Genomic DNA, 51,719 nt, shown 5'->3' with positions numbered 1-51,719 from the left:
CACTGCTCTACCAACTCCTTCTGGGCTTCGATGAACTGAAGCAACTCGCTGTCGAATTCTGCGTAACTCTTTGTTTACCAAGGAGTTTTCCGTTTCGACTGCGCCGGAAGTGGGGCGAATTATAGACAGATATAAATCGCCGTCAACAGTTAATTTCAGGTTTATTCGGATTTAAGCGTAATACGCGCAAATGCCTTCTTGCCGGCCTGGCAAACGTGGGTCGCACCCAGCTCGTATATAAAGGTGCGATCGACAACCTCACCATCTATACGCACACCACCGGAACCCAGAAGGTCACGTGCAACCGCCGAGTTCTTCACCAGGCCCGCCTTATTAAGGACGGCCGCAATCGGCATCGCCTCACCAGCAGTCAATTCGATCTCAGGCAGATCATCCGGCAGCTCGCCATCCTTCATACGATTGCCCGCCGCACGGTGAGCACTGGCCGCAGCCTCCTCGCCATGGAAACGCGCAACAATCTCTTCCGCCAGCTTGATCTTGACGTCCCGAGGATTCGCACCCGCCTCCACGTCAGCACGCAACGCGTTGATCTCATCCATCGAGCGGAAGCTCAACAGCTCGAAATAACGCCACATCAGCGCATCAGGGATAGAAACCAACTTGCCGTACATCACCCCCGGCGCTTCCTGGATACCGACGTAGTTGCCCAGTGACTTGGACATCTTCTTGACGCCATCCAAGCCTTCCAGCAACGGCATAGTCAGAATGCACTGAGCCTCCTGGCCATACGCACGCTGCAGCTCACGCCCCATCAACAGGTTGAACTTCTGATCAGTACCGCCCAGCTCAACGTCCGCCCGCAACGCTACCGAGTCATACCCTTGAACCAACGGGTATAGGAACTCATGTATCGCAATAGGCTGATTGGTGGAGTAGCGCTTATCGAAGTCATCGCGCTCAAGCATCCGCGCAACGGTGTACTGGGACGTCAGGCGAATGAAATCCGCCGGCCCCATCAGATCCATCCAGGTGGAGTTGAAAGCCACTTCGGTCTTGGCCGGATCGAGAATCTTGAAAACCTGGGTCTTGTAGGTCTCGGCATTATCGAGAACCTGCTCACGGGTCAGCGGCGGGCGCGTGGCGCTCTTACCACTCGGATCACCGATCATCCCGGTGAAATCACCTATAAGGAAGATCACCTGATGCCCCAACTCCTGGAACTGGCGCAGCTTATTAATAAGCACGGTGTGACCCAGGTGCAGATCCGGTGCCGTCGGATCAAAGCCAGCCTTAATACGCAGGGGTTGGCCACGCTTGAGCTTTTCGATCAGCTCGGCCTCGACCAACAGTTCTTCCGCACCACGTTTGATCAGCGCTAGCTGCTCTTCAACCGACTTCATAACAGACCCGCAAGGCTCAGATTCAAAGGGAACCAACCATACAAGATCAGGGACTAATTACAAGTTTTGCCCTGCAAACGGACACCATTCGGCGAGCCCGGCATTCGCAAGCTTGCGCCACAGATGATTTGGTTATATTTTATACAGTTATTTCATCTTCATCATGTCATTCATCTTTTCCATTTCACCTTTTCAAAGTCAAAATTACCTATGACCACTGAACCGTCTAAAGCGCCACCGCTTTACCCGAAGACCCACCTGCTCGCCGCAAGTGGTATCGCCGCCCTTCTAAGCCTGGCACTCCTGGTATTCCCTTCCAGTGACGTAGAAGCCAAACGAACGACCCTGAGTCTTGACTTGGAGAGTCCGGTTGAACAACTGACACAAGATCAAGACGCTTCTGACGCGCAACAAGCCACAACCGCGAGCGCAGAGTCGCCATTTGCGCAGATTGAAGAAAGCCCAGACGACACCAAACAAACCGCTCAGGTAGCGAAAGGCCCCGTGCATCGCGAAGTGGTCGTGGCCAAAGGCGATACGCTGTCGACGCTATTTGAAAAGGTCGGCCTACCCGCCACCACCGTTAGCGATGTGCTGGCCAGCGATAAGCAAGCCAAGCAATTCACCCAGCTCAAGAGTGGCCAAAAGCTTGAGTTCGAGCTGAGCCCTGAAGGCCAACTGACCACTCTGCACACCAAGCTCAACCACCTCGAAAGCATCACCCTGACCAGAGGCGCCAAGGGCTTTGCCTTCAATCGCGTGACCACCAAGCCAGTGGTGCGCTCCGCCTACATCCACGGCGTGATCAATAGCTCGCTGTCCCAGTCCGCAGCTCGCGCGGGCCTGTCCCATAGCATGACCATGGACATGGCCAGCGTATTTGGCTACGACATCGACTTCGCTCAGGACATTCGCCAGGGTGACGAATTCGATGTGATCTACGAGCAAAAGGTGGCCAACGGCAAGGTTGTCGGTACCGGCAATATCCTCTCGGCGCGCTTCACCAACCGCGGCAAGACCTACACTGCCGTGCGTTACACCAACAAACAAGGCAATAGCAGCTACTACACCGCCGACGGCAATAGCATGCGCAAGGCCTTCATCCGTACTCCAGTTGACTTCGCCCGTATTAGCTCGCGTTTCTCCATGGGTCGCAAGCATCCAATTCTGAACAAAATCCGTGCCCACAAAGGCGTGGACTATGCAGCACCGCGCGGCACGCCGATCAAAGCGGCCGGCGACGGCAAGGTACTGCTGGCCGGGCGCCGTGGTGGCTACGGCAACACCGTTATCATCCAGCACGGCAACAGCTACCGTACGCTTTATGGGCACATGCAAGGCTTTGCCAAAGGCGTGAAGACCGGCGGCAACGTCAAGCAAGGCCAAGTGATTGGCTATATCGGCACCACCGGCCTATCCACCGGCCCGCACCTGCACTATGAGTTCCAGGTCAACGGCGTGCACGTCGACCCCCTGGGCCAGAAGCTGCCGATGGCCGACCCGATCGCCAAGGCCGAGCGCGCACGCTTCCTTCAGCAAAGCCAACCGCTGATGGCACGCATGGACCAGGAACGCGCCACCATGCTGGCTTCGGCGAAGCGCTAAGCGATGGCGCTCTATATAGGTGTCATGTCCGGGACCAGCCTTGATGGCCTGGACATAGCGCTGATCGAGCAAGATACGGCGGTCAAGTTGATCGCCACACATTACATCCCCATGCCTGAATCCCTGCGCGCCGAGCTGCTGGGCCTTTGCGCCAGTGGCCCGGATGAAATTGCACGCTCGGCGATTGCCCAGCAAAGCTGGGTAACGCTCGCAGCCCAGGGCATTCATGCCGTGCTTGAGCAGCAGCAACTCACTCACCACGACATCCGTGCGATTGGCAGCCATGGGCAGACCATTCGCCACGAGCCCGCCCGCGGTTTCACCGTGCAGATTGGCAACCCCGCCCTACTGACCGAACTGACCGGAATAACCGTCGTCAGCGACTTTCGCAGCCGCGATGTAGCCGCCGGCGGCCAGGGCGCACCACTGGTGCCCGCCTTTCACGAAGCGCTGTTCGGCGAGGCTACTGGCAACCGCGCAGTACTGAATGTCGGCGGTTTCAGCAATCTGAGCCTGATCGAGACCGGCAAACCCGTAGCGGGTTTTGACTGCGGCCCGGGCAACGTTCTGCTCGACGCCTGGATTCACCAGCAACGAGGCGAAAACTTTGACCGCGACGGCCAATGGGCCGCGACGGGAAAGGTCGAGCCACAGTTGCTTAACGCTTTGCTCAGCGACCCCTTCTTCCTGACCAAGGGGCCGAAAAGCACTGGGCGCGAAGTCTTCAACCTGCCTTGGCTGGAACACCACCTCGGTCGACTGCCATCGTTCAATGCCCAGGATATCCAGGCCACGCTGCTGGAACTGACCGCACAGACCATCGTCGAGTCGTTGAAAACCGCACAGCCGCAAACCGAAACCCTGCTGGTGTGTGGCGGCGGCGCCCATAACTCGACGCTGATGAACCGCCTCGCCGCCATGCTACCGACCACCCGTGTCAGCAGCACCGCCACCCACGGTGTAGACCCCGACTGGGTGGAAGCCATGGCCTTCGCCTGGCTGGCCCATTGCTGCCTGGAAGGTATCGCCGCCAACCGTCCCAGCGTGACAGGCGCCCGCGGTCTTCGCGTACTTGGCGCGATCTACCCCGCCTGAAACGCAGATAGCAAAACGCCGCTTGGCCCCATAAGAGCCAAGCGGCGTTTTGCTTAATCCGCTACTGATCAGATCGAGAAAGACGAACCGCAACCACACGTCGTGGTGGCATTCGGGTTCTTGATCACAAAGCGTGAGCCTTCCAAACCTTCCTGGTAGTCCACCTCGGCACCTGCCAAGTACTGGAAGCTCATCGGATCCACGACCAGGCTTACGCCTTCGCGCTCGACAATGGTGTCGTCGTCAGCCACATCTTCATCGAAGGTGAAGCCGTACTGAAACCCTGAACAACCGCCGCCCGTAACGAATACGCGCAGCTTCAAGCGATCATTACCCTCTTCATCGACCAGGCTCTTCACCTTGTGCGCAGCACCGTGGGTGAATTGCAAAGCCGTGGGGGTGAAGGATTCAACGCTCATGCTGATAATCTCCCGGCGTAGCGCCGCCATATGCGTGATGACCGCCATTATCCGCTTCTCCTAGAAAAGCGGTCAACTATTGTTACGGTATATCAATCTGCCCGGCGGCCCTTAAAAACACGAAAGGCCCGATCAACGGGCCTTTTGCACAGCAGCCAACGCCTTAAGGCAGCATGCCGGCGTGGGACAAACCGAGCTTCTCATCAAGGCCGAACAAGATGTTCATGTTCTGCACAGCCTGGCCCGAGGCGCCCTTGACCAGATTATCGATAACCGACAGCACCACCACCAAGTCGCCATCCTGCGGACGATGCACGGCAATCCGGCACACGTTGGCACCGCGCACGCTGCGGGTTTCCGGGTGACTACCGGCAGGCATTACATCGACGAACGGCTCATTGGCATAACGCTTTTCAAACAATGCCTGCAGATCCACCGAGCGATCCACGACCGTTGCATACAGTGTCGAGTGAATCCCCCGGATCATCGGGGTCAGGTGCGGCACGAACGTCAGACCGACGTCACTGTCCGCCGCACGCCGCAGCCCCTGGCGAATTTCCGGCAGATGGCGATGCCCCTTTACGGCATACGCCTTCATGCTTTCCGAGGTCTCGGAGTACAAGGAGCCTACTGCTGCACCGCGACCAGCGCCGCTGACGCCCGACTTGCAGTCGGCAATCAGGCGCGAGGCGTCCGCCAGGCCAGCTTCCAGCAGCGGTAGGAAACCCAGCTGCGTAGCCGTCGGATAGCAACCCGGCACGGCGATCAGACGCGCCTGCTTGATCTGCTCACGATTAACCTCTGGCAAGCCGTACACCGCCTCTTCAAGCAGCTCTGGAGCACCATGGGGCTGACCGTACCACTTGGCCCACTCATCGGCATCCTGCAAACGGAAGTCCGCCGAGAGGTCAATGACCTTGGTCCCTGCGGCCAGCAGCTCGCCGGCCAACGCATGGGCAACACCGTGGGGGGTCGCGAAAAACACCACATCGCAGGCGCCCAGGGTCTTGATATCCGGAACGCTGAACGCCAGGCCGTCGTAATGGCCGCGCAGGTTGGGGTACATATCGGCAACGGCCAGGCCGGCCTCGGATCGGGAGGTAATGACCACTACCTCAGCTTGCGGATGCTGAGCCAACAGACGCAGCAATTCGACACCGGTGTAACCCGTGCCGCCGACGATACCGACCTTGACCATAAACCTGCCCTCAACGAACCCACTGGAAAGCCGTCGATAATAGGGGCCGTATCGTTCTGCGACAACCGTCAAGGTGACGTACGCACGCTCTAACCTCTACTATCTCCAGTTACCGTGAACCTGGGAATAACTAAAAATGCTTTATCTATGGCTCAAAGCCTTCCATATCGTCAGCATTGTCTGCTGGTTTGCCGGGCTGTTTTACCTGCCGCGCCTGTTCGTCTACCACGCACAAAGCCAGGATGCCGTCAGCCAGGAACGCTTCTGCATCATGGAGCGCAAGCTGTACAAGGGCATCATGCTGCCGTCGATGATCGCCACGCTGGTATTCGGCATCTGGTTGATCAGCCTTAACCCGAGCATCTTCAGCCAGGGTGGCTGGATGCACGCCAAGCTGACCCTGGTGGTGATCCTGATCGGTTACCACCATATGTGTGGCGCTCAGGTAAAACGTTTTGCTCGTGGCGAAAACACCCGCAGCCATGTCTTTTATCGCTGGTTCAATGAAGTGCCGGTTCTGATATTGCTGGCTATTGTAATTTTGGTCGTCGTCAAGCCGTTCTAACTCTACTTAGCCGCACTTAATCCGGGGTACTTCCAATGTCGCTGCCCGCTTTGCTTGAACAACGTCTGCGCCTGCCCGTGGTGGCTGCGCCGATGTTCCTGATTTCCAATCCGCAACTGGTCCTGGCGTGCTGCCGCAATGGCGTGGTCGGGAGCTTTCCGGCACTCAACCAGCGTGAAAGCAGTGGCTTCAAGGCCTGGCTGGAAGAAATCGAAGCGGGCCTGGCGCTGCTGGACAACCCTGCGCCCTACGCGGTCAACCTGATCGTGCACCACAGCAACCCGCGCCTTGAGGCTGACCTGGCGATTTGCGTCGAGCACAAGGTGCCGATCGTTATCACCAGCCTGGGCGCGGTCAAGGAATTGGTAGACGCCGTACACAGCTACGGCGGCCTGGTGTTCCACGACGTCACCACTCGGCGCCATGCCGAAAAGGCCGCCGAAGCCGGGGTCGATGGGCTGATCGCGGTGGCGGCAGGGGCTGGTGGCCACGCCGGCACTTGGAGTCCGTTTTCGCTGGTCGCCGAAATTCGCCAGTTCTTCGACAAGACCCTGTTGCTGGCCGGCTGCCTGAACCATGGGCACGAAATCCTCGCCGCGCAATTGCTCGGGGCTGATCTCGCGTATTTCGGCACGCGCTTTATCGCCACCACCGAAAGCCACGCCCCCGATGCCTATAAAGAGATGCTGCTCACATCGCGTGCAGCCGATATCGTGCACACTCCGGCGGTGTCCGGCGTGCCTGCAAGCTTTATGCGCCAGAGTCTGGAAAACGCCGGTTTCGACCTCGCCGCCCTGCAAGGCAAGGGCGAAGTCAACTTTGGCTCCAAGCTCAAACCACTCAGCGACGAGGCCAAAGCCTGGAAGACCGTATGGTCCGCCGGCCAAGGCGTCGGTGAGATTGACGATTTACCCAGTGTCGATGAACTGGTTGCCCGCCTTGATGCCGAATACCGCAAGGCGCGCGAGCACGCAGCACAATTGCGCTGGCCGCGCTGACCCACCCGCCAGGCCTGCCGAATGAGGCAGGCCAGCATTACCCCCCTGAAAAGTGACAAGGATGCCTGCATGAGCGACAACCGTTTCAAGATTGTGTTTGATGGAGCCTTGCTCCCGGGTGTCGAAAGCACCACCGCCAAGCTGAACCTGGCCGAATTGTTCAAAAGCGAAGTCGAGGCGATCGAAAAGCTCTTCACCGGGCGTCCAGTCGCCCTCAAGCGCGACCTGTCTCGCCCCGATGCCGAAACCTACCTGGCCGCCCTGAAAAACGCCGGGGTGGATGCGCGCATCGAAGCTGAACAGCCTGTGGCTTTCAACCTGGCTGAAACCCACGAGACCGACTCCGGCGCCTCCGATTTTTCGCGCCCGGCCACCTCGCCGTATGCACCACCGCGCGCAGCCGTGGGGGATGACCTTCCAGAGTTTTCCACCCTCAACGTGTTCACCGTCAACGGCCGTATCGGGCGCCTGCGTTTCCTGGCCTGGACCCTGGTCCTGAGCCTGGCGCTGTTCGCCATCGTGGGCGCCTTGTTCACCGTGGGCGTGGGTATTGCCGCGGCATCTCCCACTGCGGCGATCATCATTGGTTCACTGCTTGGTCTGGTCTTGCTCGTGGCATCGGTGTGGATGAGCGTCCTGATCACCGTGCAGCGCCTGCATGACCTGGGCTGGTCCGGCTGGTTATGGTTCCTGAACCTGGTGCCGATCGTGGGCAGCATTTTCCCGATCCTGTTGATCGTGCTGCCCGGCAATGCAGGCGCCAACCAATATGGTGCACCACCGCCACGCAACTCGACCGCAGTAAAGGTCCTGGCCACCCTGTGGCTGGCGATGCTCCCATTGATATTCGCCGCCGCAGTGATGCTGGCCATGGGCGGTTACCTGGACCAGCTCGAAACCAGCGTGGACAGTGGCTACGAAAGCAGCTCCATGTCCACCGATGAAGAAGCTGACCAGAGCGTCATCGCCGGTGAAGAAGATGTGCAAAGTGCTGACGATGCGGCCGAACCTGTAGACTCTCCGCAAGAATGAAGAAACGCCCCACGCCTGTGACGCATCTGTCGCAGGCGCGGTGGCGTTGCGATGGAGAAATGCATGACCCGTTACGCTCTGATCACCGGTGCCTCCAGTGGCATCGGCCTGGCCTTGGCCGAAGCACTGGCCCGTCGCGGCCGCAGCTTGATTCTGGTGGCCCGCCAGCGTGATCAGTTGGAAAGTATTGCCATAGAGCTGACCCAACGTTTTGGCGTCGAGGTGCTGTTCCGCGCCTGTGACCTGGGCGAGCCACTGCGCCTGTCCGGGTTCCTGCTGGAGCTGGAAGAAGGCGAGCGGCAGATCGACTTGCTGGTCAACTGTGCCGGTATTGGCACCAGCGGCCCATTCCTGGCCCAGGACTGGATGACCGAGCAGGACCTGATCGAAGTCAACATCCTCGCCCTGACCCGCCTGTGCCATGCGCTGGGTAACTCCATGGCCTTGCACGGTGGTGGGCAGATTCTTAACGTCGCCTCCGTCGCGGCCTTCCAGCCGGGGCCATGGATGAGTACCTACTACGCCAGCAAGGCCTATGTACTGCACTTCTCCGAAGGTCTGCGCGAAGAGCTGAAAAGCTGTGGTATCAAGGTCTCAGTGCTCTGCCCCGGCCCGACCCGCACTGCCTTCTTCGGCACCGCACAGATGGACACCGCCAAGCTGGACCGTCAGCAGCTGATGAGCCCGGAAGAAGTGGCGCTGCACACCGTACGAGCCCTGGCAAAGAACAAAGCGATCATTGTTCCCGGTCGCCGTAACCGCTGGCTGGCGTTCAGCCCACGCTTGAGCCCACGCTGGTTGACCCGCAAGATTGCCGGCGCGATCAACAAGGCCTATTGCCCGCGTTGACCTGCTGGGTACACTCACCCTGCACTTTCATAATGGAGAAACAGCTGTGGATACTCTGTTCACCAAGATCATCAACAGAGAAATACCCGCGAGGATTATCTACGAGGATGACCAGGTCCTGGCCTTCCACGATATTGCGCCAATGGCCCCCGTGCATTTCCTGGTGATTCCGAAAAAGCCGATCCGCACCCTCAACGACCTGACGGAAGAAGACAAGGGCCTGGCTGGACACATCCTGTTCACCGCCCAGCGCCTGGCCGTGGAACAAGGCTGTGAAAAAGGCTTTCGCGTGGTGATGAACTGCAATGAAGATGGCGGCCAGACCGTCTATCACATTCATATGCATGTGCTGGGTCAACGCCAGATGAACTGGCCACCCGGCTGAAACTCGCCATTGCAGGAGCCGGCTTGCCGGCTCCTGCAAGAAGCATGACCCAGCGCAAACGCACGCCCCTCTCTTGCGGTAAACTGACCGCCGAGATTTTTCCCGGAGGTCAGCATGACTACCCAACGTCACTACTCGCCGATTGACCGACTGTTGCTGCAGGCCGACACAGCCATGCGCACACTGCTGCCCTTCAGCGGCCAGCCGTATCGCCCGTCACCTGCCATCGTGCAACCCGAAGCACAAATGAGCGAAACGGATACCCGTCATGTCGCCGGCCTGATGCGCATCAACCATACCGGCGAAGTCTGTGCCCAGGCGCTCTACCAGGGCCAGGCCCTGACCGCCAAGCTGCCGCAAGTACGCGCGGCCATGGAGCACGCGGCTGAGGAAGAAATCGACCACTTGGCCTGGTGTGAACAACGTATCCGCCAATTGGGCAGCCACCCCAGTGTGCTCAACCCACTGTTTTATGGTCTGTCGTTTGGCATCGGCGCCGCTGCCGGCTTGATCAGCGACAAGGTCAGCCTGGGTTTTGTCGCCGCGACCGAACATCAGGTGTGCAAACACCTGGATGAGCACCTGGAGCAACTACCGGCCGAGGATGAAAAGTCCCGGGCGATTCTTGAGCAGATGCGTATCGACGAAGAACACCACGCAGAAAGTGCGCTGGATGCCGGCGGTTTCCGCTTCCCGGCGCCGGTGAGGTTTGGCATGAGCCTGATGGCCAAGGTCATGACCAAGAGCACCTACCGAATCTGAGCTGCAAAAAAGGGCGCTTGCAAAGCGCCCTTTCTTTTTGTCAGAAGATCCTGCGATCAGCCCAACTCAATGATCTCGTAATCATGGGTAATGGCCACACCTGCCGCGCCGAGCATGATCGAAGCCGAGCAGTACTTCTCCGCCGACAGCTCGATGGCCCGCTTGACCTGCGCTTCCTTCAGCGCACGCCCCTTGACCACAAAATGCATATGGATCTTGGTGAACACCTTCGGGTCTTCAGTCGCGCGCTCGGCTTCCAAAAAGGCTTCGCAGCTTTCCACCGCCTGGCGCGACTTCTTCAAGATGCTGACCACATCGAAGTTGCTGCAACCACCCACGCCGAGCAGGAGCATTTCCATGGGCCGTACACCCAGATTGCGGCCACCAGCTTCCGGCGGGCCATCCATGACCACCACATGGCCACTGCCCGACTCACCGAGGAACATGGCTTCGCCCGCCCATTGGATGCGTGCCTTCATCGCCCAGACTCCACTGCTAAAAAAGGGGCGCCAGCTTATCACAGGCCCCCGCAAGCGCAGTGTTCTGCCCAAATACGTTCAACAGCAGACTTTGATAGGTAAATTCCCTGATCGAGTCAGAATGTGTCTGTTAAGCTGACGCCAAATCTATGGCGCATTGCCATCCTCCGGATGGATCCGCTCTATAAAAATACCAGCCCAACCACACCGTGCAGTCTTTTCGGGATACAACCATGGTTGCTATTACCCCCATACCCAAGATCAAGAACCTCGATAAGTTACTGACCCATTGTCAGCGGCAACGCTATCCGGCCAAGCAGAACATCATCTGCGCCGGAGAACGCTCGGAAACCCTGTTTTTCATTATCAAAGGTTCAGTCACGATCCTGATCGAGGATGATGACGGTCGCGAAATGATCATCGCCTATCTCAATACCGGTGATTTCTTCGGTGAGCTGGGCCTGTTTGAACAAGCGGGGAAAGAACAGGAGCGCAGCGCCTGGGTGCGGGCGAAGATTGAGTGTGAGGTCGCAGAAATCAGCTATGCGAAATTTCGCGAACTGGCCCAACAAGATCCGGACATCCTTTATGCCCTGAGCGGCCAGATTGCCCAGCGCTTGCGCAACACCACGCGCAAAGTCGGTGACCTGGCGTTCTTCGACGTCACCGGGCGCGTCGCCCGCTGCTTGCTGGAACTGTGCAAGCAGCCGGATGCCATGACCCATCCAGACGGCATGCAAATCAAGGTTACGCGCCAGGAAATCGGCCGGATTGTCGGTTGCTCACGGGAGATGGTCGGTCGAGTGCTCAAGGATCTGGAAGAGCGCAACCTGGTGCACGTCAAAGGCAAGACGATGGTGGTGTTCGGCACTCGCTAGTACGCAAACACCTGTGCCAGCATCTGCCGGTATAAACCGTCGAGGCGGCTGATGGCATCCGGCGCAGCAAAGGCTTCATGCAAGGCGATATGGCTGTCGGCACGCACCCGCTGCTCGAGGCCGCACGCCTGATTGAAGCGATTGACCGCTGCAATCAGTTCCTCACGATGGTTCTCCAGCAACAATGCGCCATGCACCAGGCCTACCGGGCGCCCGCCACTCTGGCGCCAGCGCTGGGCAGTACCGACCATCTTGCGTCCGTTGAGATTGACGTTATAGCGGCCATCGCAAAAGGCCCCGTCGATTTCGCCCACAGAGGCATCGCCGCCCAACTCGGTCAGCAAGTCGCAAATGGGCTGGCACAGGCGCAGGTAGCCGGTCTCGATGCGGCCCTGGTCGCCCTCGCTACGGGGTGGCGCGTAGACCAGTGCGATATTCACCGTCGCCGCAGACTGCGGCACTGGCTCCCCTCCTGTTTCCCGCAGCAACACCGGCCAACCGTGGGCGGCCGATACCTGACTGGCCGCGTCAAAGGCGGGCAGACGACTCAGACGGCGAGGCATCACCAGTGCCTGGTCGCTGGGCTGCCAGAACAGCAGGCCGAAGGATTGTTCACCCGCGCAGACGGCGGCCAGCAAGTCCTGCTCGGCGGCAAGGCCTGCTTCAACGGTCATCGCTACGGGTTGGATCATCGAACACCTACCTTTCTGAATAAACACAAAAAAATGTGGGAGCTGGCTTGCCGGCGATGCTGTCGCCTCGGTGTCTCTGTTGCACCGAGGTGATGCTATCGCAGGCAAGCCAGCTCCCACAGTGTCCGCGTTTCACATCAATCCAGTGTCGAACCACTGATCGGTAGACCACGCTCCGGGAAAAACAGGCGCTGCAACTCCGCCCCTGGATTCTCCGCACGCATAAAGGTCTCGCCGACCAGGAACGAATACACGTCGCTGATTTCCATCAACTCCACATCCGCACGGTTGACGATCCCGCTCTCGGTAATCACCAGGCGGTCACGAGGAATGCGCGGCAGCAGGTCCAGGGTGGTTTCCAGGTTGACATCAAAGGTGTGCAGGTTGCGGTTGTTGACCCCAACCAGTCGTGTGTCGAGGGTTTTCAGCGCGCGCTCCAGTTCGTCACCGTCATGGACCTCGACCAGCACATCCAGGCCCACGCCTTTGGCAACCGCCGCCAACTCGGCCATCTGCACGTCGTCCAGCGCCGAAACGATCAGCAGCACGCAATCCGCGCCCAACGCCCGGGCCTCGACGATCTGGTACGGGTCGATCATGAAGTCCTTGCGGATCACCGGCAACTTGCACGCGGCGCGGGCTTGTTGCAGGTAAGCGTCGGAACCCTGGAAATAGTCGATATCGGTCAACACCGAAAGGCAAGTTGCCCCGCCCTTCTCATAGCTGGCAGCAATCTCTGCCGGCACGAAGTTCTCGCGGATCACGCCTTTGCTCGGCGAGGCCTTTTTGATCTCGGCGATCACCGCTGGCTGCTTGAGCTTGGCCTGGGTGATCAGGGCATTGGCAAAACCGCGCGGTGCATCGGCGCTTTTTGCCAGGTTTTCCAACTCGGCCAGGCTCACCCGTGCGCGGCGTTCGGCCACTTCTTCAACTTTGCGGGCGAGGATGTTTTCCAGAACTGTTGGCACGCTCATCCTTCATTCTCCATCTTGAATACGGCCGTGAATGCTCCCAGCTCTTCGAGCTTTTCGCGAGCCAGCCCCGTATGCAGCGCATCGTGGGCCAAGGCGACACCTTCTGTAAGACTATAGGCGTGATCGGCTGCATAAAGTGCCGCGCCAGCATTCAGAACAATCATCTCTGCCGCTTTCTGACCGTTTTCGGTCTTGCGACGCCCCAGGGCATCGCGAATCAATTCAAGGGACGCCGCCGGGCTTTCTACCGCCAGGCCATGCAGGCTCTGGCTCTTCATGCCGAGGTCTTCTGGCTCGACCCAATATTCGGTGACCTGATCGTTCTTCAACTCGGCCACAAAGGTTGGGGCCGCCAGGCTGAATTCGTCCAGGCCATCCTTGGAGTGCACCACTAGCACGTGTTTGCTGCCCAGGCGCTGCAGGACTTCGGCCAATGGCCGGCACAGCGCCTGGCTGAACACGCCCACCACCTGATGCTTCACACCGGCCGGATTCGTAAGCGGGCCAAGCATGTTGAACAGGGTACGCAGGCCCAGGTCCTTGCGCGGGCCTGCGGCGTGTTTCATCGCCCCATGGTGGGACTGGGCAAACATAAAGCCGATACCGACGTTGTCGATGCAGCGCGCCACCTGCACCGGGGTCAGGTTCAGGTAGATCCCCGCCGCTTCCAGCAGATCGGCACTGCCGCTCTTGCCCGATACCGCGCGGTTGCCGTGCTTGGCCACGGTGCAGCCGGCAGCGGCTACGACAAAGGATGATGCCGTCGAAACGTTGAAAATATTCGCACCGTCACCGCCGGTGCCGACCACATCGACCACGCCGTCGAGGGTCTTGAGTTCGACCTTGTCCGCCAGTTCACGCATCACCGAGACGGCGCCGACAATTTCGTCGATGCTCTCGCTCTTCATGCGCATGGCCATCATAAAGGCGCCAATCTGCGCATCGGTGCATTGGCCGGTCATGATTTCGCGCATGACATCGCTCATTTCAGCGGTGCTCAGGTCCAGATGGCCGACGATACGGCTCAGGGCAGTCTTGATATCCATGGAAAGTCCTTAGCGCGTGCCGCCGCTCTGCTTGAGAAAGTTGGCGAACAGCTCGTAGCCCTGCTCGGTCAGAATTGATTCAGGGTGAAACTGCACCCCTTCGACATTCAGTGTCTTGTGCCGCAGGCCCATGATCTCGTCGACCGAGCCGTCTTCCAGCTGGGTCCAGGCCGTCAGTTCCAGGCATTCGGGCAAGGTCTCGCGCTTGACCACCAGTGAGTGGTAACGGGTCACCGTCACCGGCAGGTTCAAGCCCTGGAACACACCTTGATCATTATGGAACACCGGGCTGGTCTTGCCGTGCATCACCTGGCGGGCACGCACCACGTCGCCGCCAAATGCCTGGCCGATGGACTGGTGGCCCAGGCAAACCCCGAGAATCGGCAGCTTGCCGGCGAAAAAACGGATGGCTTCCAGGGAGATACCCGCCTCGGTCGGCGTGCAGGGGCCTGGGGAAACCACGATACGCTCCGGGTTCAGGGCAGCAATCTGCGCCACCGTCATTTCATCGTTGCGCACCACCTTGACCTCGGCACCGAGCTCGCCCAGGTATTGCACAACGTTGTAGGTAAAGGAGTCGTAGTTATCAATCATCAGCAACATGTGGGTTCAAACCTCTTGAATTCACTGATTTCGAATGACCGCCTTCCAGGAGCGTGACCCGCTGCCAGACGCACGTTCCGGTTGCCAGGGTCAGCCGGCAAGGGGCGTCGAACAAAGGGTGAAGAAGGCAAATCGGTACAGGTCCGGCCGGGCCGGCAGAGAAAATTCAGGCGCGCCAACGCCAACGGGCGTGTGCCTTGACTACTCGCATCAAGAGTTTGCTGATGATCAACACGGGGAGGGTCTCATTCATACGTTCCCGCACAGTAACGTAGCCTCGCCAGCGGTGCAATATAGAGCAGCAAATACGGGGGGCATGACGAAGGTTTTGTAAGAAAAAACGATTTTCCTCACAGAAAACTCCCTCTACATTGCTAGTGTTTCACTTCCGATACAAAAACAATCATATGGAATCCCTATGCTCAGACCATCTTTTGTTGCGCCCCTTGCCGGATGCCTCCTGGCACTGGCCTGCGCGCAGGCGTTTGCAGCACCGTCACCTTATTCAACCATGGTGGTTTTTGGCGATAGCCTGGCGGACGCCGGCCAGTTCCCCGATGGTGTGTCCGGTGCCACCCTGCGTTTTACCAACCGTACCGGCCCCACATTCCAGGGTGACTACGGCCTGGTTTCATCGACCCTGCTGGGCTCCAAACTGGGTGTAGCGCCAAACGATCTGAACGCCTCCACCTCGCCGGTTCGCGCCGCGCAAGGCTTGCCTGACGGCAATAACTGGGCGGTCGGTGGCTACCGTACCGACAACATCCTGGATTCCATCACCTCAGTCTCCGACACGGCGATCCCCCCCGGCAATGCGGGCGCGGGCACTGTTTTACGCAGTCGCCAGGGTTATCTACCGGCAAACGGTGGGCGGGCCGACCCCAACGCGCTGTATTTTCTGTCCGGTGGCGGTAATGACTTCCTGCAACAGCGCGTCCTCAGTCCAGGCCAAGCCGTTGCCGCAGGCGGGCGCCTGGCCGACAGCGCCCAGGCTCTGCAACAAGCCGGTGCGCGCTACATCATGGTGTGGATGCTGCCCGACCTGGGCCTGACACCCGCCATCAACGGCACGCCGCAGCAGGCTGGGACGTCCGCCCTGAGCACTATTTTCAACCAGGCACTGGTACAGCGCCTGTCGCAGATCGACGCCCAGATCATCCCGTTGAATATTCCACTGCTGTTGCAGGAAACCTTCGCCGACCCAGGCCGATTTGGCCTGGCGACCGGGCAGAACCTTACCGGCACCTGCTTCACTGGCAACAGTTGCACCGCCAACCCGACGTATGGCATCGGCGGCACCCAGCCGGACCCGACCAAGCTGATCTACAACGACTCGGTCCACCCCACCGTCGCCGGGCAACGCTTGATCGCCGACTATGCCTACTCGCTACTCGCCGCCCCCTGGGAGCTGAGCCTGCTGCCAGAAATGGCCCAAGGCACCCTGCGCGCCCATCAGGATGAGCTGCGTAACCAGTGGCAGGCGGACAACGGCAACTGGCAAGCCGTCGGCCAATGGCGCGCAATTGTCGCCGGTGGTGGTCAGCGCCTGGACTTCGACGGTCAAGGCAGCTCGGCCAGTGGCGACGGCAGTGGCTACAACCTGAATGTCGGCGGCAGCTATCGTCTCGACGACAGCTGGCGCGTAGGTGTCGCGGCCGGGCTGTATCGCCAGACTCTCGAAGCAGGCGCCAGCGACTCGGACTACAAGCTCAACAGCTACATGGGCAGCGCATTCGCGCAGTATCAGCACAATCACTGGTGGGCCGATGCCGCGCTGACCGGCGGCCGGCTGGACTTCGACAGCCTCAAGCGCAAGTTCGCCCTGGGCGTCAGCGAAGGCTCAGAAAAAGGTGACACCGACGGCTGGCTCTGGGCCTTGAGCGGCCGCGTAGGCTATGACATTGCCGGGGTCGGCAGCGATTGGCACCTGTCGCCGTTCATCAGCGCCGACTATGCGCGAATCGAAGTCGATGGCTACTCGGAAAAAGGCAGCCGCTCCACCGCGCTGACCTTTGCCGACCAGCAACGCGACTCCAAACGCCTGGGCGTTGGCCTGCAGGGCAGCTACCGCGTCACCCCGCAAACCCAGGTTTTTGGCGAAGTGGCTCACGAGCATGAGTTCGAAAATGACACCCAAAAGGTGAATATTTCGCTCAACAGCGTGCAGGGGATCGGCTTCGAACTCGACGGCTACACCCCTCGCAGCAATTCGGATCGCTTGAGTCTCGGGGTCAGCCACAAGCTCACCCAGGAGTTGGCACTGCGCGCGGCGTATAACGTGAGGAAGGATGACAGCCTGACCCAGCAAGGGGTCAGTGTCGGAGTGAGCCTGGATTTCTAATACGGCCTTAAAAACAACATAAAACCCATGTGGGAGCGGGCTTGCCCGCGATAGCGGTGGTTCAGTCACTACATCGGTGACTGACAGACCGCCATCGCGGGCAAGCCCGCTCCCACACAAGCCCAACCCCACATTTAGACCGGAATCGACCGTCAGTCTTGCGGGGTCTGCTCGGCCAATGCCACCGCACGGAACATCGCCCGGCGCTTGTTCAGGGTTTCTTCCCACTCAAGGGCCGGCACCGAGTCGGCGACAATCCCGCCGCCCGCCTGCACATGCAGTTCGCCGTCCTTGATCACCGCCGTGCGGATCGCAATGGCCGTGTCCATGTTGCCATTCCACGCGAAATAACCCACGGCGCCGCCGTAGACCCCACGCTTGACCGGCTCCAGCTCGTCGATGATTTCCATCGCACGAATCTTCGGGGCGCCGGACAAGGTGCCCGCCGGCAGAATTGCGCGCAGCGCGTCCATCGCCGTCAGGCCGGCCTTCAGCTCGCCGGTGACGTTGGACACAATGTGCATCACGTTGGAATAACGCTCGATCACCATCTTCTCGGTGAGCTTCACCGAGCCGATTTCCGAAACGCGTCCGGTGTCGTTACGCCCCAGGTCGATGAGCATCAAGTGCTCGGCGATTTCCTTGTCGTCGGACAGCAGGTCTTCTTCAAGTGCCAGGTCGGCCTCTTCGGTCGCGCCACGGGGGCGCGTGCCGGCAATCGGCCGCACGGTGATCAGGTTGTCTTCGACGCGCACCAGCACTTCCGGCGAGCTGCCCACTACGTGGAAGTCGCCAAAGTTGAAGAAGTACATGTACGGCGTCGGGTTGAAGCAGCGCAGCGCCCGGTACAAGTCGATGGGCGCCGCCTTGAAGTCGATGGACATCCGCTGCGACGGCACCACTTGCATGCAGTCACCGGCGAGGATGTATTGCTTGATGGTATCGACCGCGCGCTCGTAGTCATCCTGGGTAAAGCTGGAGCGAAACACCGGATCGGCCGCCGGCGGACGGCTGAGGTCCAGGCCGCGACGCGGGGTGATCGGCTGGCGCAGCTTGTCCAGCAGCGCTTCGAGGCTGGCCTGGCCTTGCTCGAACGCATCGGCCTGGGCCGGGTCGGCGAGCACAATCGCGTGCATCTTGCCGGCCAGGTTGTCGAACACCACCACCGCGTCGGAAACCATCAGCAGGATGTCCGGCACACCCAACGGGTCGGGGTTCGGGCATTTGCCCAGGCGTTGCTCCACGTAACGCACGCAGTCGTAGCCGAAATACCCCACGAGGCCGCCATTGAAACGCGGCAAACCAGCAATGGTTGGCACGTTGTAGCGCGCCTTGAAGGCTTCGACGAAGGCCAGCGGGTCTTGCACATCGTGGCTTTCGATCTCGACGCCATCATGGGTGATGCTGACGTGATGGTCATGCACCCGCAGGACCGTGCGGCACGGCAGGCCAATGATCGAGTAACGGCCCCACTTTTCGCCGCCCTGCACCGATTCCAGCAGATAGGAATTGGGCTCGTCGGCCAGTTTCAGGTAGATCGACAGCGGCGTATCGAAGTCGGCCAGGGTTTCCCGGGCCATGGGGATGCGGTTGTAGCCGGCAGCGGCCAAACGCAGGAATTCTTCGCGGATCATGGGGTGCCTCGTGGCGTGAGGGTCTAACAGTCAGGTATGCAAACGTGCCGCAGCGCGGCCAGGATCAGTCAGGCGCGCCAACGCCAGCGGGCCAGGGCCTTGATGACTTTCATCCAGAGTTTGCGAGTGACCACCACGATGGGATTTCCAGAAGGGGATGGGACAGCGTCGGGCAACGTTATCTCAGCGCCCGCTCCCAAGCAACCGGGGATTAGCAGTCGCAGGTCATCAATGACCAGCGCCGGCGACTCTTCGGCAATCGGCCGGCCATGGTTGTAGCCATAGCTTAAGGCCACACACTTGACCCCCGCCGCTTTCGCCGCCAGCACATCGCTGCGCGAATCGCCGACAAACAGCGACTGGGACGCCGGGATATTGGCCATTTTCATCACAAAGAACAGCGCCGCCGGATCCGGTTTTTTCTGCGGCAGGGTATCGCCGCCGATGATCCAGCGGAAATACCGGCCGATCTTCATCTGGTCCAGCAGCGGCGCGACGAAGCGTTCCGGCTTGTTGGTGATCAGGGCCATTTCCACGCCCTGCTTGTGCAGCCACTTGAGGGTGTCGCGCACGCCGGGGTAAACCACGGTCAGTTCGTGGCCGTCTTCGTAGGCCGCGTTGAACAGTTCCAGCGCGTGCTCGGCCTCCACCTCATCGACACCTTCGGCATCAATGTGATTGGCCAGCGCACGGCGCACCAGCATCTGCACGCCGTTGCCGACCCACTCGCGTACCGATTCGATACCGGCAGGCTTGCGCCCCAACTTGAGCAACATGTGATCCACCGCAGCCGTCAGGTCCGGCACCGAATCGACCAGGGTGCCGTCCAGATCGAACATCACCAGCCGCGGCAATTTACCGGGGAACAGCTGCTCAAAACCGCTCATGGACGCGCCAGCGCCAGTTCTTCACGCATCTTGGCAATCACGGCCTGGTAGTCAGGGGTGTTGAAGATCGCCGAGCCGGCGACGAAGGTGTCCGCGCCCGCCGCCGCGATATCACGGATGTTGTTGACGTTGACCCCACCGTCGATCTCCAGGCGGATATCGCGGCCAGAGGCGTCAATCAGCGCACGGGCCTCACGCAGCTTGTCGAGGGTACCGGGAATGAACTTCTGCCCGCCAAAACCCGGGTTGACGCTCATCAGCAAGACCATGTCGACCTTGTCCATCACGTACTTGAGGGTGTCCAGCGGGGTCGCCGGGTTGAACACCAGGCCAGCCTTGCAGCCGCCTTCGCGGATCAGTTGCAGGGAGCGGTCGACATGCAGCGTGGCTTCCGGGTGGAAGGTGATGTAGGTCGCGCCGGCTTCGATGAAGTCGCCGATGATGCGGTCCACCGGGCTGACCATCAGGTGCACGTCAATCGGCGCGGTCACGCCGTACTTGCGCAGCGCGGCGCAAACCATCGGGCCGATGGTCAGGTTCGGCACATAGTGGTTGTCCATGACATCGAAGTGCACGAAGTCGGCACCGGCGGCCAACACGTTGTCCACTTCCTCGCCCAGGCGGGCGAAGTCGGCGGAGAGGATCGATGGAGCAATTACGAAGGGCTGCATGACGCACCTTTTCTGAGCTAAATCACGATGGCGCGCATTGTATACCTCATGCTTTGTTGCGCGCACCGTGACCTGACTCAATGACTAGTACGCGGCGCGGTAGATTTTCTCGATATCCGCCGCACTGAGCTTGCGCGGATTGTTGCGCATCAGGCGTTCGATTCCCGCGGCTTCTACGGCCATGGCCGGGATCGCCTCCTCTGGCACGCCGAAGCTGCGCAAGCCGCAAGGGATCTCCACTGCGGCGCACAGTCGCGTCATGGCCTCCACCGCCTGGTCCGCTGCATCGTTGACGCTCAAGCCCGTGATATTCACCCCCATGGCCTGGGCGATATCCTGCATGCGCTCGACACAGGCCAGCTTGTTCCAGTGCATCACATAGGGCAGCAGCAACGCGTTGCTCACCCCGTGGGCAATATTGAAACGCCCGCCCAACGGGTAGGCCAGCGCATGCACCGCCCCCACCCCGGCATTGCCGAAGGCCATGCCGGCCATCAGGCTGGCCGTGGCCATATCGTCACGCGCCTGCAGGTTGGCCGGATTGGCGTAGGCCTTGGGCAAGGCGTTGGCAATCAACTTGATCGCGCCAATGGCCAGGGCATCGGTGATTGGCGAGGCGTTCAGGGACAGATAGGACTCGATGGCATGCACCAGGGCATCCACACCACTGGCAGCCGTAACACTGCGCGGGCAGGTCAGGGTCATTTGCGGGCTGATCAGCGCAACATCCGGCAGCAGGTAGTCGCTGACGATGCCTTTTTTCAATTGCGCGGCCTTGTCCGACAGAATCGCCACATTGGTCACTTCCGACCCCGTGCCGGCCGTGGTGGGAATGGCAATCAGCGGCGGGCCTTTGCGCGGCACCTGGTCCACACCGAACAAATCCTCGAGTGCGCCGTGATAACCGGCATAGGCGGCGACGCTCTTGGCGATATCAATGGCACTGCCACCGCCGACGCCGATCAGGCCGTCATGCCCGCCTTCGCGGTAGGCCTGCATGCAGTCTTCGACGATGGCGATCTCCGGGTCGGGCAGCACCCGGTCGAAGATCTCGTAAGGCCGATCACCCAACTGCGCCAATGCCAGTTGCACCGTACCGGACTTGACCAGCGCAGCATCGGTGACGATCAACGGGTTGTCGATATCCAGCCGGGTCAGCTCGGCGGCCAATTGCTCGATGGCGCCTGGGCCGGTGAGCAATTTGTGGGCGATCTTGAATGAGGAGGTACTCATGTGCGCGGCCTCTTATAAATTGGTGGGCTGGCACAAGAATAGCTGGGGAATGCGGGTTGTCTGCCATTCAGCGGCTGAATGGTTGGGTCATTCAAAGCGGGCGCGGTCAATGTAGGAGCTGGCTCGCCTGCGATGGCCTCGACTCGGTGCATCAGGTGTACCGAGTCGAGACCATCGCAGGCAAGCCAGCTCCCACAGGTGATCGGGTTTCAGCAGTCAGACCTGCGCCGTCCGCAGTTTTTCGCTGCGCCCACGCAGCCACTCCAGGGTCAGCAACAGCACCACCGAGAAGGCAATCAGCAAGGTCGCCGCTGCGGCAATGGTCGGGCTGAGGTTTTCGCGGATGCCGCTGAACATCTGCCGAGGCAAGGTGGCCTGCTCGGGCCCGGCGAGGAACAGCGTCACCACCACCTCATCGAACGATGTGGCAAAGGCAAACAGCGCCCCGGAAATGACGCCCGGCGCAATCAGCGGCAGCGTCACCCGGCGAAACGCGGTCAACGGCGACGCCCCCAGGCTGGCCGCGGCTCGCACCAGGTTGTGGTTGAAGCCCTGCAAGGTCGCCGACACGGTGATGATCACAAAGGGCACGCCCAGCACCGCATGCACCACAATCAGCGAAAAGAAACTGTTGCCCAGCCCCAGCGGGGCAAAGAACAAGTAACTCGCCACGCCGATAATCACCACCGGTACCACCATCGGCGAAATCACCAGGGCCATCACCAGCGCCTTGCCGGGGAAGTGGCCACGGGTCAGGCCAATAGCGGCCAACGTGCCAAACACCATCGCCAGCACCGTGGCCGCCGGGGCGACGATGATGCTGTTCTTCAAGGCGCGCATCCATTCCGCCGAGGCAAAGAAGTCCTGGTACCAGTGCAACGAAAACCCCTGCAGCGGGTACACCAGGAAACTCCCGGAGTTGAACGACAGCGGGATGATCACCAGCACCGGCAGGATCAGGAACAACAGGATCAGGCCGCAGAGGATCCGCAAGCTGTAGAACCACACCCGCTCGATGGGTGACATATAAGGACTGCTGGACATTTCAGGCGCTCCTCAGCTCAGGCGCAGGCGGCTGGCGCCCACCAGCCAGTTGTAGATCAGGTACAGCACCACGGTCGCCAGCAGCAGCAAGCCGCCCAGCGCAGTCGCCATGCCCCAGTTGATGCTGGTGTTGGTGTAGAACGCCACGAAGTAGCTGACCATCTGGTCGTTCGGGCTGCCCAGCAGGGCCGGGGTGATGTAGTAGCCAATCGCCAGGATAAACACCAGCAGGCAACCGGCACCCACACCCGCGTAGGTCTGTGGGAAGTACACCCGCCAGAAACTGGCGAATGGGTGACAACCCAAAGAGATCGCCGCACGCATGTAGGTCGGTGAAATGCCCTTCATCACGCTGTAGATCGGCAGAATCATGAACGGCAGCAGGATATGCACCATGGAGATGTAGACCCCCAGCCGGTTGAACACCAACTCCAGAGGCTTATCAATGATGCCCAGGCCCATCAGCGCGCCGTTGATCAGCCCGCCGGACTGCAGCAGCACAATCCAGGCGGCCACGCGCACCAGCACCGAGGTCCAGAAGGGCAGCAGCACGAGGATCATCAACAGGTTGCTTTGCCGCGCCGGCAGGTTGGCCAGCAGGTACGCCAGCGGATAGGCCAGCAGCAGGCAGCACACGGTAATCACCAGGCCCATCCAGAAGGTGCGGGCGAAGATATCGAGGTAAATCGCCTGGTCCGGCGTGGCCGGCGCGACTTCGCCGAGGTCGTCGATCCGATGATCGACCGCCGCCAGCAGGTAATAAGGCGTGAGGCTGCTGGTGTTGCGCCGGATGGCCTGCCAGTACGCGGGGTCGCCCCAGCGTTCGTCGAGGTTTTCCAGCGCTTCTTTATAAGAGGCCGGCACTTCGCTGAACGGCAGCGCCCGCGCGGTTTTGGTCAACAGGCTGCGATAACCCGCCAGCTCCATGTTCAGGCGCTTGGACAAGTCGCCCAGGGTCTGGTTTTTCCGGGCTTCACCCAGGTCCTCGCTGACAGCCTGGTACACCGACTCGCCGGGCAGGCCACGACCATCCCAGGCGGTCACCGCCACCACGGTACGCGGCAGGCCAGCGACCACTTCCGGGTTACCGACGCTTTTGTACAACAGCGCAACGATGGGCACCAGGAACACCAGCAGCAAAAACACCACCAGCGGCGCGATCAAGGCCTGGGCCTTCCAGCGGTTAAGCCGCTCGGCACGCGCCAGGCGCTGCTTCAAGCTGGGGGTGGTGACCTCGTTCGAGGGAACGGCGATGGCCATGGCAAACTCCGGAAAATCTACAGTTGAAACCCGTGTGAAAGGCCCCCTTGTGGGAGCCGGGCTTGCCCGCGATGGCAGCAACTCGGTGTGTAGGGTCTACCGAGGTGCTGCCATCGCAGGCAAGCCAGCTCCCACAGGGGTTAAGCGGTGGGGCTTGTTATTTGGCAGCCCAGGAATTGAAGCGCTGCTCCAGTTGCTCACCGTTATCCGCCCAGAAGCTCACATCAATCTGCACCTGGTTGGCGATGTTTTCCGGAGTAGTCGGCATATCCTTGAGGATGTCCTTGGCCAGCAGCGGCACGGCTTGGGTATTGGCCGGACCGTAGGCGATGTTTTCCGAGTAGATTTTCTGTTGCTGCGGTGCAACGGAGAAGGCGATGAATTTCTTCGCCGCCTCGGCGCGCTCCTTGCCCAGGCCCTTGGGGATCGCCCAGGCGTCGAAATCGTAGATACCACCGTTCCACACCACTTTCAGGTTGCTCTCTTTCTGCACGGCGGCGATCCGGCCGTTGTAGGCCGAGCTCATCACCACGTCACCCGAGGCCAGGTACTGCGGCGGCTGGGCGCCGGCTTCCCACCACTGGATCGACGGCTTGAGTTCATCGAGTTTCTTGAAGGCGCGGTCCTGGCCGTCCTTGCCGGCCAGCACTTTGTACACGTCCTTGGGCGCTACACCGTCGGCCATCAGGGCGAATTCCAGGGTGTACTTGGCCCCCTTGCGCAAGCCGCGCTTGCCGGGGAAAGTCTTGGTGTCCCAGAAGTCCGCCCAACTGGTAGGGGCCGTCTTCAGTTTGTCGGCGTTGTACGCCATCACCGTGGACCACACGAAGAAACCCACGCCACAGGGCTGGATCGCGCCTTTCACATAGTCGTCGGGGTTGCCGAACAGCTTAGGATCCAACGGCTCGAACATGTCCTCGTCACAGCCACGGGACAGTTCCGGCGACTCGACTTCCACCAGGTCCCAGGACACGCTTTTGGTGTCGACCATGGCTTTGACCTTGGCCATCTCGCCGTTGTACTCGCCGGCGATGATCTTGCCGTTGCCCGCGCTTTCCCACGGAGCATAGAAAGCCTTGACCTGGGCCGCCTTGTTCGCGCCGCCAAACGACACCACCGTCAGGTTCGGACCTGCCATGACCTGTGAAGCACTCGCCAGGCCGATGGCCAGGGCGGTCAATTTCAGGGATCTCAACATTTATTGTTCTCTCCACGTGCAGGGTTGGATGAAGCCAAGGGGGCGATCAATTCGCCTCTAGAAGTGGGTCGAGTGCGCGAACGTGCTCGACTTGCCAGCCAATCGGAACCACATCGCCGACCGTCAGTGCCGGATCCAGCTCGGCGATCGGTTGTTTCACAAAGAAATCGGCCTTGCCGCAGACTTCCAGGCGCACGCGCACGTGGTCGCCCAGGTAGATAAATTCGGCCACCCGGCCCGAGAAACGGTTGCTGCAGCTTTCGCTGGAACCGTTGAGGCTGACCCGCTCCGGGCGCACCGACAGCGTCACCGGGCCACCGATCTGCCCGACATTCACCGCCAGCGCCTCGACCTTCTCGCCGCGCGCCAGCTCAACCACGCACCGCTCGCCGGTGTGGCTGTGCAGGCGGCCGTTAAGACGGTTGTTCTCGCCGATGAAATTGGCGACGAAGGTGTTTTTTGGCTCTTCATACAAAGTGCGCGGCGGTGCGATCTGCTGGATCTCGCCCTGGTGGAACACCGCTACCCGGTCGGACATGGTCAGCGCTTCACCCTGGTCGTGGGTCACGTAAACCACGGTCACGCCCAGGCGCTGGTGCAGGTGCTTGATCTCCATCTGCATGTGTTCACGCAGCTGTTTATCGAGGGCACCGAGGGGTTCGTCCATCAGCACCAACTGCGGCTCGAACACCAGGGCGCGAGCCAGGGCCACCCGTTGCTGCTGGCCGCCGGAGAGCTGCGCCGGGTAGCGCTGGGCGAAGGCGTCGAGCTGGACCATGCTCAGCACGCGCTTGACCCGTTCGCTGACATCGGTCTTGCTCAAGCCCCGCACCGTCAGGGGGAACGCCAGGTTCTCGGCCACCGTCATGTGCGGGAACAGCGCATAGTTCTGGAACACCATGCCAATGTCGCGCTTGTGCGGCGGCACATTGTTGATCGAGCGCCCGGCCAGCAGGATCTCCCCGGCGGTCGGCGTTTCGAAGCCCGCCAACATCATCAGGCTGGTGGTCTTGCCCGAACCGGACGGGCCCAGCAGGGTGAGGAACTCGCCTTTGCGAATGTCCAGGTTGAGGTCTTTGACGATCAGGTTCTCGCCATCGTAGCTCTTCTGCACACCACGAAAGCTGACCAGCACATCATTTGAATCCGCCTCGCTCATACCCGCACCTTTTTGTTTTGGACTGCTGTGAAGCTAGCGTAATCCAGGCGCAAGCCCCCGGAAATCGGGGCGCAGGAGAGATTGGCATCAGCAGGATGGAAGGTTCGGGGTAGGGATTGCCCTACACGGATGGCGGGCAAGGGACAGTTGCGCAGCAAGCTTCAAGCGACAAGCTGCAAGCACGGGCTTCCTGGGGGTTGAGCGATGTCGCAAATAGACACGCGCCTATAGGAGCCTGTGCTCCATCGCGTACTTCACCAGCTCGGCCAGGGAGCTGATGTTGAGTTTTTGCATCAACCGCGCCTTATGGGTGCTGATGGTCTTGCTGCTCAGGGCCAGTTGCTGGGCGATATCGTTGACGTTGGCGCCCTGAGCCAAGCGCTCGAACACCGAGAACTCGCGCTCGGACAACAGCGAATGCAACGGCCGGGTATCGGTGAGGCCGACCTCAAACACCATGCGGTCCGCCAGGTCCGGGTCGATATAGCGCCCGCCCGCGGCGACTTTGCGGATTGCCGTCAACAACAGCGCAGGATCGCTGTCCTTGGTGGCATACCCTGCCGCGCCGACCTTCAGCGCCCGGGCGGCCATTTGTGCCTCGTCATGCATCGACAGCACCAGAATGGCCGGCGGGTTGTTCAGCGCGCGGATCCGCGCAATCGCCTCCAGGCCGTTGACCCCGGGCATGGAGATATCCAGCAGCACCACCTCACAGGGCGTGTGACGCAAGGCTTCCAACAGCTGTTCGCCGTTACCCGCCTCGCCCACCACCAGCAGGTCCTTGGCCAGGCCGATCAACTGCTTGATGCCTTCACGGACGATGGTGTGGTCTTCGGCTACCAATACGCGGATCACGGCAATTTCCTCTCTCTATAGCGATTAAACGCCGACATTCAAAATGTGCGAGCAAGCCCACAAGGGATCTATGGCGAATCCAACGGCACCGTAACGCTCAGGGTGGTGCCCTCCCCCAGTTCGCTGTCGAGGGTCAACTGCCCGCCCATGATCAGCACCCGCTCGCGCATGCCCACCAAACCAAACGACACCGGACGCCCCGGTGCAGGGACGAAGCCTGCGCCATCATCACTGATGGTCAACCGCAGATTGGCGCCCTCCACCACCAGGGTCAACTCCACCGTATGCGCCTGGGCATGGCGCATGACGTTGGTCAGCGCCTCCTGCAGGATACGGAACAGGCCAATGGCCTTGGCGTCACTCAAGGCCGGGAGGTTATCCGGCACCTGCACCAGGCACGGAATCTGTGTGCGCGCCTCAAACCGCCGGGCCTGCCACTCGATGGCCGAGGCGATCCCCGCGTCGAGAATCGGCGGGCGCAACGCCGTGGCCACATCACGGACCAATTGGAACAGTTGAGCGATCAGGCGCTTCATGCTGTTCAGGCGCTCGTGCAGGCCTGGGTCCAACTGGGCGTAGGCCAACTCGCACATGGAGGTTTCCAGCTTCAACACCGTGAGCATCTGCCCCAGCTCATCGTGAACTTCGCGGGCAATCCGCGCCTTCTCTTCCTCACGCACGGTTTCCAGGTGCGCCGAGAGTTCGCGCAGTTGCGCCCGCGAGGCGTCCAATTCCAGCTCAATGCGTTTGCTGTCGCTGATATCCCAGACGATCCCATCCCAGACCACCGCCCCATCGTCCAGACGCCGGGTGACCGCCTTGATCTCGGCCCAGCGCTGCTCGCCCTGGCGGGTCAGGATGCGGCCCTGCCACGACCAGTTGCTCTCGGTGTCGATGGCCTGATCCTGGGTCTGGTGGTAACTGGCGCGATCATCCGGGTGGACCAGGCTGCGAATCCCCACATCGCGGTGGCTGAGCACGGATGGCGAATAGCCCACCAGGCGCTCACTGCCTTCGCTGATATAGGCAAAGTCGATGGCGGCGCTCAACGGCAGACGCTCCAGGCGAAACACCAGCCCTGGCACATTGGCGGCGATGCCTTGCAGGCGCGCTTCACTTTCCTGCAACGCGGCCAAGGCCCGGCGGCGCTCGGTAACGTCGTTGAGGTACACCACCAGGTATTCGCCACCGGCAAAGCGCAGGAAACTCAAGGACACATCCGTGGGCAACAGGCTGCCATCCGCGCGCAGGCACTGGGTGGCGAAGCTCTGCGGCCCGTCTTCACTGGCCCGGGCGCGCTTCCACAGGTTCAGCCAGCGGTCCATGCTCAGATTGGGTTCGAACTCGATCAGCGGGCGCTCGATCAACGCTCCCGGGGCGTAACCGAGCATGGTTTCGGCGGCGACGTTGGCGTAGCGCACATGGCTGTCCCAATTGACCCAGAGGATACCCACGGTACTTTGATCAATCGAAAACTGGGTCAGACGCAATGCTTCGGCGCCCGCCGCACGGGCAGCGCTTTCCTCACGCGTGGCCAGCAACTGGTGTTCCAGGGCATGTTTTTGCCGACGCTGCCACAGGGCAACCGTCAGGCACGCGAGCAACAGCAGGCCCAGCAGCAGGCTGAGGTTTTGCCAGAATCCCGGTGATTCCGACAGGCGTGGGTATTTGGGTTGCAGCCAGCGGGCATGCAATTGCTCCAGCTCACGGGCCGGAATGGCGCGCAGGCCGCTCTCGACAATCTCTGCCAGGGCTGGCCAGTCACGCCGGGTGGCCACCCGCAACAGTTGCGGCAATCCAATATCGCCGACCACGGCCAAACCGGCGAACTCGGGCTCGATCGACAAGCGGCTCAACTGCGCCTCATCGACTACCGCATAGCGCGCCTGCTGGCTGACCAATAACTGCAAGGCCTGGCGCTCCAGGGGCACACCTTGCAGGTTCAGCCTGGGGTAATTGCTGCGCAGGTAATCCGCCACGCCGCTGGGCATGCGCACGGCGACCCGGGACTGTTCATCGAGCTTTTCCAGGTCCACCGTGCCGCTGCCGTCGCGAATGCCAACAATGTGCTGGGGCACGCGCATATACGGGTCGGAAAACTGCCACAGGCGCAGGCCGGCAGGGGTTTGTAGCAGACCTGGGGCGAGGTCGACCGCATCCTCGCGCAAGGCGTCCTCCAACTGTTCCTGCGTGGGGAAGTTGCGCCAGGTCAGCTCGATATTCAGCGCCTTGGCCAGCGCCTGCATCAGCTCGACATTGGCCCCGGACAAGCGCTGCAGGCGCCGGTCGTATTGCGCGTAAGGCGCCTGCAACACCACCCCGACCCGCAGTTGCGGGTGCTGCGCCAACCACTCGCGCTGCTGCGGGTTGAGCACCGCCGGCGGCACCACAGACGCAGGCGCGGCATTCACCATCAAGGGCAAGCACAGATAGCCGATAACCAGCAGACAGCGAAAATTCATCATTCACATCTCACATACAACCCATTAGGCTGCCGGGATCACTTCTGGCCGGGATTCCACTATGCCCCTGCTTCACCGTTCGACACTGCCAGCATTGTGCCTGTCGCTGCTGTTTACCAGCACCTTTTGCGTGCAGGCGGCTGACACCGCGCCGGCGGCCGCCGAAAAACCACCAGAACGCCAGCCTCTGCCAGAGCGTAGCCAGGAGGAAGCCCAGGCCCTGGAGCGACAACTGCCGCCCCACGAGCAGCAACAATTGCAGGCCGGCGACGAGTCGTTCCTGGCACTGTGGAAACCGGCGAACAGCCCCGAACCGCAGGGTGTGGTGATTATCGTCCCCGGCGCCGGAGAAACGGCTGACTGGCCGCAAGCCATCGGGCCTTTGCGCCAGAAGCTGCCGGATGCCGCCTGGGGCAGCCTGAGCCTGTCGCTGCCCGACCTGAGTGTCGATACCCTGCCGCCGCGGGTGATCCAGGCTCCCGATGCGGTCGTCGACAGCAGCAAGGATGCCAGCACCGCCGCGCCCAAGCCCATCGAACAGGCGGCCAGCGCCGAAGCCGAGGGCACCGACCCGGCCGTGATCTCTGGCGTGGATGAGCAGGACAAGACCGACGCGACACGGATCTTCGCCCGCATCGACGCAGCCGTCGCCTATGCCCAGACCCAGAACGCCCGCAGCGTGGTGCTGCTGGGGCACGGGACTGGGGCCTGGTGGGCTGCGCGCTACCTGAGCGAAAAACAACCGGCCCAGGTGCAAAAGTTCATCATGGTCGCGGCGCAGTCGCCGGTGGGCCGTCAACCGGATCTGCAACAGCTGACCCCGACATTGAAGCTGGCGACCGCCGATGTCTTCTATCAGGACAACGCCCTGGCCAGCAAAATGGCGCTGGAGCGCAGCCAGGCAAGCAAGCGGCTGAAGAATGACAACTACAAGCAGGTGTCGTTGAAGACTATTCCCGGGAATAGCGCAGCGGCCCAGGAACAGTTGTACCGGCGGATTCGCGGCTGGTTGAGCCCGCAAAGCAGCGGTAGCTGAGCCCAACTGCCCCGCCCCGTCTGTGGTTGTGGTTGTGGTTGTGGTTGTGGTTGTGGTTGTGGTTGTGGCGAGCGGGCTTGCCCGCGTTGGGTTGCGCAGCAGCCCTAAAACCCGCCGCTCGGTTTATCTGACAAACCTAAGAGGCCCTGTGGGGGCATGAGGATCTACACAACTCGCTCTTTTTTGGTTATTGGGTTTGTGTACATATCCGTTGCTGCGGTCATGGCCCCTTAGGGTTCCGCCCTTACGGCGGCTCACTTTGGAGAAGCGCCAAAGTAAGCAAAACGCTCTTGCCCCACCACTCGGTGCCTCGCCTAGGCTCGGCATGCCCGCAGTCAGGCATTGCTCCGTGGGCCCGCCGCGATCGGCCATCCATGGCCGTGTCGCGGCTACCCCGGCATCCCTGCCGGGGTGCTCACTGCGCAATACCTGCCTGCGGCCAGCGTGGTTTAACGGGGCGCCTGAGATCAAGATCAAAAGCCAGATCAAAAACAGAGCCAGAGCTGCGAAGCTGCATTCCCCTGTGGGAGCTGGCTTGCCTGCGATAGAGATATCTCGGCCAATACATCTATCGACTGATAGACCGCCATCTCGGCGCCCCCCGAATCACTGCTGGATTGCAGGCACACCGAGACTGGGCGAGGTGCCCAGTGGTGGGTCCCCGGCCTCCGATACCAGGAGCCCCTTGGTTACTTTGGGGCTCTTTTTTTACGGACCGGGCACATGGTTGACGGGTGTGCGGGGACAGGGTGGACACTTTTGGCACGCCCGCTCGCCACAGGCGGTCGGGTCAGCGGAAATCCCGCTGCTCGCGAATGATCGTGTAGGCACTATGCAGCTCTCGGGTGCGCTCCGTGGCCTCGCGCACTTGAGCGGGGCTGGCGCCAGTGCCGGCAATCTTGTCCGGATGGTGCCGACTGAGCAGCCGTCGATAGGCACGTTTGATGACCGCAGGCTCTGTCGTGCCGGTCACCCCGAGAATCCGCAGGGCCTCTTGATAGGTACTACCGCGGGTGACCAGAGGCTTGCGTTCCGGCTCATAGTCATGGGCCAGTGCCTGGAGTTGTTGCGGCGTCCACCCCAGCCATTTGCCCCACAGCTCGATCAGCTCGCGCTCGGCGGGGCTGGCCTTGCCGTCGGCCCAGACCATGCGCCAGCAGGCGCGCAGCACGCCTTCCGCCGCATGGGGCTGCACCTTGAGCACGCGCAGGTAACTGCGCACGCGGTCGGTCCCCGACTTGCCTCGGTTGAACGCGGCAATCGCCCGGCGCTGGGCCGGCTCGCTCATGTCCAGCGAGCGCATCTCCACCCGCGCCTGCTGGATATGGCCGTCCACCACCCGCCCATTACTCTTGGCCAGGCGGCCCAGCAGGACAAACAGCAGCTCGTCATTGCGCAGCGCCGGACGGCCGCCCAGGCGTTCGCGCAGTTGGGCCCAACTGTGCAATTGCAGGCGCCGATCCAGCGCCTGCCCCAGCAGCCCACCCAACATGGCCCCCGGAATGCTGGCGATGGCAAAACCCGCCCCGGCGCCGATCAGAGTCCCAGGCCACAACATCTTACTGGCCCACGGTCAGCAGACTTTCAACCTGCGCCAGGCGCTCCAGCGTACCGACGTCAATCCAGCGTCCATCCATGTGTTCCCCCGAGACCAAGCCTTGAGCCATCGCCGTGCGCAGCAAGGGCGCCAGCTTGAAGGCACCGGCACTGCAACCCGCGAACAGCTTGGGGTGCAGCACCGAAATGCCACTGAAGGTCAGGTTATCGGCACCGGGCGCTGCATCATGAAGCAAACCATCCTTGATATAGAAATCGCCACCACTGGGGTGATGAGGCGGGTTATCGACCATGACCAAGTGCGCCAAGCCGCTCGAGGGCTGCTTGAGGCGGACAAAGTCGTAGTCGGTCCAGATATCGCCATTGACCACCAGGAACGGCTCCTCCCCCAGCAAGGGCAAGGCCTGGAAGATTCCGCCACCGGTTTCCAGGGGCTCGCCTTCTGGCGAATACTGGATGCGCACGCCGTACTGCGCGCCGTCTCCCAGGTAACTCTCGATTTGCTGGCCCAGCCAGGCATGGTTGATGACGATATCGGTGAATCCCGCTTTCGCCAACGCCTCCAGGTGGTACTCGATCAGGCGCTTGCCACCGGCCTGGACCAACGGTTTGGGGGTGTGCAGGGTGAGCGGACGCATCCGCTCACCTTTGCCGGCCGCCAGGATCATCGCCTTCATACATGGGCCTCGGCCGGTTGGCGCAGGCTGGCCAGCAACTCGCCCAGGTCGGCCAGCTCCGGCCGATCGGCCAGCACCGCGTCTATATAGGCAAAGAAGCGTGGCACGTCCGCCAGGTAGCGCGGTTTGCCATCACGGTGGCAGATACGCGCAAAGATACCGATGACCTTGAGGTGACGCTGCACCCCCATCAAGTCGCTGGCGCGCAGGAAATCTTCAAAGTCCGCCTGCACCGGGATGCCCAATTGGCCAGCACGTTCCCAATAACCACGCTGCCATTCGCGCACCCGCGCCTGGGGCCAACTGAGGAAAGCGTCCTTGAACAGGCAGGTGATGTCGTAGGTCACGGGGCCGTAGACCGCATCCTGGAAATCCAGCACGCCAGGGTTCGGCACGCTGATCATCAGGTTGCGCGGCATATAGTCGCGATGCACCAGGACCTTGGGCTGGGCCAGGGCGCTGTCGATCAGCAATTGGCTGACCCGCTGCCATTGAGCCAACTGCTGCTCGTCGAACTCAATGCCCAGATGCCGGCGCACGTACCATTCGGGGAACAGTTCCAGCTCACGGCGCAACAATGGCACGTCGTAGCTGGGCAACCCAGCGTCCATCGGCAATTGCTGGAAAACCAGCAGCGCGTCGATGGCTTCGGCAAACAATTGATCGGCATTTTCACCGTCAATCACATCCAGATAGGTGTTTTTGCCCAGGTCGTTGAGCAAAAGAAAGCCTTGGGAGAGATCTTCTGCATAAATTTGCGGAACATTTATTCCCGATTTCGCCAACATTCTCGCGATATCGACGAAAGGTTTGCAGTTTTCCTGGGGGGGTGGGGCATCCATCACGATCAATGTGCGACCTTCGCCCTGCCAACGGAAGTACCGTCTGAAACTCGCGTCGCTGCTGGCCGCAGTCAATGTAGCCGGGGGTACGCCCCCCCATCCCTGGGCATGGAAAAGCTCGGGTAACTGCTGATCGAGCCAGACTTTCAGGTGTTGCAAACGTAGATCTTGGTCGGGCATTACAAGGGTCTCCGACGGCGCTAGCCGTCAAGCGGGTCATGCTTTATTATCACGCATCTTTTTCAGACCATCGAGAGGCGTGCGGCCCACACCGCGGGCAGATGGCACGCAGGAAGCCCGGACTAATAAGATGGCATTGAAATCCCCCGCGTTTCGTAGAAAATTTCCGTTGCTGGTAACCGGCAGTCTGCTGGCCATGCAACCCTTCGCCACCTCATTCGTGGTCGCCGCGGAACAGTATGACTGCTCAGTCTCTGCTTCGGGTGCCTGGGATTGCGCGCCGAAAGCCAGCGCAGCCCCGTTACCACCGCGTCCGGTGCATGACGGCAGTGCCGTCAGCTCGGCCAACGGCACGCCGCAAGGCGAAGCTGCTGGTGCCGAAGCCGTACCGCAGACCAAGCTGGTCACCGAATCCAAGGGCCGTGGCCTGCGTTCGCGCAGTGCCGACTACAGCCACCTGGACTGGGTCCCTCGAGAAAACCTCACCGCAGCGCAACTGGCCGAAACCGGTCCTTATTGCGCCGGTGCGTACATCGAGCCGCCCCGTCCTGGCATGAACGACAAGACCGACAAGAGCGACGCACCGACCTTCATCGGTGCCAAGGCCTCTCGTTACGAGCAGGAAACCCAGGTCGCCACCCTGGCCGGTGACGTGGTCATGCGCCAAGGCAGCATGCAGGTCGAGGCCCAAGAGGCCAGCCTGTACCAGGCCGAGAACCGTGGCGAGCTGAACGGCAATGTGCGCATGCGCGACAATGGCGCGCTGATCGTCGGCGACCATGCCCAGGTCCAACTGGACACCGGCGCCGCGCAGATCGACAACGCCGAATACGTGATGCACAAATCGCGCATCCGTGGTAACGCGCTGTACGCCAAGCGTGCCGAAAACGCGATCATCCGCCTCAAGGACGGTACCTACACCACCTGCGAGCCAGACAGCAATGCCTGGCAGCTGCGCGGTAACAACATCACGTTGAACCCGGCCACCGGCTTCGGTACGGCGACCAACGCGACGTTGCGGGTCAAGAACATCCCGATCCTGTACACCCCGTACATCTACTTCCCGATTGACGATCGTCGTCAATCCGGCTTCCTGCCGCCGAGCTTCAGCTCGGGTGGGGAAAGTGGCTTCACGCTGGTGACACCGTACTACTTCAACCTGGCGCCGAATTACGATGCCACGTTGTACCCGCGCTACATGACCAAGCGTGGCTTGTTGATGGAAGGCGAATTCCGCTACCTCACCAAGTCCAGCGAAGGCCAGGTAGGCGGTGCTTACCTCAACGACGACAACGACGAGCGCAGCAAACAGACGGATTTCGAGAAAACCCGCTGGATGCTCAACTGGCAGCACAAGGGTGGCCTGGATTCGCGCGTTATGACTGAAGTCGACTACACCGACATCAGCGACCCGTACTACTTCCAGGACCTGCAGACTGACCAGATTGGTGTTGAACGGCGCGATGCGCTGAATCAGCAAGGCGCGGTCAGCTATCGTGGCGACAACTACAACGCCCGTCTGAACCTGCAAGCCTACAAGTTGGCGACGATCTCTCAGATCACGCCGTATAACCGCCTGCCGCAGATCACTTTCAACGGTTCGCTACCGTATCATCCTGGCGGTCTGAACTTTGCCTATGACGCTGAGGCGGTAAGGTTTGACCGGGATCTTGAGACTGGGGACTTTACCGACAAGGACGGTATACCTTCCCGGCGTCTTGACACCTACGTCACCGGCCTTACCCGGGCCAATGGTACTCGGTTGAATGTGGCGCCAAGCATGTCTCTGCCGATGACTTCGAGCTACGGTTTCATCACGCCGAAGCTCAAGTACGCGTACACCAAGTACGATCTCGACCTCGACAATACCGGCAAGTCCCAACTGCCAGCGGGCCAGAAGTTCAAGAGTTCTCAAGATCGCGCTATTCCAATCGCCAGTGTCGATAGCGGCCTGTACTTCGACCGCACCACCCAGTGGTTTGGCAAGAACTACAACCAGACTCTGGAGCCGCGCCTGTTCTATCTCTATGTTCCAGAGAAAGATCAGTCCGACATCCCAGTGTTTGACACCAGCGAAACCTCGTTCAGCTACGGCTCTCTGTTCCGCGACAACCGTTTTTCGGGCACCGACCGTATCGGCGACGAGAACAAACTGTCCCTGGGCGTGACCAGCCGCTGGATCGAAGAAAACGGCTTTGAGCGTCAGCGAGTTTCCGTCGGTCAGGCCCTGTACTTCAAGGACCGCGAAGTGCAACTGCCTGGCATCGTGGCCGCTGACCGCGAAGACGCACAGTCGGATGTCTCGCCAATCGCCCTCGACTACGAGTTCCGCTTCAACCGTGACTGGCGTGCCACTGCCGACTATAACTGGGACACTGAGAACCACAGCCCCCGCTCCGGCAGCGCGATGTTCCACTACCAGCCAGAAGACAACCCGAACAAGGTTATCAACGTTGGTTACCGCTATCGTAATGACCAGGTGGTCTACAACCAGCTGACCGGCAAATGGCAGTTTGGTGGCGACTACGGCACTGTAGGCCAAGAGAACTACGTGAAGGATTACTACAAAATCCAGCAACACGACTTCTCGATGATGTGGCCGATCATTCCACAGTGGAACCTGATCACCCGCTGGCAGTATGACTATGCACGCAACCGTACCCTGGAAGCCTTCGGTGGTTTCGAGTACGACAACTGCTGCTGGAAACTGCGTGTGATCAACCGTTATTGGGTTTCCAACGACGAATACACCCAGATCGCCCCGCTGAACGAAAAAGGCGACCACGGGCTCTTCCTCCAAATCGTCCTCAAAGGACTCGGCGGCCTGACTGGCGCCAAGGTAGAGAGCTTCCTCGACAAAGGCATCCAAGGTTATCGTGAACGTGAAGATCAAGCTTTCTGATTGTCTGCGCCCGCTGATGCTGGGCGCGCTGTTCCTGGGCACTGCAGCGGCACACGCTGCAGTGCAACCGCTGGACAAGGTGGTGGCCATCGTCGATAACGACGTGATCATGCAGAGCCAACTGGACCAACGGGTCAAGGAAGTTCAGCAAACCATCGCCAAGCGTGGTGGTGGCGTGCCGCCGACCAGCGTCCTGGACCAGCAGGTGCTGGAACGCCTGATCGTCGAAAACCTGCAATTGCAGATTGGCGACCGCTCCGGCATCCGCATCACCGACGAAGAACTGAACCAGGCCGTCGGCACCATCGCTCAACGCAACAACATGAGCATTGATCAGTTTCGTGCGGCCCTGGCCCGTGACGGTTTGTCCTATGAGGACGCCCGTGACCAGATCCGCCGCGAAATGATCATCAGCCGTGTGCGTCAGCGCCGTGTGGCCGAACGTGTGCAGGTATCGGAGCAGGAAGTGAAGAACTTCCTGGCCTCGGACCTGGGCAAGATGCAGCTCTCCGAAGAACTGCACCTGGCCAATATCCTGATCCCGACACCGGACAGCGCCAACGCCGAGCAACTCAATGCCGCAGCGGCCAAGACCCAGGCGATCTATGACCGTCTGAAGGCCGGTGCCGACTTTGCCCAGATGGCAATCGCCCAGTCCGGTAGCGACAACGCTCTCGAAGGCGGCGACATGGGCTGGCGTAAAGCTGCTCAATTGCCACCGCCGTTTGACCGTGAGCTGAGCGCCATGGAAGTAGGTGGCATCACCCAACCTGCGCGCACCCCTGGCGGCTTCATCATTCTGAAGTTGCTGGAACGCCGCGGCGGCGAGACTTCGTTGAAAGACGAAGTGCATGTTCGCCATATCCTGGTCAAGCCAAGCGAAATCCGCACCGAGGCTCAAACCAAGGAACTGGCGCAAAAGATCTATGAGCGCATCGAAGGCGGTGAAGACTTCGCCACCCTGGCCAAAAGCTTCTCGGAAGACCCGGGTTCTGCCCTCAACGGCGGCGACCTGAACTGGATCGACCCACGAGCCCTGGTGCCCGAGTTCCAGCAAGTCATGAACGATACGCCCCAAGGCGTGCTGTCCAAGCCGTTCAAGACCCAATACGGTTGGCATGTCCTGGAAGTCCTTGGCCGCCGCGCCACCGACAACACCAGCCAGGCCCGTGAGCAGCAAGCACTGACCGTATTGCGGAACCGCAAATACGACGAAGAGCTGCAAACCTGGCTGCGTCAGATCCGTGACGAAGCCTACGTGGAAAACAAGCTTCCTGGCGCCGACATAACAGGCACCGACCAGGCAGTCCAGTGAAACCCCAGCGTTTCGCATTGACACCCGGCGAGCCGGCCGGCATAGGTCCAGACCTGTGCCTGCTGCTCGCCGCGCAAGCCCAGCCTCACCCCCTGATTGCCATTACCAGCCGCGACCTGCTCCTTGAGCGGGCCGCGCAACTGGGCGTGGCTGTCGACTTGCTGCCCGTTTCGCCGGGCAACTGGCCCGACCAGCCGGCACCTGCCCACAGCCTGTACGTGTGGGACACCCCGCTGCAGGCCAAGGTAGTCGCCGGGCAACTGGACAAGGCCAACGCCGCCTTCGTCCTGGAGACTCTGACCCGGGCCGGACAAGGCTGCATCGACGGCGACTTCGCCGGGATGATCACTGCGCCCGTGCATAAAGGCGTGATCAACGAAGCCGGCATCGCCTTTTCCGGGCATACCGAGTTTCTCGCAGAACTGACCCACACCGAACAAGTGGTGATGATGCTGGCAACCCGCGGCCTGCGCGTGGCACTGGTGACCACTCACCTGCCCTTGCGCCAGATTGCCGATGCCATTACCCCCGAGCGCCTGGAGCGTGTAACGCGCATCCTGCACGCTGACCTGCAACAAAAATTCGGCATCGCCCAGCCGCGAATCCTGGTGTGTGGCCTCAACCCCCATGCGGGTGAAGGTGGCCACCTGGGCCATGAAGAAATCGACATTATCGAACCGACACTAGAGCGCCTGCGCCAAGACGGCATGGACCTGCGTGGCCCATTGCCTGCGGACACTCTGTTTACCCCCAAATATCTGGAGCACTGCGATGCAGTGCTGGCGATGTACCATGACCAGGGGCTGCCCGTGCTGAAATACAAAGGTTTCGGCGCCGCAGTCAACGTGACGCTGGGCCTGCCGATCATCCGCACCTCCGTCGACCATGGCACCGCCCTGGACCTGGCGGGCAGCGGCAAGATCGATACCGGCAGCCTGCACGTGGCCCTGGAAACCGCCTATCAGATGGCCGAGACCCGTATATGACCGAGCATTACCAACACCGGGCGCGCAAGCGCTTCGGGCAAAACTTCCTGCACGATGCCGGCGTTATCGACCGCATCCTGCGCTCCATCCATGCCAAGCCCGAAGACCGCCTGCTGGAAATCGGCCCGGGCCAGGGCGCACTGACCCAGGGCCTGCTCAATAGCGGCGGCCAACTGGATGTGGTTGAGCTGGACAAGGACCTGATCCCGATCCTCAACCAGCAATTCGCTGGCATGCCCAACTTCAACCTGCACCAGGGCGACGCGCTGAAGTTTGACTTCACCAGCCTCAATGCCGCCCCCAACAGCCTGCGGGTGGTCGGCAACTTGCCGTACAACATCTCCACGCCACTGATCTTTCACCTGCTGAACAACGCAGGGATCATCCGCGACATGCATTTCATGTTGCAGAAGGAAGTGGTCGAGCGCTTGGCCGCCGGCCCTGGCGGCGGTGATTGGGGTCGCCTGTCGATCATGGTCCAGTACCACTGCCGGGTCGAGCACCTGTTCAATGTCGGGCCGGGCGCGTTCAATCCACCACCGAAAGTCGATTCGGCGATTGTGCGTCTGGTGCCCCACGCGGTCCTTCCTCATCCGGCCAAGGATCATCGCCTGCTGGAGCGGGTAGTGCGTGAAGCGTTCAACCAGCGCCGCAAGACCCTGCGCAATACACTCAAGGCATTGCTGAGCAACGCCGAGATCGAAGCCGCCGGTGTCGACGGCAGCCTGCGCCCGGAGCAGTTGGACCTGGCCGCGTTTGTACGTCTGGCGGACCAGCTAGCTATCCAGCCAGCGCCGACGGCGGAATAAGCCGCAGAGGCTTGATGCAATGCGATCCACATGTGGGAGTAGGCTTGCCCGCTCCCACATTTGCGCCGCGCTACACTGGTAGCGCTTCGTCATCTGCCAGGACGCCATCGTTTACCAAGCCAGACACATGTCTGGCCTAGTGCCCTCCTCATGGCCTAGACTGATCCGCATCTGCTGTCCTCCGCTTTTGCTCTTAAGGCCTCTTGCATGTCCGATCCTCGCTATCAGATCGACGTCAGCGTCGTCACCCGCTTCCTGGCGGAACAATCGCAACCTGAACAGAACCGCTTTGCCTTTGCCTACACCGTCACGGTGAAGAACAACGGCCAGGTGGCCGCCAAGCTGCTGTCGCGCCATTGGGTCATCACCGACGGCGACGGCCATGTCGAGGAAGTGCGCGGTGCGGGTGTCATCGGCCAACAGCCACTGATCGACAGCGGCGCCAGCCACACCTACAGCAGCGGCACCGTGATGACCTCCAAGGTCGGCACGATGCAAGGCAGCTATCAGATGCTTGCCGAAGACGGCAAACACTTCGACGCCATCATCGCCCCCTTCCGCCTGGCGGTACCGGGAGCCCTGCACTGATGGCGACCTATGCTGTCGGCGACCTGCAAGGCTGCCTGGAGCCGCTCAAATGCCTGCTTGACCGTGTAGCCTTCGACCCAGCCCAAGATCGTCTGTGGCTGGTGGGCGATCTGGTCAACCGTGGCCCGCAATCCCTGGAAACCCTGCGCTTTCTTTATGGCATGCGCGACGCCCTGGTGTGCGTACTGGGCAACCATGACCTGCACCTGCTGGCGGTCGGCAATAACATCGAGCGCCTGAAAAAGGGCGATACCCTGCGCGAAATCCTCGAAGCTCCGGATCGCGCCGAGTTGCTGGACTGGCTGCGCCGGCAAAAGCTCGTGCACTACGACGAGGGCCGCAATACCGTCCTGGTGCATGCCGGCATACCACCGCAGTGGAGCCTGAAAAAAGCCCTTAAATGTGCTGCCGAGGTTGAAACCGCCCTGGCCGATGACACGCTGTTCGCCACCTACCTGGACGGCATGTACGGCAATGAGCCAGTGAAGTGGGATAACGATCTGACCGGCGTTGCCCGCCTACGGGTCATTACCAACTACTTCACGCGCATGCGCTTTTGCACCGCCGAAGGCAAACTCGACCTCAAGAGCAAGGAAGGCGCCGAAACCGCCCTGCCCGGCTACAAGCCCTGGTTTACCCACAAGGAGCGCAAGACCCGCGAAACGAAGATCATCTTCGGTCACTGGGCCGCCCTTGAAGGTCACTGCGACGAGCCCGGGGTATTTGCCCTCGACACCGGGTGTGTCTGGGGCGGAGCCATGACCCTGATGAACATCGACACCGGCGAGCGCCTGAGCTGCCAGTGTGAATCCCCCCTTCCCGTTACACTGCCGGCTGCCGCCAAGCGCTAAACGCCGCTTGCCGCCCGCCCAAGGAGCCCGCCATGAGCGAATTCAAACGTATCCCTCCCGAACAAGCCCAGGCCCTGCGTGAGCAAGGCGCCGTGGTGGTGGATATCCGTGATCCACAGACTTACGCCCTGAACCACATCAAGGGCGCACAGCACCTGGACAACCACAACATTGCCGATTTCATCCGCGCCGCCGACCTCGACGCGCCAGTGATCGTGGCCTGCTATCACGGCAATTCCAGCCAGAGCGCGGCGGCCTATCTGGTCAGCCAGGGGTTCTCCGATGTCTACAGCCTGGACGGCGGCTTTGAGCTGTGGCGTACGACGTATCCTGCGGAAACTGCCACAGGCAATTCGCAATAATTTTTTTCAAACCCCGCTACCCCGCGTGACGCTTGGGCTCGCGCCGTTTCTGAGAAACGGCGCACCCAAACTAATTAGGCATCTCGCCTTGACCTCCCGGATTCCCAACTATCATTAAGCGCAGGCCATCCAAAACAGGGGAGAGCCGGTACACCGGCGTGCGGGTCATCGGTAGCGTTTCAGGGTGTTCTGGGGGGAAATGGCCACGGCAAACGCCACTGGCTGCCAGCATCGACTGATTGATCCGGCGTCGGCTCCACGTATCGAGCGAGGTGACGACGTCATGAGTATTTTTAGCCACTTCCAACAACGCTTCGAGTCCACCCAGCAGGAAGAACTCACGCTGCAGGAGTATCTTGAGCTGTGCAAAAAGGACCGCAGCACCTATGCGTCTGCCGCCGAGCGCCTGCTACTGGCGATTGGCGAACCGGAGCTGGTAGACACCTCCAACAACTCGCGGCTGTCGCGAATATTCTCCAACAAGGTGATCCGCCGCTACCCGGCCTTTGAAGACTTCCATGGCATGGAAGAATGCATCGACCAGATCGTCTCCTACTTCCGCCATGCCGCCCAGGGCCTGGAAGAGAAGAAACAGATTCTCTACCTGCTCGGCCCCGTGGGCGGCGGTAAATCTTCCCTGGCCGAAAAACTCAAGCAACTGATCGAAAAGGTGCCCTTCTACGCGATCAAGGGCTCTCCGGTGTTCGAATCGCCCCTGGGCCTGTTCAACGCCACAGAAGATGGCGCGATTCTCGAAGAAGACTTCGGCATCCCACGGCGCTATCTCAACACCATCATGTCGCCCTGGGCCACCAAGCGCCTGGCCGAGTTCGGCGGCGATATCAGCCAGTTCCGGGTGGTGAAGCTCTATCCGTCGATTCTCAACCAGATCGGCGTCGCCAAGACCGAACCGGGGGATGAAAACAACCAGGATATTTCCGCGCTGGTGGGCAAGGTGGATATCCGCAAGCTGGAGGAATTCCCGCAGAACGACGCCGATGCCTACAGCTACTCGGGCGCACTGTGCCGGGCCAACCAGGGCCTGATGGAGTTCGTGGAGATGTTCAAGGCGCCGATCAAGGTGCTGCACCCACTGCTCACCGCCACCCAGGAAGGCAACTACAACAGTACCGAAGGCCTCGGGGCGATTCCGTTCACTGGCATCCTGCTGGCCCACTCCAACGAATCGGAGTGGCACACCTTCCGCAACAACAAGAACAACGAAGCCTTCATCGACCGGATCTATATCGTCAAGGTGCCGTACTGCCTGCGGGTCAGCGATGAAATCAAGATCTACGACAAATTGCTGTTCAACAGTTCCCTGGCCAAGGCCCATTGCGCGCCAGACACCCTGAAGATGCTCGCCCAGTTCACGGTGCTCTCGCGTCTCAAGGAGCCGGAAAACTCGAATATCTACTCGAAAATGCGCGTCTACGACGGGGAGAACCTCAAGGACACCGATCCCAAGGCCAAGTCGATCCAGGAATACCGCGACACGGCGGGCGTCGATGAGGGCATGAATGGCCTGTCGACCCGCTTCGCCTTCAAGATCCTGTCCAAGGTCTTCAACTTCGACCCCCATGAGATCGCCGCCAACCCGGTACACCTGCTCTATGTACTGGAGCAGCAGATCGAACAGGAGCAGTTCCAGGCTGAAACCCGCGAGCGTTACCTGCGCTTCCTCAAAGAGTACCTGGCGCCGCGCTATATCGAGTTCATCGGCAAGGAGATCCAGACCGCCTACCTGGAGTCCTACAGCGAATACGGCCAGAACATCTTCGACCGCTATGTGCTGTACGCCGACTTCTGGATCCAGGATCAGGAATACCGCGACCCCGAAACCGGCGAGATCCTCAACCGCGTAGCCCTCAACGAAGAGCTGGAGAAGATCGAAAAACCGGCCGGCATCAGCAATCCGAAGGATTTCCGCAACGAAATCGTCAACTTCGTACTGCGCGCCCGGGCCAACAACAACGGCAAGAACCCGACCTGGCTCAGCTACGAGAAGCTGCGGGTGGTCATCGAGAAGAAAATGTTCTCCAACACCGAGGATCTGCTGCCGGTCATCAGCTTCAACGCCAAGGCCAGCAAGGAGGACCAGCAAAAACACAACGACTTCGTTACACGAATGGTCGAGCGCGGCTACACCGACAAACAGGTACGGCTGCTCTCCGAGTGGTACCTGCGGGTGCGCAAATCGCAGTAAGGCAGCGACAGGCGTGCGCTGCCGGGCCCCTGGCCTGGCAGCTGACCGCTTGTCTCTAAGCTTCCAGCTCTCGGCTTGAAGCTTGTAACGTGAAGCTGCCCGGAGGGCTCCCTATGAGCTATGTGATCGACCGACGCCTCAATGGCAAGAACAAGAGCACGGTAAACCGCCAGCGGTTCCTGCGGCGTTACCGTGACCACATCAAAAAGGCCGTCGAAGAGGCGGTGAGTCGCCGCTCCATTACCGATATGGAGCACGGCGAGCAGATCAGCATTCCCGGCCGGGACATCGACGAACCGGTGCTGCATCACGGCCGCGGCGGCAAACAGACCGTGGTTCATCCGGGAAACAAGGAATTTACCACTGGCGAGCATATCCAGCGCCCTCAGGGCGGTGGCGGCGGCAAAGGCCCAGGCAAGGCCGGCAACTCCGGCGAAGGCATGGATGAGTTCGTGTTCCAGATTACCCAGGAGGAATTCCTCGAATTCATGTTCGAGGACCTGGAGCTGCCCAACCTGGTCAAGCGCAACCTGACCGGCACTGACACCTTCAAGACCGTGCGCGCCGGTATCAGCAACGAGGGCAACCCCTCGCGCATCAATATCATCCGCACCCTGCGTTCGGCCCACGCACGGCGTATCGCCCTGTCTGGCAGCAGCCGCGCCAAACTGAGGGAAGCCAAGGAAGAGTTGGCGCGCTTGAAGCGCGAAGAGCCGGACAACTTCGGCGATATCCAGGAAATCGAAGCAGAAATCGAGAAACTCAGCGCGCGCATCCACCGCGTGCCGTTCCTCGACACCTTCGACTTGAAATACAACCTGCTGGTCAAGCAACCCAACCCCAGCTCCAAGGCCGTGATGTTCTGCCTGATGGACGTTTCCGGCTCCATGACCCAGGCGACCAAGGACATCGCCAAGCGCTTCTTTATTCTGCTGTACCTGTTTCTCAAGCGTAACTACGACAAGATCGACGTGGTGTTTATCCGCCATCACACCAGCGCCCGCGAGGTCGACGAGGAAGAGTTTTTCTATTCGCGGGAGACCGGCGGCACCATCGTGTCCAGTGCGCTGAAACTGATGCAGGAAATCATGGCTGAGCGCTACCCAGCCAACGAATGGAACATCTACGCGGCCCAGGCTTCCGACGGCGACAACTGGAACGACGACTCGCCCATCTGCCGCGACATCCTGATCAACCAGATCATGCCGTTCGTGCAGTACTACACTTATGTGGAGATTACCCCCCGCGAGCACCAGGCCCTGTGGTTTGAATACGAGCGCATCGGTGAAGCCTTCGCCGATACCTTCGCCCAGCAACAACTGGTCTCGGCCGGCGATATCTATCCGGTCTTCCGTGAACTCTTCCAGCGCAGGTTAGTGACATGACCGCCAAAGAGCATAAGCGCCAACCCATTTCCACGGGGTCCGAATGGACCTTCGAACTGATCCAGGCCTATGACCGGGAAATCAGCCGCATTGCGGCCGGTTATGCCCTGGATACCTATCCCAACCAGATCGAAGTGATCACCGCCGAACAGATGATGGACGCGTATGCCTCGGTGGGCATGCCCCTGGGCTATCACCATTGGTCCTACGGCAAGCACTTCCTCAGCACCGAGAAGTCCTACAGCCGTGGCCAGATGGGCCTGGCCTACGAAATCGTGATCAACTCCGACCCGTGCATCGCCTACCTGATGGAAGAAAACACCATCTGCATGCAGGCACTGGTGGTGGCCCACGCGTGCTACGGCCACAACAGTTTCTTCAAGGGCAACTATCTGTTCCGCACCTGGACCGACGCCAGTTCGATCATTGATTACCTGGTGTTCGCCAAGCAGTACATCATGCAATGCGAGGAGCGCCACGGGATCGACGCCGTGGAAGACCTGCTCGACTCCTGCCATGCCTTGATGAACTACGGGGTAGACCGCTACAAACGCCCTTACCCCATTTCCGCCGAAGAGGAACGGCTGCGGCAGAAGGACCGTGAAGAGCATCTGCAAAAGCAGATCAACGACTTGTGGCGCACCATCCCCAAGCGCGCCGACAAGAACAGCGACAAAGACAATGCACGCTTCCCCAGCGAACCCCAGGAAAACATCCTGTACTTCCTGGAAAAGCACGCCCCGTTGCTGGAGCCGTGGCAACGGGAGATCGTGCGGATCGTGCGCAAGATCGCCCAGTATTTCTACCCCCAGCGCCAGACCCAGGTGATGAACGAAGGCTGGGCTACGTTCTGGCATTACACCCTGATAAACGACCTCTACGACGAAGGGCTGGTGACCGACGGTTTCATGATGGAGTTCCTCACCTCCCATACCAGCGTGGTCTTCCAGCCAGGCTTCGACAGCCCCTACTACAGCGGCATCAACCCTTATGCCCTGGGCTTTGCCATGTACCGGGATATCCGGCGCATGTGCGAACACCCGACCGAGGAAGATCGCCGCTGGTTCCCGGAGATCGCCGGCAGCGACTGGTTATCGACCCTTAAGTTCGCCATGAGCAGCTTCAAGGATGAGAGCTTTATCCTGCAGTACCTGTCGCCCCAGGTGATTCGTGATCTCAAGCTGTTCAGCATTATGGATGACGACCTCAAGGACGACCTGCTGGTACCTGCCATTCACGACGAAGCCGGTTACCGCACCATCCGCGAGACCCTGGCGGCCCAGTACAACCTGGGCAACCGCGAGCCCAACGTGCAGATCTACAGCATCGATATGCGCGGCGACCGCTCCCTGACCCTGCGCCACCAGCAGCACGACCGCAAACCCCTGGGCGAATCCACGGATGAAGTGCTCAAGCACCTGCACCGGCTATGGGGTTTTGATATCCATCTGGAGACGCTGCAAGGCGACCAGATCATGAAAACCCACCATGTTCCGCCGCGCAACGAACACAACGACAACGACTACGGCCGCCTGGACCTGGCCGTGGTTCACCTTTGACACAGCAATGCCTCCATTGGCCTGGCACAGGCGTTATCCTGTAGGGCTAATGGAGGCTTTTTCATGCAAATCTACAAAGTCGGCGGAGCGGTACGTGATCGCTTGCTGGGCATTCCCGTTACCGATGTCGATCGGGTCGTCGTAGGCGCCACCACCGAAGAAATGCTCGCCCTGGGCTATCGGCCTGTGGGCTCTGATTTTCCGGTGTTCCTGGACCCGAAAAACAACGAGGAGTACGCCCTCGCCCGTACCGAGCGCAAGAGCGGCCGGGGGTATGGCGGATTTGTGTTTCATGCCAGCCCTGAAGTCACCCTCGAACAAGACTTGATCCGTCGCGACCTGACCATCAACGCCATGGCTGAAGACGACGACGGCAACCTGACCGATCCCTATCATGGCCAACGCGATCTGCAAGCCCGAGTGCTGCGCCACGTTTCCCCGGCGTTCGCCGAAGATCCCTTACGTGTGTTGCGGGTGGCACGGTTTGCCGCACGTTATGCCAGCCTCGGTTTCACTGTCGCCCCCGAAACCCTGGAACTGATGCGCCAACTCAGTGACTCTGGCGAACTGGATGCGCTGACCCCGGAGCGCAGCTGGAAGGAAATTTCCCGGGCGCTGATGGAAGATCAACCCCAGGTGTTTATCCAGGTGCTGCGCGACTGCCACGCCCTGAAAACCTTGCTGCCGGAAGTGGACGCGCTGTTCGGTGTACCCCAACCCGAAGCCCACCATCCGGAAATTGATACCGGCATCCATACCCTGAGCGTGCTGGAACAGGCAGCCCTCCACGCCCACCCCTTGACTGTGCGCTGGGCTTGCCTGCTGCATGATCTGGGCAAGGGCCTGACGCCTGTGGATAAGTTGCCCCGGCATATTGCTCACGAGCAGCGGGGCCTGAAGCTGATCAGAGCGGTCAATGAACGCTTCAAAGTACCGAAGGATTGCCAGGAACTGGCACTTTTGGTTGGCGAGTATCACACCCACGGTCATCGCGCCCTGGAGCTGAAAGCCTCGACCCTGCTGGAGTTGCTGCAGAGTTTTGACGTATTCCGCCGACCACAGCGTTTTGAAGAGTTTGTTGTCGCCTGCGAAATGGACGCACGGGGCCGCAAGGGCCTTGAGCAGCGAAGTTATCCACAGGCGGATTATTTACGCGGTGCTGCGCGGGTAGCACGGGGGGTGGCGGTGGCGCCATTGCTGGAGAAAGGCTTCAAGGGCCCGGAACTGGGTGAGGCTCTCAAGCGTGAGCGGCTCAAAGCCCTGAAAGCCTACAAAGAACACCATTCACTGCAGGAGCGGGGGGACGCCTAGTGCTTGCCCGCGCCTACAGAAGAGCGTCCGGGGTCAGTTGCCGGTCGCGCCATTTGAAGGCAACCGGGGCCAGCACCTGCTCAATCTGTGCATCCCGCCACAGCACGGCAAATGTCTTGCCCACTTCAGGATGCACACGCTCCGGCGCCATCAACGACAGCGGCCACAGCACAAAGGCGTTCTTCAGGATCTCTGCGCGCGGCAACACCAGCCCGTCGAAATTTCCCGTCAGGTCGCCATACAGCAGCACATCAATATCCAGGGGCAAGCCCTTGCGATCCGGCGCGTAACGGCCATTGTCAGCCTCGATGACCTTCAACCGGCGGTCCAACTCCAGCAACGACAGATCGGTATACGCCGACACCACCAGGTTGAAAAACGGCCCACTCTTGATCCCCACCGGCTGGCTTTCGAACACGGCGGAACAACGCATATCGGTCAAAAAGCCATCTAACGCCTCAAGCCCCGCCTGCAAATGGGGCTCGCGCTCGATATTACTGCCAAGACCAAGGTAAACCTGAGTTAGCGACATCCGCGCTCGATCTCCACGCCCACGCCCTTGGCGGCCGGGACGGCACCGGGCTTGGTCAACTTGAGGTGCAGCCAGGGGATCTGGAACTCCTCCATCAAGACTTGCGCCAGGCGCTCGGCGAACGTTTCCACCAGTTGGAACTGCGCCTGCTCGGCAAACGCCTGGATGCGTGTGCAAACACTGGCGTAATCGAGGGCCAGGGTCAGGTCATCACCGGCTGCGGCGGGGCGATTGTCCCAGGCGAAACTCAGGTCCAGGCGCAGGCACTGACGGATACCGCGCTCCCAGTCGTAGGCCCCGATTACGGTGTCAACTTCCAGGCCTTCGATAAACACTCTGTCCAAGCACTCTTCTCCACAGCACGACAAGGGCGCAATGCCCCGTTAGAATCAAGGCGTCCTCGCCCGGAATAGTTAGCATGTCTTGGTTACTGGCGACCCTCGCCTACCTGCTCGGCTCGCTGTCCTTTGCCATCTTGCTCAGCCGCCTGACGGGAAATCCCGACCCGCGAATGAGTGGCTCAGGCAATGCCGGCGCCACCAATATGTTGCGCCTGGCCGGCAAGAAGCTCGCCGTACTCACGCTGCTTGGCGACGTGTGCAAAGGCCTTTTGCCCGTACTGATCGCCGATCTCGCCGGCCTCTCCCTGCAACAACAAGCCTGGATCGGTGTATGCGCCGTTCTCGGCCATCTGTTCCCGCTGTACTTTCGCTTTCGCGGTGGCAAGGGCGTCGCGACGGCGGCCGGCATGCTGCTGGGGATCTACCCACCGGCAGCCCTGCTAGCGGTGGCCGCCTGGCTGCTGACGTTCTACCTGACCCGCACCAGCTCCCTTGCCGCATTGATCGCCACGCCCCTGACCCTGCCATTGCTGGCCTGGCAGGAGCCGGTGGCCCTGCTGCCGATGAGCGTACTCACCCTGCTGATTGTATGGCGCCATCGCGGCAATTTACGCGACCTGTTTGCCGGGCGCGAACGGCATTTTTAAATACGCCGGCTGAACCCGCCTCATGTTCGTCGATCACAACGGCGGCAATTGCTCCATCGGCCAACGCGCCTGCACGCTGATGGCCAGGCTTTCATGCTGGCCAGCCTGCAATCGCTGGCAACCGGCGAAGGCGATCATCGCGCCGTTGTCGGTGCAGAACTCGGGGCGAGCGTAAAACACCTCGCCCTTGAGGTCGCCGAGCATTTTTTCCAATGACAGACGCAAGGCCTTGTTGGCGCTGACGCCGCCTGCAATGACCAGGCGCTTCATGCCGGCCTGTTTCAAGGCACGCTTGCACTTGATGGTCAAAGTCTCCACCACCGCCTGCTGGAACGCCAGAGAGATGTCGCAACGGGCTTGCTCGCTGTCGTCCCCGGCGCTGACGCTTTGCTGCCAGGTGTTCAAGGCAAAGGTTTTCAAGCCACTGAAGCTGAACATCAGGCCAGGGCGATCACACATCGGGCGCGGGAAGGTATAGCGCCCGGCCACGCCTTTTTCCGCCAGACGCGCGATTTCCGGACCACCGGGATAATTGAGGTTCATCATCTTGGCGGTCTTGTCGAAAGCCTCGCCGGCAGCATCGTCCAGGGTCTCCCCCAGCAGCGTGTACTGGCCGATTGCATCGACCTGAACCAGCTGCGTATGGCCACCGGAAACCAACAAAGCGACGAACGGGAACCCAGGCGGGTTTTCTTCCAGCATCGGCGCCAGTAAATGGCCTTCCATATGGTGCACGCCGAGGGCTGGAATACCCCAGGCAAACGCCAGCGCCTGGGCGCAGGAGGCCCCAACCAGCAGGGCCCCGACCAATCCCGGGCCGGCGGTATAGGCGATGGCATCAATCTCGGTGGCGACGCAACCGGCCTCGTCCAACACCTGACGAATCAGTGGCAGCATGCGTTTGACGTGATCCCGGCTGGCAAGCTCGGGCACCACGCCGCCGTAAGCCCGGTGCAGGTCGATCTGACTGAACAGCGCATCGGCCAAAAGCCCGCGTTCACTGTCGTAAAGCGCGACGCCGGTCTCGTCGCAGGAGGTTTCTAAGCCCAGTACTAACATGGGTTTGCGCCTTGTAGAGGCTGAATTCGAAGGCGCGCATAATAGTCGCCACTTCCCCTCCCGACTAGCGGTTTTCGATCAGAGGCTTTGCATTCCGGGCAATGAGGGGTTAACATCCGCAACCCTTAAAAACCGACGACCTCAGCCGCGAATTTTTTGCGACGAGAACGTTGATTCCCGGTAATGAAAGAAGGTAGCTCTGGATGCCAGCCGTCAAAGTAAAAGAGAACGAACCCTTCGACGTAGCTCTGCGTCGTTTCAAGCGCTCCTGCGAAAAAGCCGGTGTTCTGGCTGAAGTTCGTAGCCGCGAATTTTATGAGAAGCCAACTTCTGAGCGTAAGCGCAAAGCAGCAGCCGCTGTTAAGCGTCACGCCAAGAAAGTTCAGCGCGAGCAGCGCCGCGCCGTTCGTCTGTACTAATACACAGACGTTCGTAGCAAGCTTCTGCCAAGCCCGGCCCTCAGCCGGGCTGTTGGCATTTGCGGATATCGCTTGATGCTTCACCGTCGACGCCGCACATGCGACCGAGACAAAGCTTCACACGTCAGGACTGGCTCTTTTGCCAGCGGTGCGCGTCTCTTCTGACGAGCCTATCAAGGCTACTGACGAGCACACTTATTTTCCAAGCAGGCGATCAATAGGTCGACTGTGCCCCATGATGAGCTCCCGAGGCCGCACTGGCCGCGACCGGACTCCAGGGCAACACTTTCAAACACGTCGAAGACTGATTGGAACTACCGTCAGTGAACACTCGACAGATACACTTCCTGACAGCCCAAACAGACATTTGATGATCAAGCCGCCAACATGCGCGCCTTGAGTGCGTCACGGGCTCTCATTTACACGCAGTGATGACGAGAACGCCATGGCCGGGCTAATTCCCCAGAGCT

General features: G+C 60.6%; 49 protein-coding genes (1 of these 49 only partly in view). 25 read left to right on the top strand and 24 right to left on the bottom strand.

All coding sequences use genetic code 11. The features are described from left to right. Positions 1 to 161: 161 nt before the first annotated feature. Positions 162 to 1,361: a tyrosine--tRNA ligase gene (tyrS, locus tag JFT44_RS21065; protein ID WP_057960770.1), complete on the bottom strand. Its 1,200-nt coding sequence runs from the start codon at positions 1,359 to 1,361 to the stop codon at positions 162 to 164. A gap of 210 nt (positions 1,362 to 1,571) precedes the next feature. Here tyrS and JFT44_RS21060 point away from each other — a divergent pair, with 210 nt between their 5' ends. Continuing rightward, positions 1,572 to 2,966 (top strand): peptidoglycan DD-metalloendopeptidase family protein, encoded by a 1,395-nt coding sequence (locus JFT44_RS21060; protein WP_057960771.1) that lies wholly within the window; start codon positions 1,572 to 1,574, stop codon positions 2,964 to 2,966. A gap of 3 nt (positions 2,967 to 2,969) precedes the next feature. Then, a complete protein-coding gene (locus tag JFT44_RS21055) occupies positions 2,970 to 4,061 on the top strand; it encodes an anhydro-N-acetylmuramic acid kinase (RefSeq protein WP_057960772.1) in 1,092 nt (363 codons plus the stop codon). 68 nt (positions 4,062 to 4,129) lie between these two features. On the opposite strand, the gene erpA is transcribed toward JFT44_RS21055, so the two are convergent. Both erpA and argC read right to left on the bottom strand, forming a co-directional pair. Next, the gene (gene erpA / locus JFT44_RS21050; RefSeq protein WP_003176443.1) at positions 4,130 to 4,480 is read right to left on the bottom strand and encodes an iron-sulfur cluster insertion protein ErpA; all 351 of its coding nucleotides are present in this window, start codon (positions 4,478 to 4,480) and stop codon (positions 4,130 to 4,132) included. A gap of 163 nt (positions 4,481 to 4,643) precedes the next feature. After that, positions 4,644 to 5,678, bottom strand: coding sequence for an N-acetyl-gamma-glutamyl-phosphate reductase (gene argC, locus JFT44_RS21045; protein ID WP_198831105.1), 1,035 nt, complete (start codon positions 5,676 to 5,678; stop codon positions 4,644 to 4,646). Positions 5,679 to 5,814: 136 nt separating this feature from the next. On the opposite strand from argC, the gene hemJ reads away from it, so the two are divergent. The 6 genes from hemJ (at position 5,815) to coq7 (ending at position 10,269) form a co-directional block, all read left to right on the top strand. Next, positions 5,815 to 6,243 (top strand): protoporphyrinogen oxidase HemJ, encoded by a 429-nt coding sequence (gene hemJ / locus JFT44_RS21040; RefSeq protein ID WP_057440337.1) that lies wholly within the window; start codon positions 5,815 to 5,817, stop codon positions 6,241 to 6,243. A gap of 35 nt (positions 6,244 to 6,278) precedes the next feature. Continuing rightward, positions 6,279 to 7,241 (top strand): nitronate monooxygenase family protein, encoded by a 963-nt coding sequence (locus tag JFT44_RS21035; RefSeq protein ID WP_057440336.1) that lies wholly within the window; start codon positions 6,279 to 6,281, stop codon positions 7,239 to 7,241. 69 nt (positions 7,242 to 7,310) lie between these two features. Then, positions 7,311 to 8,273 (top strand): DUF805 domain-containing protein, encoded by a 963-nt coding sequence (locus tag JFT44_RS21030; protein ID WP_057440335.1) that lies wholly within the window; start codon positions 7,311 to 7,313, stop codon positions 8,271 to 8,273. A 63-nt stretch (positions 8,274 to 8,336) separates the two neighbouring features. Next, the gene (locus JFT44_RS21025; RefSeq protein ID WP_057440334.1) at positions 8,337 to 9,122 is read left to right on the top strand and encodes an SDR family oxidoreductase; all 786 of its coding nucleotides are present in this window, start codon (positions 8,337 to 8,339) and stop codon (positions 9,120 to 9,122) included. Positions 9,123 to 9,168: 46 nt separating this feature from the next. After that, positions 9,169 to 9,507 (top strand): histidine triad nucleotide-binding protein, encoded by a 339-nt coding sequence (locus JFT44_RS21020; protein WP_032858506.1) that lies wholly within the window; start codon positions 9,169 to 9,171, stop codon positions 9,505 to 9,507. A 114-nt stretch (positions 9,508 to 9,621) separates the two neighbouring features. Further along, positions 9,622 to 10,269 (top strand): 2-polyprenyl-3-methyl-6-methoxy-1,4-benzoquinone monooxygenase, encoded by a 648-nt coding sequence (gene coq7, locus JFT44_RS21015; protein WP_029296753.1) that lies wholly within the window; start codon positions 9,622 to 9,624, stop codon positions 10,267 to 10,269. Positions 10,270 to 10,325: 56 nt separating this feature from the next. Here coq7 and JFT44_RS21010 read toward each other — a convergent pair whose 3' ends face one another. Beyond that, on the bottom strand, positions 10,326 to 10,748 hold the full coding sequence (locus JFT44_RS21010; protein WP_005792019.1) for an OsmC family protein: 423 nt from the start codon (positions 10,746 to 10,748) through the stop codon (positions 10,326 to 10,328). A gap of 233 nt (positions 10,749 to 10,981) precedes the next feature. On the opposite strand from JFT44_RS21010, the gene crp reads away from it, so the two are divergent. Further along, positions 10,982 to 11,626, top strand: a complete 645-nt coding sequence (gene crp / locus JFT44_RS21005; RefSeq protein WP_057440333.1) for a cAMP-activated global transcriptional regulator CRP — start codon at positions 10,982 to 10,984, stop codon at positions 11,624 to 11,626. Here crp and JFT44_RS21000 read toward each other — a convergent pair. The 4 genes from JFT44_RS21000 to JFT44_RS20985 all read right to left on the bottom strand — a co-directional run bounded on the left by JFT44_RS21000 (position 11,623) and on the right by JFT44_RS20985 (position 14,941). Beyond that, positions 11,623 to 12,318, bottom strand: a complete 696-nt coding sequence (locus JFT44_RS21000; RefSeq protein ID WP_057440332.1) for a lipoate--protein ligase family protein — start codon at positions 12,316 to 12,318, stop codon at positions 11,623 to 11,625. The two genes, crp and JFT44_RS21000, sit on opposite strands and share 4 nt — an antisense overlap. 137 nt (positions 12,319 to 12,455) lie before the next feature. Then, a complete protein-coding gene (trpC, locus tag JFT44_RS20995; RefSeq protein ID WP_198818290.1) occupies positions 12,456 to 13,292 on the bottom strand; it encodes an indole-3-glycerol phosphate synthase TrpC in 837 nt (278 codons plus the stop codon). Beyond that, entirely contained in the window at positions 13,289 to 14,338 is a 1,050-nt protein-coding gene (gene trpD / locus JFT44_RS20990; RefSeq protein ID WP_032858515.1) for an anthranilate phosphoribosyltransferase, read from the bottom strand. Before trpD ends, trpC begins: the two co-directional genes overlap by 4 nt. Before the next feature lie 9 nt (positions 14,339 to 14,347). Beyond that, a complete protein-coding gene (locus JFT44_RS20985; RefSeq protein WP_057440330.1) occupies positions 14,348 to 14,941 on the bottom strand; it encodes an aminodeoxychorismate/anthranilate synthase component II in 594 nt (197 codons plus the stop codon). A 418-nt stretch (positions 14,942 to 15,359) separates the two neighbouring features. Here JFT44_RS20985 and estP point away from each other — a divergent pair, with 418 nt between their 5' ends. Continuing rightward, positions 15,360 to 17,282, top strand: coding sequence for an esterase EstP (gene estP / locus JFT44_RS20980; RefSeq protein ID WP_169990381.1), 1,923 nt, complete (start codon positions 15,360 to 15,362; stop codon positions 17,280 to 17,282). 152 nt (positions 17,283 to 17,434) lie between these two features. Here estP and trpE read toward each other — a convergent pair whose 3' ends face one another. The 10 genes from trpE to JFT44_RS20930 form a co-directional block, all read right to left on the bottom strand. Beyond that, positions 17,435 to 18,916: an anthranilate synthase component I gene (gene trpE, locus JFT44_RS20975; RefSeq protein WP_169960154.1), complete on the bottom strand. Its 1,482-nt coding sequence runs from the start codon at positions 18,914 to 18,916 to the stop codon at positions 17,435 to 17,437. Positions 18,917 to 18,984: 68 nt separating this feature from the next. After that, a complete protein-coding gene (locus JFT44_RS20970; protein WP_057444298.1) occupies positions 18,985 to 19,803 on the bottom strand; it encodes a phosphoglycolate phosphatase in 819 nt (272 codons plus the stop codon). After that, positions 19,800 to 20,474 carry a ribulose-phosphate 3-epimerase gene (rpe, locus tag JFT44_RS20965; RefSeq protein ID WP_057440329.1) on the bottom strand — a complete coding sequence of 225 codons (675 nt, stop codon included), beginning with the start codon at positions 20,472 to 20,474 and terminating at the stop codon, positions 19,800 to 19,802. Before rpe ends, JFT44_RS20970 begins: the two co-directional genes overlap by 4 nt. A gap of 84 nt (positions 20,475 to 20,558) precedes the next feature. Next, positions 20,559 to 21,707 carry an iron-containing alcohol dehydrogenase gene (locus tag JFT44_RS20960; RefSeq protein ID WP_115129121.1) on the bottom strand — a complete coding sequence of 383 codons (1,149 nt, stop codon included), beginning with the start codon at positions 21,705 to 21,707 and terminating at the stop codon, positions 20,559 to 20,561. A gap of 216 nt (positions 21,708 to 21,923) precedes the next feature. Then, positions 21,924 to 22,751: an ABC transporter permease gene (locus JFT44_RS20955; protein ID WP_029296783.1), complete on the bottom strand. Its 828-nt coding sequence runs from the start codon at positions 22,749 to 22,751 to the stop codon at positions 21,924 to 21,926. A gap of 12 nt (positions 22,752 to 22,763) precedes the next feature. After that, on the bottom strand, positions 22,764 to 24,011 hold the full coding sequence (locus JFT44_RS20950; RefSeq protein WP_057960777.1) for an ABC transporter permease: 1,248 nt from the start codon (positions 24,009 to 24,011) through the stop codon (positions 22,764 to 22,766). A 157-nt stretch (positions 24,012 to 24,168) separates the two neighbouring features. Further along, on the bottom strand, positions 24,169 to 25,209 hold the full coding sequence (locus JFT44_RS20945; protein ID WP_198818288.1) for an ABC transporter substrate-binding protein: 1,041 nt from the start codon (positions 25,207 to 25,209) through the stop codon (positions 24,169 to 24,171). Positions 25,210 to 25,255: 46 nt separating this feature from the next. After that, the gene (locus JFT44_RS20940; RefSeq protein WP_057440325.1) at positions 25,256 to 26,368 is read right to left on the bottom strand and encodes an ABC transporter ATP-binding protein; all 1,113 of its coding nucleotides are present in this window, start codon (positions 26,366 to 26,368) and stop codon (positions 25,256 to 25,258) included. Between the two features lie 225 nt (positions 26,369 to 26,593). Further along, on the bottom strand, positions 26,594 to 27,223 hold the full coding sequence (locus tag JFT44_RS20935; RefSeq protein ID WP_057960779.1) for a response regulator transcription factor: 630 nt from the start codon (positions 27,221 to 27,223) through the stop codon (positions 26,594 to 26,596). Positions 27,224 to 27,291: 68 nt separating this feature from the next. Next, positions 27,292 to 29,688 (bottom strand): PAS domain S-box protein, encoded by a 2,397-nt coding sequence (locus JFT44_RS20930; protein ID WP_057960780.1) that lies wholly within the window; start codon positions 29,686 to 29,688, stop codon positions 27,292 to 27,294. A gap of 58 nt (positions 29,689 to 29,746) precedes the next feature. On the opposite strand from JFT44_RS20930, the gene JFT44_RS20925 reads away from it, so the two are divergent. Next, positions 29,747 to 30,721: an alpha/beta hydrolase family protein gene (locus JFT44_RS20925; protein WP_057960781.1), complete on the top strand. Its 975-nt coding sequence runs from the start codon at positions 29,747 to 29,749 to the stop codon at positions 30,719 to 30,721. A gap of 790 nt (positions 30,722 to 31,511) precedes the next feature. On the opposite strand, the gene JFT44_RS20920 is transcribed toward JFT44_RS20925, so the two are convergent. From JFT44_RS20920 to JFT44_RS20910, 3 genes are read right to left on the bottom strand one after another with little or no spacing between them, the layout of a single operon-like run. Then, on the bottom strand, positions 31,512 to 32,279 hold the full coding sequence (locus tag JFT44_RS20920) for a TerB family tellurite resistance protein (RefSeq protein WP_057960783.1): 768 nt from the start codon (positions 32,277 to 32,279) through the stop codon (positions 31,512 to 31,514). A 1-nt stretch (position 32,280) separates the two neighbouring features. Beyond that, positions 32,281 to 32,955: an N-acetylmuramate alpha-1-phosphate uridylyltransferase MurU gene (gene murU, locus JFT44_RS20915; RefSeq protein ID WP_057960784.1), complete on the bottom strand. Its 675-nt coding sequence runs from the start codon at positions 32,953 to 32,955 to the stop codon at positions 32,281 to 32,283. Continuing rightward, entirely contained in the window at positions 32,952 to 33,977 is a 1,026-nt protein-coding gene (locus JFT44_RS20910; RefSeq protein WP_198831104.1) for an aminoglycoside phosphotransferase family protein, read from the bottom strand. The genes murU and JFT44_RS20910 overlap by 4 nt, the downstream gene beginning before the upstream one ends. A 130-nt stretch (positions 33,978 to 34,107) precedes the next feature. Between JFT44_RS20910 and JFT44_RS20905 the strand changes: the two genes are divergently transcribed. The 11 genes from JFT44_RS20905 (at position 34,108) to JFT44_RS20855 (ending at position 48,251) form a co-directional block, all read left to right on the top strand. Next, positions 34,108 to 36,879 carry an LPS-assembly protein LptD gene (locus tag JFT44_RS20905; RefSeq protein ID WP_198831103.1) on the top strand — a complete coding sequence of 924 codons (2,772 nt, stop codon included), beginning with the start codon at positions 34,108 to 34,110 and terminating at the stop codon, positions 36,877 to 36,879. After that, positions 36,860 to 38,194 (top strand): peptidylprolyl isomerase, encoded by a 1,335-nt coding sequence (locus JFT44_RS20900; protein WP_181818279.1) that lies wholly within the window; start codon positions 36,860 to 36,862, stop codon positions 38,192 to 38,194. Before JFT44_RS20905 ends, JFT44_RS20900 begins: the two co-directional genes overlap by 20 nt. Then, the gene (pdxA, locus tag JFT44_RS20895; RefSeq protein ID WP_057960788.1) at positions 38,191 to 39,180 is read left to right on the top strand and encodes a 4-hydroxythreonine-4-phosphate dehydrogenase PdxA; all 990 of its coding nucleotides are present in this window, start codon (positions 38,191 to 38,193) and stop codon (positions 39,178 to 39,180) included. The genes JFT44_RS20900 and pdxA overlap by 4 nt, the downstream gene beginning before the upstream one ends. Continuing rightward, complete coding sequence (rsmA, locus tag JFT44_RS20890) at positions 39,177 to 39,989, top strand: 16S rRNA (adenine(1518)-N(6)/adenine(1519)-N(6))-dimethyltransferase RsmA (RefSeq protein ID WP_057440316.1); 813 nt, start codon at positions 39,177 to 39,179, stop codon at positions 39,987 to 39,989. The genes pdxA and rsmA overlap by 4 nt, the downstream gene beginning before the upstream one ends. A 207-nt stretch (positions 39,990 to 40,196) precedes the next feature. Then, positions 40,197 to 40,577: a Co2+/Mg2+ efflux protein ApaG gene (apaG, locus tag JFT44_RS20885; protein WP_057960789.1), complete on the top strand. Its 381-nt coding sequence runs from the start codon at positions 40,197 to 40,199 to the stop codon at positions 40,575 to 40,577. After that, positions 40,577 to 41,428, top strand: a complete 852-nt coding sequence (locus tag JFT44_RS20880) for a symmetrical bis(5'-nucleosyl)-tetraphosphatase (RefSeq protein WP_057960790.1) — start codon at positions 40,577 to 40,579, stop codon at positions 41,426 to 41,428. Before apaG ends, JFT44_RS20880 begins: the two co-directional genes overlap by 1 nt. A gap of 32 nt (positions 41,429 to 41,460) precedes the next feature. Beyond that, the gene (gene glpE, locus JFT44_RS20875) at positions 41,461 to 41,790 is read left to right on the top strand and encodes a thiosulfate sulfurtransferase GlpE (RefSeq protein WP_057440313.1); all 330 of its coding nucleotides are present in this window, start codon (positions 41,461 to 41,463) and stop codon (positions 41,788 to 41,790) included. Positions 41,791 to 42,073: 283 nt separating this feature from the next. Then, positions 42,074 to 43,996 (top strand): PrkA family serine protein kinase, encoded by a 1,923-nt coding sequence (locus JFT44_RS20870; RefSeq protein ID WP_017739508.1) that lies wholly within the window; start codon positions 42,074 to 42,076, stop codon positions 43,994 to 43,996. A 113-nt stretch (positions 43,997 to 44,109) separates the two neighbouring features. After that, positions 44,110 to 45,381: a YeaH/YhbH family protein gene (locus tag JFT44_RS20865; protein WP_057444302.1), complete on the top strand. Its 1,272-nt coding sequence runs from the start codon at positions 44,110 to 44,112 to the stop codon at positions 45,379 to 45,381. After that, entirely contained in the window at positions 45,378 to 46,940 is a 1,563-nt protein-coding gene (locus JFT44_RS20860; protein WP_057960791.1) for a SpoVR family protein, read from the top strand. The genes JFT44_RS20865 and JFT44_RS20860 overlap by 4 nt, the downstream gene beginning before the upstream one ends. Positions 46,941 to 47,003: 63 nt before the next feature. After that, positions 47,004 to 48,251 (top strand): multifunctional CCA addition/repair protein, encoded by a 1,248-nt coding sequence (locus JFT44_RS20855; protein WP_120734239.1) that lies wholly within the window; start codon positions 47,004 to 47,006, stop codon positions 48,249 to 48,251. 13 nt (positions 48,252 to 48,264) lie between these two features. Here the strand turns inward: JFT44_RS20855 and folK are convergent, their stop codons facing one another. Next, the gene (gene folK, locus JFT44_RS20850; RefSeq protein WP_170045209.1) at positions 48,265 to 48,783 is read right to left on the bottom strand and encodes a 2-amino-4-hydroxy-6-hydroxymethyldihydropteridine diphosphokinase; all 519 of its coding nucleotides are present in this window, start codon (positions 48,781 to 48,783) and stop codon (positions 48,265 to 48,267) included. Further along, positions 48,774 to 49,127: a dihydroneopterin aldolase gene (gene folB / locus JFT44_RS20845; RefSeq protein ID WP_057440310.1), complete on the bottom strand. Its 354-nt coding sequence runs from the start codon at positions 49,125 to 49,127 to the stop codon at positions 48,774 to 48,776. Before folB ends, folK begins: the two co-directional genes overlap by 10 nt. A 74-nt stretch (positions 49,128 to 49,201) precedes the next feature. Here folB and plsY point away from each other — a divergent pair, with 74 nt between their 5' ends. Next, positions 49,202 to 49,771 carry a glycerol-3-phosphate 1-O-acyltransferase PlsY gene (gene plsY / locus JFT44_RS20840; RefSeq protein ID WP_057960794.1) on the top strand — a complete coding sequence of 190 codons (570 nt, stop codon included), beginning with the start codon at positions 49,202 to 49,204 and terminating at the stop codon, positions 49,769 to 49,771. 33 nt (positions 49,772 to 49,804) lie between these two features. Here the strand turns inward: plsY and tsaD are convergent, their stop codons facing one another. Next, positions 49,805 to 50,830 (bottom strand): tRNA (adenosine(37)-N6)-threonylcarbamoyltransferase complex transferase subunit TsaD, encoded by a 1,026-nt coding sequence (tsaD, locus tag JFT44_RS20835; protein WP_057960795.1) that lies wholly within the window; start codon positions 50,828 to 50,830, stop codon positions 49,805 to 49,807. A 203-nt stretch (positions 50,831 to 51,033) separates the two neighbouring features. On the opposite strand from tsaD, the gene rpsU reads away from it, so the two are divergent. Together rpsU and dnaG are read left to right on the top strand one after the other, a co-directional pair. Next, complete coding sequence (rpsU, locus tag JFT44_RS20830) at positions 51,034 to 51,249, top strand: 30S ribosomal protein S21 (RefSeq protein WP_002551877.1); 216 nt, start codon at positions 51,034 to 51,036, stop codon at positions 51,247 to 51,249. A gap of 445 nt (positions 51,250 to 51,694) precedes the next feature. Further along, positions 51,695 to 51,719, top strand: partial view of a DNA primase gene (gene dnaG / locus JFT44_RS20825; RefSeq protein ID WP_120734240.1) — the start only. It continues 1,946 nt past the right edge of the window; the window shows 25 of its 1,971 coding nt (coding positions 1–25); it begins with the start codon at positions 51,695 to 51,697; its stop codon lies beyond the right edge, outside the window.

It is taken from the genome of Pseudomonas sp. MF5691 (assembly GCF_016405645.1).
GTDB classification, from domain to species: Bacteria; Pseudomonadota; Gammaproteobacteria; order Pseudomonadales; family Pseudomonadaceae; genus Aquipseudomonas; species Aquipseudomonas shahriarae.
The sequence above is the reverse complement of the archived record's forward strand: the minus strand, read 5'-3'. Positions and strand labels throughout refer to the sequence as shown.

Bases quoted from the DNA above. Each gene is read 5' to 3' on its own strand.
- JFT44_RS20940 (WP_057440325.1), bottom strand. From the start codon at position 26,368: ATGAGCGAGGCGGATTCAAATGATGTGCTGGTCAGCTTTCGTGGTGTG.
- folK (WP_170045209.1), bottom strand. From the start codon at position 48,783: ATGTCGCTAACTCAGGTTTACCTTGGTCTTGGCAGTAATATCGAGCGC.
- tyrS (WP_057960770.1), bottom strand. From the start codon at position 1,361: ATGAAGTCGGTTGAAGAGCAGCTAGCGCTGATCAAACGTGGTGCGGAA.
- erpA (WP_003176443.1), bottom strand. From the start codon at position 4,480: ATGAGCGTTGAATCCTTCACCCCCACGGCTTTGCAATTCACCCACGGT.
- trpC (WP_198818290.1), bottom strand. From the start codon at position 13,292: ATGAGCGTGCCAACAGTTCTGGAAAACATCCTCGCCCGCAAAGTTGAA.
- rpe (WP_057440329.1), bottom strand. From the start codon at position 20,474: ATGCAGCCCTTCGTAATTGCTCCATCGATCCTCTCCGCCGACTTCGCC.
- estP (WP_169990381.1), top strand. From the start codon at position 15,360: ATGCTCAGACCATCTTTTGTTGCGCCCCTTGCCGGATGCCTCCTGGCA.
- plsY (WP_057960794.1), top strand. From the start codon at position 49,202: ATGTCTTGGTTACTGGCGACCCTCGCCTACCTGCTCGGCTCGCTGTCC.
- trpD (WP_032858515.1), bottom strand. From the start codon at position 14,338: ATGGATATCAAGACTGCCCTGAGCCGTATCGTCGGCCATCTGGACCTG.
- JFT44_RS20960 (WP_115129121.1), bottom strand. From the start codon at position 21,707: ATGAGTACCTCCTCATTCAAGATCGCCCACAAATTGCTCACCGGCCCA.
- trpE (WP_169960154.1), bottom strand. From the start codon at position 18,916: ATGATCCGCGAAGAATTCCTGCGTTTGGCCGCTGCCGGCTACAACCGC.
- JFT44_RS20860 (WP_057960791.1), top strand. From the start codon at position 45,378: ATGACCGCCAAAGAGCATAAGCGCCAACCCATTTCCACGGGGTCCGAA.
- JFT44_RS20970 (WP_057444298.1), bottom strand. From the start codon at position 19,803: ATGAGCGGTTTTGAGCAGCTGTTCCCCGGTAAATTGCCGCGGCTGGTG.
- argC (WP_198831105.1), bottom strand. From the start codon at position 5,678: ATGGTCAAGGTCGGTATCGTCGGCGGCACGGGTTACACCGGTGTCGAA.
- JFT44_RS20930 (WP_057960780.1), bottom strand. From the start codon at position 29,688: ATGATGAATTTTCGCTGTCTGCTGGTTATCGGCTATCTGTGCTTGCCC.
- JFT44_RS20870 (WP_017739508.1), top strand. From the start codon at position 42,074: ATGAGTATTTTTAGCCACTTCCAACAACGCTTCGAGTCCACCCAGCAG.
- JFT44_RS20855 (WP_120734239.1), top strand. From the start codon at position 47,004: ATGCAAATCTACAAAGTCGGCGGAGCGGTACGTGATCGCTTGCTGGGC.
- murU (WP_057960784.1), bottom strand. From the start codon at position 32,955: ATGAAGGCGATGATCCTGGCGGCCGGCAAAGGTGAGCGGATGCGTCCG.
- JFT44_RS20910 (WP_198831104.1), bottom strand. From the start codon at position 33,977: ATGCCCGACCAAGATCTACGTTTGCAACACCTGAAAGTCTGGCTCGAT.
- hemJ (WP_057440337.1), top strand. From the start codon at position 5,815: ATGCTTTATCTATGGCTCAAAGCCTTCCATATCGTCAGCATTGTCTGC.
- JFT44_RS21030 (WP_057440335.1), top strand. From the start codon at position 7,311: ATGAGCGACAACCGTTTCAAGATTGTGTTTGATGGAGCCTTGCTCCCG.
- JFT44_RS20955 (WP_029296783.1), bottom strand. From the start codon at position 22,751: ATGTCCAGCAGTCCTTATATGTCACCCATCGAGCGGGTGTGGTTCTAC.
- JFT44_RS21000 (WP_057440332.1), bottom strand. From the start codon at position 12,318: ATGATCCAACCCGTAGCGATGACCGTTGAAGCAGGCCTTGCCGCCGAG.
- JFT44_RS20865 (WP_057444302.1), top strand. From the start codon at position 44,110: ATGAGCTATGTGATCGACCGACGCCTCAATGGCAAGAACAAGAGCACG.
- JFT44_RS20985 (WP_057440330.1), bottom strand. From the start codon at position 14,941: ATGTTGCTGATGATTGATAACTACGACTCCTTTACCTACAACGTTGTG.
- JFT44_RS21025 (WP_057440334.1), top strand. From the start codon at position 8,337: ATGACCCGTTACGCTCTGATCACCGGTGCCTCCAGTGGCATCGGCCTG.
- JFT44_RS21055 (WP_057960772.1), top strand. From the start codon at position 2,970: ATGGCGCTCTATATAGGTGTCATGTCCGGGACCAGCCTTGATGGCCTG.
- JFT44_RS21060 (WP_057960771.1), top strand. From the start codon at position 1,572: ATGACCACTGAACCGTCTAAAGCGCCACCGCTTTACCCGAAGACCCAC.
- JFT44_RS21010 (WP_005792019.1), bottom strand. From the start codon at position 10,748: ATGAAGGCACGCATCCAATGGGCGGGCGAAGCCATGTTCCTCGGTGAG.
- JFT44_RS20905 (WP_198831103.1), top strand. From the start codon at position 34,108: ATGGCATTGAAATCCCCCGCGTTTCGTAGAAAATTTCCGTTGCTGGTA.
- crp (WP_057440333.1), top strand. From the start codon at position 10,982: ATGGTTGCTATTACCCCCATACCCAAGATCAAGAACCTCGATAAGTTA.
- rsmA (WP_057440316.1), top strand. From the start codon at position 39,177: ATGACCGAGCATTACCAACACCGGGCGCGCAAGCGCTTCGGGCAAAAC.
- JFT44_RS20950 (WP_057960777.1), bottom strand. From the start codon at position 24,011: ATGGCCATCGCCGTTCCCTCGAACGAGGTCACCACCCCCAGCTTGAAG.
- tsaD (WP_057960795.1), bottom strand. From the start codon at position 50,830: ATGTTAGTACTGGGCTTAGAAACCTCCTGCGACGAGACCGGCGTCGCG.
- JFT44_RS20920 (WP_057960783.1), bottom strand. From the start codon at position 32,279: ATGTTGTGGCCTGGGACTCTGATCGGCGCCGGGGCGGGTTTTGCCATC.
- JFT44_RS20945 (WP_198818288.1), bottom strand. From the start codon at position 25,209: ATGTTGAGATCCCTGAAATTGACCGCCCTGGCCATCGGCCTGGCGAGT.
- JFT44_RS20880 (WP_057960790.1), top strand. From the start codon at position 40,577: ATGGCGACCTATGCTGTCGGCGACCTGCAAGGCTGCCTGGAGCCGCTC.
- coq7 (WP_029296753.1), top strand. From the start codon at position 9,622: ATGACTACCCAACGTCACTACTCGCCGATTGACCGACTGTTGCTGCAG.
- glpE (WP_057440313.1), top strand. From the start codon at position 41,461: ATGAGCGAATTCAAACGTATCCCTCCCGAACAAGCCCAGGCCCTGCGT.
- apaG (WP_057960789.1), top strand. From the start codon at position 40,197: ATGTCCGATCCTCGCTATCAGATCGACGTCAGCGTCGTCACCCGCTTC.
- rpsU (WP_002551877.1), top strand. From the start codon at position 51,034: ATGCCAGCCGTCAAAGTAAAAGAGAACGAACCCTTCGACGTAGCTCTG.
- JFT44_RS20925 (WP_057960781.1), top strand. From the start codon at position 29,747: ATGCCCCTGCTTCACCGTTCGACACTGCCAGCATTGTGCCTGTCGCTG.
- JFT44_RS21035 (WP_057440336.1), top strand. From the start codon at position 6,279: ATGTCGCTGCCCGCTTTGCTTGAACAACGTCTGCGCCTGCCCGTGGTG.